We start from the raw sequence: 57,671 nt of genomic DNA, 5'->3' as shown, positions 1-57,671 counted from the left end.
CCGTCATCTTGATGTGGTTTCTAAAGGAAATGAAAAGGTTTTAAGAGCAAGACTTTCGGATGCTTCTTTCTTCTACAAAGAAGACCAAAAACGGGATATAGACAGTGCTCTGAAGAAACTAGAGACCATCGTTTACCATGAAGAAATCGGAACACTTTCCGAAAAAGTAGCCAGGGTACAAAAATTGACAGCCGAGCTAGCAACGGCCTTGTCACTGAATGACACGGAAAAACAAAATACTCGCCGTGCAGCAGAGATTGCGAAGTTTGATTTAGTCAGCCAGATGGTTTATGAGTTTCCTGAGCTTCAAGGTTATATGGGAGAAAAATACGCACTCCTTAAAGGTGAAGCAGAAGAAGTGGCCGTCGCCATTAATGAACACTATATGCCAAGACATGCCGATGACAGCATTCCTCCTTCCTTAACGGGTGCCATCCTTAGCTTGGCTGAAAAAACGGACACAATTGTGTCGTTCTTTTCCATCGGGATCATCCCGACAGGCTCACAGGATCCATACGCTTTAAGAAGGCAGGCAAGCGGGATTGTCCAGATTTTATCCGAGAAGAAATGGGACATCACATTAGAGGAGATCATCGAAGCTTCCCTTGCAGAGATGGAAACGAAAGGCATTTTGAAAAGAGACCGCAGAGATGCGTTCGCTGACCTTGAACAATTTTTTAAAGCACGTGTTAAGCATTTGCTGAATGAAAAAGGCATCCGTTATGATCTGATCGACGCGTTGCTTGAGGATAAGCTGGGCAATGTGGCTATCCTTGTGGAAAGAGCATCCGTCTTAGAGGCGAAAAGAGCGGAAGATGGCTTTAAGGCCGGGATAGAGGCGTTAAGCAGGGTGATGAATATTGCGGTTAAAGCGAAGCACAAGTCTGAGGTTTCCGAGTCTTTATTTGAAAATGAATTTGAAACAAAGCTCTTTGAAAAATATCAGTCTGTTTTTAATAAGTATCAATCAGCTTCCAGTGAATCAAACCGTTTTGAACTGCTCCTGACCATGAAACCGGAAATTGAAAACTATTTCGAACATACGATGGTAATGGCAGAAGACGAGAAACTAAGAAGAAACCGGCTGTCTTTAATGAAAGATATTAGTGATTTAATCTCCAGCTTTGCGGCGATGAATAAAATTATTGTATCATAATCGCCACTTTCAGTGGAAATAGTATATAATTATGATAAATAGTATGACATATTACTTTTTCACTGTTAGAGCAATAGGGTGGTGTTTAAAATGGAACTAAATAAACGTCAGGAACATATTTTACAAATCGTTAAGGACAACGGACCAATAACCGGAGAACATATCGCCGACCAGTTAAATTTGACCAGAGCGACATTAAGGCCGGATTTAGCGATCTTGACGATGTCCGGTTTTCTGGATGCGAGACCCCGTGTCGGTTATTTTTACACGGGAAAATCAGGGATGCAGCTTCTTACAGACAGCCTGAAGAAAATATTCGTGAAAGACTATCAATCGATTCCCGTCGTTGTAGGCGAAGGGATATCCGTATATGACGCCATTGTCGCGATGTTTCTTGAGGACGTGGGAACGCTGTTTGTTGTCGATAAAAATTCGTTGCTAGTCGGTGTTTTGTCGCGCAAGGATTTGCTTCGTGCAAGTATTGGAAAGCAGGAACTGTCATCAATCCCAGTCAATATTATCATGACAAGAATGCCCAATATTACAATGTGTATGAAGGAAGATTTGGTGATTGATGTAGCGAAAAAGCTGATTGAAAAGCAAATCGATGCATTGCCCGTCGTAAAGGAAACGGATAAAGGATTTGAAGTGATCGGAAGAATTACAAAAAGCAATATTACGAAAGCATTTTTGGCTCTGGCAGATGAAAGCATTTAGAACGTGCATGGGAGATGGGGAATTATGAACAGTACAATTATTTATGTTGTTTCCGATTCGGTTGGGGAAACGGCAGAGTTAGTTACAAAAGCTGCGGCAAGCCAGTTTGCTGGCTCACTTTTCTCAACTAAGCGCATTCCGTATGTGGAAGATGAGCAAAATGTTGATGAAGTGATCTCTCTTGCAAAACTCAACAATGCAATTATTGCCTATACGCTTGTAAAGCCGAATATCCGGACGTATATGAAGGAACAGGCCCAGAAAGAAAATATTTTGTCCTATGACATTATTGGTCCTTTAGTGGACATCTTTCAGCAAAAGGCTGGGACCTCTCCAATGAATGAACCGGGGTTGGTCAGGCAGCTGGATGATGATTACTTCAAACGGGTGGAAGCTATTGAGTTTGCTGTAAAGTATGATGACGGAAGGGATCCGCGGGGCATCCTGCGTGCCGATATCGTACTGGTAGGAGTTTCGCGGACTTCGAAGACGCCGCTTTCGCAATACTTGGCGCATAAGCGTTTTAAAGTTGCCAATGTGCCGCTTGTACCGGAAGTTGAGCCGCCTGAAGAATTATTTTTGGTTCCGCCTGAAAAGTGCTTCGGTTTGAAGATCAGTCCGGAAAAATTGAACCATATCCGCAAAGAACGGTTAAAATCGCTTGGGCTGAATGATCACGCCATATACGCGAATATGGAGCGGATCAAAGAAGAATTAACCTATTTCGAATCGATTGTTTCAAGATTAGATTGTCCAATTATTGATGTGACCAATAAAGCTGTAGAAGAGACAGCCAATACTATCGTTCATATCATTCAAAACCGCAATATGTGAGGGAACCGTCTCTTTTAACGGACAGGAAAGTATAAACCATGTTTCCTATTTGCATAGATGAAACTCCTTAATTGTCACTTTATGAGGCTCGCCAATCGGCGAGTTTTCTTTATTAACTAAAGAAAGTATAGCTTTTTGAATCAATTTCATAATTCCTTTTTATAAAGAAACACAGACCAACTGAATATTAGTTACTCAAAAATTTTCTTAGTTTGTACGTGTTGAATGGGGCTGTTGATTTCCGCTACAGGCGGACGCTTTCCGCGGGCGGTCCGTGAGCCTCCTCGTCGCTTCGCTCCTGCGGGGTCTCACCTGGTCACGCTTTTCCCGCAGGACGTTGAGTGATCATCCTCGAATAGACACCGCACGAGAAAATGCGTAGCATTTTCGAGGAGTCGCCGCCTGCAGCGAAAATCAACCGGTTTGGAAATCAAGAGTGAGTACTAACATAGATTAACTGAGCATAGATACGATTACCAGCTAATTTTGAAGCATTATAAGCTAGCGTAACGATGTCAAAATGGACCTTGGTGGTAACTTGCTCATTTCGACATTTTGGGGAGTACTTCTTTTTTTGCGTCTCAGAACCATTGGGGCGCTAAAGTGAAATTTATGAAATTGATTCTTTTAAATAATAAAAAATGTCCAACTACGCGGGATTTATAATCAAAACTTTGATTTATCATCCGAACTCAGGATTTATTATCCAAACTCAGGATTTATTATCCAAACACCAGAACTACGTTTTCCACAGGACGTAGCCGATTTTAGTTGAAGTTCTTTTTTACAGGAGCATTGCGCTGTACCTATATGTAAAAAAACATTCTGGCCTGAGCTTTTTAATGGCATAATCGATTAAAGTATTCTATAATAAAAAATTGTGAGAAAAATGAATCTTAAGGTTTAGACTTCAGCAATGAGGAATAAACTATAAAGGATGAGAAGTCAAGGGTTAGGTCAAAAATATAATTCGACAAATCCGCTTTATCTCCATAAACTTTAGAAGGAGAAAAAAAGGATAATGCAGAAAGATGTAGAATTTAAACAGAGTAGTAATAGGCCGAGGATTTATGTGGATGCGGATGCCTGTCCAGTGAAAGACGAAACCCTTCAATGTGCAAAAGTGCACGAAGTATCGGTTTGTTTTGTTGCGTCGTATAAAAACATGATGAACGAACATGAAGGATACTGGGTCTATGTGGATGCGGATAAAGAAGCGGCAGACCTCTATATCGCAAATGCTGTAAGTCAAGGTGATGTTGTTATAACTGCGGATATTGGATTGGCAGGAACCCTGATTGGTAAGAGCGTTTATGTACTTTCACCGAGGGGAAAGGAATACACAGAAGACAATATTAACACTCTTCTGGATATAAGATACCAATCTGCAAGGTTGCGTAGACAGGGCAAGCATACAAAAGGCCCAAAAGCTTTTACAAAACAAGACAGGGTAAATTTCATCATCAATCTTACAAAAATTTTGTCGAACCATGCAGGAGAATCTAATTCAATATCGAATTAAAACAATTATCCGAAAAAATCATCACCGGAAATGTAAGGTGAAACCATGACAAATGCCCGAATTCAAGATGATAAAATTAATCAAATCCGAGAGGCTGTAGATATCGTCGACTTGATTGGTGAGTATGTTCAGCTGAAAAAACAAGGGCGGAATTATTTCGGCCTTTGTCCTTTTCATGGTGAAAATAGCCCGTCCTTCTCAGTATCTCCGGAAAAGCAAATTTTTCATTGTTTTGGCTGTGGGGCCGGGGGAAACATTTTCACCTTTTTAATGGATATCGAGGGCTATGGCTTTATTGAAGCGGCCGTTGCGTTAGCCGAAAAAGGAAATATTCCGCTTGATGTCGAATTTCAGAAAGAAGCAGCAAAATCGAACATACCGGAATCATCCAGGCAAATGCTCGAAGCTCATGATCTTCTGAAGAAATTTTACCATCATTTACTGGTAAATACAAAAGAGGGGCAGGAAGCACTGGAGTATTTGCTTAATCGCGGATTTACCGAAGAGACGATCGAGAAATTCCAAATCGGTTATTCTCTCGATTCCTGGGATTTTGTTTCTAAATTCCTATCCAAAAGGGAATACGCCGCGGATACGATGGAAAAAGCGGGGCTGATTATTTTCAGGGAACGGGATCAGACTTATTTTGACCGTTTCAGGAACAGAATCATGTTCCCGATTATGGACACCCAAGGAAACACGATTGCGTTTTCGGGAAGAGCGATGGGGACTGATGAGCCCAAATATTTGAATAGTCCCGAAACGCCGATCTTTAATAAAAGCAAAATTTTATACAATTTCCACCTGGCAAGGCCTCATGTCCGAAAGAAAGAACAGATCGTTCTTTTTGAGGGGTTTGCCGATTGCATTTCGGCTGTGCGAGCCGGCGTTGAAAACGCGGTTGCGACAATGGGTACATCATTGACCGAACAGCACATTCAATTAATCAAAAGAAATACAGAAAATGTATTGATATGCTATGATTCCGATTCAGCGGGTCTCGCCGCCGCCAACAGGGCATCCAATATGCTGAGTGAAGCTGGCCTTCAAGTGAAAGCCGCCCTTATGCCCGATAATCTTGATCCCGATGACTACATTAAGAAATACGGTGAAAAGAGCTTCGTTTCTGATGTAATAGGGTCAAGTTTAACGTATATGGCTTTTAAAATGCAGTATTTGCGTAAAGGAAAAAAACTGAATAATGAAGGAGAACGCATTCAATATATTGAAGAAATACTAAAGGAAATTTCACGTTTGCCAAACGCGGTTGAAAGAGACCATTATCTCAGGCAAATATCTTCCGAGTTTTCCCTTTCATTGGATGCTTTGGAACAGCAGCAAAGACAGGTATTTTTTGCTGAAAGAAAAAAAGGCAATGTTCCACAGCCCACCATGAATAGAAACCTTACTTTACAATATGAACACAAACTGAAGCCGGCCTATCATAACGCTGAGATAAAGCTGATCGCCCATATGCTAAAAAGCAAAGAAACGGCTTTTAAAATCAGCCAAATGATGAAAGGAACAGTTTTTAATCTTGATGAACATCAGGCAATCATAACTTATTTATATGCATTCTATGAGGACGACCACGATCCGGATGCAAGCTTGTTCCTGACGTACCTGCCCGATCAGAACTTACGCAAAATCGTATCTGAGATAGAAATGATGTCAGTGAACGCCGAAGTTTCGGATAAAGAGCTGACAGATTATATAAATCAAGTGTTGAAATATGAAAAATTGTTAAAGATAAAGGAAAAAGAGGCGGAAATAAAGGAAGCAGAACGCAGGAGCGACCATGAGAAGTTAAAACAAGCTGCCATGGAGCTCATTCAGTTACGAAAATTATTATAGCTCATGTTTAAGTGTAAGTTTTGGAAGGAGGGGAACACATGGCTGAAAAACCAGCACGTTCCAAAGAGGTTGATACTGAATTGAATTTGGACCAAATGAAAGAACAATTGTTGGAACTTGGGAAAAAACGAGGATCCCTGACAATTGAAAAGATTGCGGAGAAAATTGGAAGCTTTGAATTGGATTCAGATCAAATGGATGAATTCTATGAGTTCCTGGGTGACCAGGGAGTCGAAGTTCTCGCTGAAAGTGAAGAAGAGGACGAGGACGATGATCCAAACATTCAACAGCTTAATAAGGAAGAGGAATTCGACCTAAACGATTTAAGTGTCCCGCCAGGTGTTAAAATAAATGATCCGGTGCGGATGTATTTAAAGGAAATCGGACGCGTCGATCTGCTATCCGCGGAAGATGAAATATCCCTTGCCACCCGAATCGAAGTGGGCGATGAAGAAGCCAAGCGCCGTTTGGCTGAGGCAAACCTTCGCCTCGTTGTTAGCATCGCAAAACGCTATGTCGGCCGGGGTATGCTTTTCCTAGATTTAATCCAGGAAGGCAATATGGGGCTTATCAAGGCCGTTGAGAAATTTGATCACCGTAAAGGATTTAAATTCAGTACGTATGCTACGTGGTGGATCCGTCAGGCGATCACCCGTGCGATTGCTGACCAGGCAAGAACGATTCGTATTCCGGTTCATATGGTGGAAACCATCAATAAATTAATCCGTGTCCAAAGGCAATTGCTTCAGGATCTTGGCCGTGAACCTTCTCCTGAAGAAATCGCTGAAGATATGGACTTAACGCCCGATAAGGTAAGGGAAATCCTCAAGATTGCCCAGGAACCGGTTTCCTTGGAAACACCTATCGGGGAAGAAGACGATTCTCATCTAGGAGACTTCATCGAAGATCAGGATGCAACCTCTCCTTCCGAGCATGCAGCTTATGAGCTTTTAAAGGAACAGCTTGAAGATGTTCTTGATACGCTGACAGACCGGGAAGAAAATGTGCTTCGCCTCCGCTTTGGCCTGGATGACGGCCGTACCCGTACTCTTGAAGAAGTCGGGAAAGTTTTTGGCGTCACCCGAGAACGTATCCGGCAAATAGAAGCGAAAGCGCTGCGCAAACTCAGACATCCAAGCCGAAGCAAAAGGCTTAAAGACTTCTTAGAATAATCAAACAGGAATCAACTTAGGCAGCATGGTAACTGAATGGATGGATCAGGCAATTCGCAAGTTGGATTGCCACTCACTTCCGTTGCTGATCTGCCTTTGATTGGTTCCTTTTTTGCAGATAAGAATTAACAAAAAGAAAAATGTTTGCCGGGATGTGCGTGATATGGATGAAAATCGCAAGAAAATCATCATACAAGAAATACTGTATTGGAAAAACAGCCGTTTGCTCCCTGAACAATATTGCGACTTTCTGCTAGCCCTTTACAGTGAAGGAGAGGAAGTGCCGCAACAATATCAAACAAAAAGTAAAAGAGTGATTCCTTACCTGATCGTAGCCTTCATATTCTTGTTAACGCTGTTTTTGAATCATTTTACTCAATTGCCATTCGGAATGCAAATTGGTTTATCCATTTTTTCGATCATGGCGTTGGTGTATGCTGCTTTCTTTTTTTCCAAAAGGTCATGGCCGTATCATATCCCGCTGATTGGGGCTGCCTTTCTTTTTCTACTGGCCACCGTCTTTGCTATCGAGCAGTTAGCTCCAGACCGGATTGGTGTTTTATATTTCTTTTTGCTTTGTCATTGCGGAATATGGGTATATACAGGAAAAAGGCTGTCGATGGTTTATTTCTCAGTTGCAGGCTATTTGGGCATTGTAGTCATCCTTTATTTCATAGCTAAATTATACAATATATTTTGAAAGTAAAGAATATTCTGGGCGAAATTTGTTTTTAAAAACTGTAAAAATTAAAAAAATGACAAATATCTTATAGTTTAGGCTTTTCCTTGAAAGCTTTTTCAAGTAGAATATAACTTGTTTGTATATTCTTTTTATTGGCTTTTTAGGTTACATAAGGGAGGTAAATCTATGAATCGCAACCCGCTTATTCCATTTTTACTTATCGCAGTTTTCGGAATCGGACTTATGTTTATGCTTGCTTTTAAAGGTTTGGGAGATGCTAAGGATCTTGCCAAGGAACAAGAAGGCGGAGGGAAAGCGGCAACTGAAGAAAAGGCTTCGGCTAATCCGGAGGAGATCTATCAACAGTCTTGTATCACATGTCATGGTGACCAATACCAGGGCGGTGCCGGACCTGCATTGAAAGGTGTAGGGGAGCGCTTATCTCTTGATGAAGTTAAAACGACGATTCAAAATGGTAAAGGCGCTATGCCGGCTGGCCTTGTTGAAGAAGGAAGCCTTGATGCCATGGCTGAATTCATACATGGCTTAGAGTAATGGTTTAGAGGAATGGCTGAGGTCTCAGGTGGGATCTCAGCCATTTTGTATTTCCGGATTCGTTGATTTAATAACGCAGGAACGGTTTTGTTATACTAAAGGCGAGACTGAACATAAATAGTAAGCGAGATGAATTAGATGAACCATGAAAAATTATCAAGGCGCCTAGAGCGCGTTGCGGCCCATATAACGAAAGATTGTATTTTGGCGGATATAGGCTCAGATCATGCCTATTTGCCCTGTTATGCCGTTCTGAAAGGTCTGGCGGTCCAGGCGATTGCCGGTGAGGTCGCTGAGGGGCCTTTTCAGTCAGCTAAACAGCAGGTTGTGCAAACGGAGCTGCAGGATATCATTGACGTCCGCAAAGGAGATGGCCTTGAAATTCTCAAGCCCGATGAAGCAACCTGCATAACGATAGCGGGAATGGGCGGTACCCTTATTTCAACCATTCTCGATAAAGGCAAAGACAAGCTCGCGAAAGTAAATCGGCTGATCCTTCAGCCGAATGTGGGGGCGTTCACCATTCGCATGTGGCTTATTGAAAACGGCTGGGAACTGATAGAAGAAGAAATTTTGGAAGAAGACGAAAAGATTTACGAAATATTAATCGCGGAAAAAGGCGAATCGCTTCGCCCTTATTCGGAAAACAGGGAGTCAGACATGCTCTTGGGGCCTTTTCTTAAAGATGAGCAAAACAGTGCGTTTGTAAAGAAATGGACTCAGGAGAAAACACATTGGGAAAGTATTCTTAAGCAGCTTATAGAAAAAGGGGAAAATCCTGAAGTGGAAATGAAGCAGTCAGCGCTTTTAAAGAAAATACAAATAGTTGAGGAGGCGCTGCAGCCATGAAGGTGCCAAATGGAGAAGAGATTATCAGTTTGTTTGAACAGTTTTCACCCAAAAGCTTCGCGATGGATGGAGACCCGATCGGACTTCAGGTCGGCAGGCTGAACAAGCCTGTGTCTAAGGTAATGATTGCCCTGGATGTGTTAGAGGAAGTCGTTGACGAAGCAATCGAGAACGGGATTCAACTTATTATTGCGCATCACCCTCTCATCTACAGACCATTAAAGAAAATCATGACGGATGTACCGGGCGGCAGGATTATTGAGAAGCTGATTAAGCATGACATCGCTGTATATGTGGCGCATACGAATCTGGATGTTGTGAGAGGCGGTGTGAACGATTTACTTGCGGAAGCCTTGCAGCTACAAAACACGGAAGTACTTGTTCCTACCTATCAGTCTTCTTACAAAAAGTTGGTCGTTTATGTGCCAAAAAGTGAAGAACGAAAAGTAAGGGAAGCGCTCGGTCATGCCGGAGCAGGCCATATCGGCAATTACAGCCATTGCACATTTTCCACGGAAGGTGTCGGCCGCTTTCTTCCAGGAGAACATACCAACCCGGCAATTGGTACTCAGGGACAGCTTGAAAGCGTGAACGAAATCAGAATGGAAACGATTTTTCCTGAAGAAATCGAAAAGAAACTTTTAGCCGCTATGATCAAGGCCCACCCTTACGAAGAGCCCGCTTATGATATTTATCGGCTCGAAAACAAACGAGATTCTTTAGGTTTAGGAAGAATCGGAACCTTAAACGAAGAGATGACATTAAAGCAGTTTGCCGGGCATGTGAAAAATGCTCTCGATGTGAAGACGGTGAGGGTGGTTGGCGATCTGGACAGCAAGATTAAAAAGGTAGCCGTTCTCGGCGGGGACGGAAATAAATATTTTACACAAGCGAAGTTTAAGGGAGCCGATGTTTACGTCACAGGAGACATGTATTATCATACGGCCCATGATGCAATGATGATGGGATTGAATATCATCGATCCGGGCCATAACGTCGAAAAGGTCATGAAAAAGGGTGTAGCCGGGATTTTGGCAACGCTGTGTGAAGAGAGGAAATTTGAAGTGGAATTTATCGCTTCGGAGTTGAATACCGATCCGTTTACATTTTTGTGATACCGTCAGCAGGACTCTTAACGTGATTTAAACCGAATATAACAAAAGCAGGCATGCTGACATGCCTGCAACACTTAAGCTTTGGCCTTCACTTTAGGAAGGATCTTATTTAGAGGAACTTTCTTCTCAGTTGCCCATGTGGACTCATCTTCAGGATTGAACTGATCAATGAATGCAATAACTTCTTTCGTAATCGGTGTCGGCGTCGAAGCTCCAGCGGTTACGGCGACTGTTTCCGCATTCTTTAGCCAGTCCAGCTGTAATTCAGAGATGTCGGCAATTCGATAAGCTTTGGTTCCGGCAATTTCCTTGGAAACTTGTGCGAGCCGGTTTGAATTATTGCTTTTCGGGTCGCCTACTACAATCAGGACATCTGCTTCACCTGCTTGCTTGGCAACAGCTTCCTGCCGAACCTGGGTCGCAAGGCAAATTTCCTTGTGTACCTCGACATGCGGATATTTTTCCTTAACCTTTTCGACGATGTCTATAACATCCCATTGGCTCATGGTTGTCTGGTTGGTGACAATGATCCGGTCGCTTTTCACTGTAAGGGCATTAACATCGTCAATCGTTTCAACAAGATGAACGATATCTGGTGCTACTCCGACAGCACCTTCCGGCTCAGGATGACCTTTTTTACCAATATATATAATCTGATAGCCTTGCTCTTTTTTTTCGTTAATTAAATTATGAGTAGCTGTAACATCGGGACATGTTGCGTCAATGGAAACCAGCCCTTTTGTTTTAGCCAGTTCTCTTACTTCGGGGGAAACTCCGTGGGCAGTGAAAATAACGGTTCCGCCATCTACTTTTTCCAGGATTTCTTTACGGTTTGTTCCATCCAAGGTGATGATGCCTTCTTCTTCAAAAGCGTCAGTCACATGCTTGTTATGGACAATCATGCCCAGGATGTAAATCGGGCGTGGCAAAGTCTTATCTAAAGCGGCATTTCGGGCGATGACCATCGCATCGACAACCCCATAGCAATAACCGCGCGGTGATATTTTAATAACCTTCATCGTGTTCCTCCTTTAAGCGGCAAAGGAATCTTCATGCCTGCTACACTATATTATATAAGACGCCGGCCAATATTACAAAAAGTATCGTCCTGCTGGGAATACTCCGCGATCACTAGAAGGAAACATTGCGGATTAAGATTTCGTAGCGGGAATTTCGATTTAGTAGCCAGTTTCGAATTTCGTAGCGGATTTGGGGTAGAATGTAGCCGGTTTAGGTACTTTTGAAGCGGGAATCTCGATTTTGTAGCCAGTGCCGGATTTCGTAGCAGGAATTTCATTTTTGTAGCGGATTTGGGGTAGAATGTAGCCGGTTTAGGTACTTATGTAGCGGGAATCTCGATTTTGTAGCCGGTGCCGGATTTCGTAGCAGGAATTTCATTTTTGTAGCGGATTTGGGGTAGAATGTAGCCGGTTTAGGTACTTATGTAGCGGGAATCACGATTTTGTAGCCAGTGCCGGATTTCGTAGCGGGAATTTCATTTTTGTAGCGGATTTGGGGTAGAATGTAGCTGGTTTAGATACTTTTGTAGCGAGAATCTCGATTCTGTAGCCAGTACCGGATTTCGTAGCGGGAATTTCATTTTTGTAGCGGATTTGGGGCAGAATGTAGCCGGTTTAGGTACTTTTGTAGCGAGAATCTCGATTTTGTAGCCAGTGCCGGATTTCGTAGCGGGAATTTCATTTTTGTAGCCGATTTGGGCAGGATGTAGCCAGTTTAGGTAATATTGTAGCTGATTTGCGGCGGTACGTAGCCAGTTTCGGATTCCATTAAAGACAGAGGTACCTTCAACTAAAAAAGAATGCAACTGCAGCTGCATTCGGGTCATACGAAATTCAAATATAAAGCTTCGGCTGGGAAATGCGTTCTCGCTTCTTTGTTTTTGGGACGATTTGTTCATCCTTTATTTCCAAATGCGAGGATTTCTCTTCCTTGACCACTGTTTTAACTTCTGTCTCAACTGGTTCTGCTAATTTTTCCTCTGTTGTCTCAGTATTCTCATCTTCAGCTTCTTCCGTATTTTCCGTATCTTTCATGCTGCGGTACATTTTCCACATCGCCGGCAGGTTTTTGATGATCGGCCCATATTGATGGACCATAGGACCGATTTGCTCTGCCGCTGAAAGTACTTTTTGAGTGTTGGCAAGCACTGATGTAAGCGAGGCGGTACTTTTTATCGGCTCCACAGGGGCTGAAGGGCGGCTGAAATAAGAAGAGGGAGGGGGACTTTGCTGCTTTGATTTGCCCAGTATTTTTGAAATCAATCCGCCAACCCCTTTTTGTTGGGTCCCCCCTCCCGCCGCCGGTTGATGTTGCATCGGGGGCCTGCCTGAAAAAGGGCCGCCCCTAACTTGTTGCTGATTCCTCATTCCGGGCCCATTTTGAGGCCACATTCCAAAGTTTCTCCCTGGGCCACTATTTCTTCCTGGGGGCATACTTTTCCTCCTTTCATAAGCTATATACATAATAGATTATGCATGATTCACGAAAAGGTTTGAGCCATTCACGACATAGGTTGTGTACTTAATCGAAAGACGATAAGATAGGAAGGGTAGTTTTATTTTCTTGCATTCATTATAATAACAGGACATGTAAAAAGTTCGCGGAATTTAATTAAAGGAGTTTTCTGATGGAGCAAAATAATTTTGAAAGATTTAAGCTGCAAAGCTATATTATAGACGCGGTGAAAGCGTTAGGTTTTGATAAACCGACTGAAATTCAGGAAAGAGTCATTCCTTCCATTTTAAAAGGGACAAGTCTGATTGGGCAATCGCAAACAGGGACGGGTAAAACACATTCCTACTTGCTGCCAATCATGAATAAGATCATTCCCGGTAATGAAGAAGTGCAGGCAATTGTCAGCGCGCCGACAAGAGAGCTTGCGACTCAACTCTACCAGGAAGCGCAAAAGATCGCTGAGCATTTCCCTGCTGAATCCCCTATCCAGATTCGTTTGCTTGTTGGCGGTACAGACAAGCAGCGTACGATTGATAAATTAAAAACCCAGCCTCAGCTTGTCATTGGCACACCGGGTCGAATCAAAGACCTTATTGATGAACAGGCGCTCCATGTTTTCTCAGCGACCATGCTTGTAGTCGATGAAGCTGACCTTATGCTTGATATGGGATTTATTGAGGATGTCGACAAGTTTGCGTCAAGAATGGCCCAGAATATTCAGATGCTTGTCTTTTCCGCGACCATTCCGGAAAAGCTCAAGCCGTTTTTGAAAAAATACATGGATAATCCTAAGCACATCCAAGTCGATCCGAAGAAGGTAGTTGCCGAGAAAATCGAGCATGTATTGGTACCGCTCCGCCATCGGAATAAGAAACAACTGCTGCACGATATAATCGTTAAATATAATCCATTTCTAGCCATCGTGTTTACAAACACAAAGAAAATGGCGGACGAAGTCGCAGATAGCTTGATTGAACAAGGACTTCGGGTTGGTAGGATACATGGCGACCTGAGTCCGCGTGACCGCAAGAAAATGATGAAGCAAATTAATAGCCTGGAGTATCAGTATATTGTAGCTACAGATTTGGCTTCCAGAGGTATTGATATCGAAGGCGTCAGCCATGTCATCAATTTTGAATTGCCGACCGATCTTGACTTTTATGTGCACAGAACAGGCAGAACGGCGCGTGCGGGTTACTCGGGAATTGCAGCAAGCATTTATGAAACATCGGATGAGGATGCTTTGAACCGTTTGGAAAAGATGGGTATCACATTTAAGAATATAGACATCGATAAAGGCGAGTGGGTCGAGATTGATGAACGGAACAAGCGGAAAAACCGCAAAAGACAAGGAAACGAAATGGATACAATGGCCAAAAGCCATGTCAAAAAACCGACAAAAGTAAAACCGGGTTATAAAAAGAAAATGCAGCGCGAAGTAGAAGACTATAAAAAGCGTCAGCGCCGCGTTCAGAAAAAGAAATAAGACGGGGGGGAATACGAGATATGTTGAAAATTGGTTCACATGTGTCCATGAGCGGAAAAGATATGCTCCTGGGCTCAAGCAAGGAAGCCGTTTCCTACGGAGCGAATACGTTTATGATTTATACGGGGGCGCCGCAGAATACAAGACGGAAAAAGATTGAAGATTTGAATATAGAAGCAGGCAGAAGCCATATGGAGCTAAATGGAATCGATGAAATTGTCGTCCACGCGCCATATATCATTAATATCGGAAATGCAGTAAACCCTGCAACGTTTGAGTTGGGCGTCAGATTCCTTCGAAGTGAAATCGAACGGACAGAAGCACTCGGAGCGAAGCAGATCGTCCTTCATCCGGGAGCCCATGTCGGCGAAGGCACGGAAGTGGGAATTAAGAAGATTGTCGAAGGCTTGAATGAGGTCTTGACGGAAGACCAGCAAGTACAGATTGCCCTTGAAACAATGGCAGGAAAAGGTTCAGAATGCGGAAAGAATTTTGAAGAGCTTGCGATGATCATGGATGGGGTAAACTTGAGCGACAAGCTGTCCGTTTGTTTTGACACATGCCATACCCATGATGCAGGCTATAACATTGCCCGGGATTTTGATGGTGTCTTGAATGAATTTGATAAGATTGTCGGCATTGACCGGATTAAAGTTCTTCATATCAATGACAGTAAAAACGCTGTCGGAATGCGAAAAGACCGCCACGAGAATATCGGCTTTGGCCATATCGGATTCGAAGCATTAAGCTATATCGTGCATCACCCGCAGCTTGAGAATATTCCAAAGATCCTTGAAACCCCATATGTCGGGGAAGATAAGAAAAATAGGAAACCTCCCTATTTATTTGAAATTGAAATGCTCAAGAATAAAGCGTTTGATGATAATTTACTTGATAAGATCATGGCCTGAAATTGAAAGGGACAGTAAAAAACGTATAGGAATGCCGAGACATGTATGAGGTCATTTTTCTCACGCAGTCTTGGTTCCTAAACGGTTTGGCTGTCCCTTTTCCATTATTTCAAATTAGCGGTCAGCTTCTGGAAGATGGTCTCCAGTTCGTTAGCGGTGGCGAATCCCGTTTGATCGGCAACCTGTTTGATTGCCTTTTGCCGTTCAACCGTATTGAAGACATTGATATTCTTTCCAGCTACAACCTTACAAATAATCTTCGCCTGGTCTTTTGTCAGCTTCACATTATATTGACGGGCCAAGCCTAGAAGTTCATCAGGCGTGATGGTATTCACTTTATGGTTAATCATCATTTCAAATAACTTCATACAATCCCTCCTGCCTCTAAGATATGAAGCAGCGATGAACAAGTGAACAAAATAATTCAGTAAATTCGTATCCTTTACATTGAGTCGCGTTTGCTTTATACTACAGTTTGTAAATCGTAATGATTCTTAAAAAAGGGTGATTCCTTTGGGAGATAAAATGAAAGCACCGATTATTGAGGTTGAAGATTTATCGTATAAATATGCTAAAACCAGCGTCCTCGAACAGGTCTCTTTAAAAGTACCTGATGGGGCTTTTCTTGCGCTGGTAGGCCCTAACGGCTCCGGAAAATCAACATTGTTTAAATTGATTCTGGGGTTGTTAAAGGTGCAAAAGGGAAAAATTCAGTTATTTGGCGAGGACATCCGCCAATTTAAACAATGGCAAAAAATCGGTTTTGTTTCACAAAAAGCCAATTCGTTTAATTCCGGGTTTCCTGCTACCGTTTTTGAAGTGGTCCAAAGCGGATTGACCAAAAAAATCGGTTTGTTTACATTTCCAAAAAAAGAACATAAACAAAAGGTGCTAGAGGTTTTGGATTCAGTGGAAATGCTTGAGTTCAAAGATCGGAATATCGGTGAACTATCTGGCGGCCAGCAGCAGCGGGTTTTCATCGCCAGGGCATTGGTCAGCGAACCCCGGTTGTTGATTTTAGACGAACCTACTGTAGGGGTGGATTCAAAGCATGTCCAACAATTTTACGAAATGCTGGAAATGCTAAATAAAGAAATGGGGATTACCCTTATTCTTGTCACGCATGACGTAGGAACAGTGACGGAGAAGGTTACCCATGTTGCCTGTCTAAATAAAAGGCTTCATTTTCATGGAAACGCCGATGAATACCAATCCTTAAATGACAAGGAGCTTTCATCTATATATGGTCACGGCGTACAGCTGTTAAGTCATAATCACTAATGTTTTGGAGGATAGGTGGGCCCCATGCTTTCTGGTATATTTCAGTTTGAATTTTTGCAAAATGCTTTTCTGACAGGGATCATCATCGGTGCGCTTGCTCCTTTATTGGGCGTGTTTGTGGTAGTACGTCGAATGTCTCTTATAGCCGATGCGCTTAGTCATGTGACACTGGCTGGGATAGCGTTCAGCCTGTTGCTTGAAAAAAGATTCCTGGCTTTGGCGGGAATGAATCCCCTGTATATGGGTATGGTATTCTCGGTTATTGGCTCGCTGTTTATCGAGCGGCTGAGAAATGTGTATAAGCATTACCAGGAGCTCGCGATTCCAATCATTCTTTCGGGCGGGATTGGATTAAGTGTAATCTTCATATCGATCGCGGACGGCTTTAATGCCGACTTATACGGATATTTATTCGGCAGTGTCAGCGCTGTCAGCCGCAATGATTTGTGGGTGATTATTTCAGTCTGCGTGATTGTCGTTCTCACGATCATCTTTTTATATAAGGAATTATTTCTGTTATCCTTTGACGAAGAACATGCTAAAGCTTCGGGAATCCCATCAAAATGGATTCATTTTATATTCATTATCATGGTTGCATTGGTGATATCCGCTTCGATGAGGGTGGTTGGCATTTTACTTGTTTCGGCTTTGATGACTCTTCCTGTTGCCGCAAGCCTCCGCTTTGCGAAAGGGTTTAAACAAACGATATTCTATTCCATTTTGTTTGGAGAGATTTCGGTTATTGGCGGATTGTTCTTATCTTACTACTTAGACTTGGCTCCAGGCGGAACAATTGTCATGATCGCGGTTGGATTGCTGATCGTTTCGATTCTGGTCGATAAAATGAAAGCAAGAATTTCGTAAGGCGGGTGATTTGAATGAATGTGGAAACAGCGATGCAGTTGTTGAAAGAGAAGGGTTTTAAGCATACCGGAAAACGCGAGGAAATGCTTCAGCTCTTTTCAGCGAGCAATAAATATTTAACAGCTAAGGAAGTTCTGGAATCCATGAAAGACGATTATCCAGGTTTGAGCTTTGATACGATTTATCGAAACCTTTCTCTTTTTGTAGAGCATGAAATATTTGAGATGACGGAACTTGCTGGTGAAAAGCATTTCCGCTTTACTTGCAGCCACGAGAGCCACCATCATCACTTCATTTGTATGGGCTGCGGCAAGACGAAGGAAATTGAAACATGTCCAATGGGCGGCTTGGAGGAAAGTTTGCAGGAATACGATGTCTCCGGCCATAAGTTTGAAATTTACGGCCGCTGCCCCGAGTGCAAGGTTTCATAAAGACTTTGAAAAAAAGGCTGTCTTTTCCTGAATGGGAAAACAGCCTTTTTTTATAATTGGCTCTGTTAAACGATAATGTTGTTTTTGGGAAGGGAATCTGCGAGACTCCTGCGGAAAAACGGGCTGGCAAGACCCCGCAGCGAGGTACGAGTGAGGAGGCTTGCCAGTTCGTCCGCGGAAAGCGAGTAGATTCCATGACCATTTGAAAATCAACAATGGAATTTAACAGAGCCTTATAATTAAAGAAAGTAAAACTTTATTAATTTTATAAAATGTCCACTACGCGGGGTTTATTATCCGAACTCGAGATTTATTATCCAAACTCCGATTTTATTATCCGAACTGAGGTATTTATTATCCAAACTCGGAGATTTATTACCAAACACCAGAATTATGTTTGCCATAGGACGTGGCCGATTTTAGTGAAGTTCCTTATTTACAAGGGCCATTGCACTTGTCTTAGACTTATCCATAATTTTATTTTTCACCCAACCATCGATCGACCCACTTCTTAGCCTCAGCCCAGTTGTTGACACGGATGACTTGTTCGGGAATCGGCTGCCGGTTGTATGGTGTGTCGAATAAGATGACTGGAATATTGCATTCCGTGGCAATCGCAACGGCGTTGTCATGTTTATCTTCAAAGAAAAGATCAACCCCGAATTTTTTGGCTGTTTCAACTTTATCATGAGACCCGGTTAATTCGATATGATTAAAGAGGATTCCATGCTGATGAAACCAGCTTTCCGTGACTTCCAAAAGGTCATGGTGCCGGGCGCTAATAAAGTATAAATCCGCTTTTTCGACCCATTCTGAAAGTGTTTCTTTGGCTCCTTTCGATAGCTGTGATTCCGAGTAAATAATCGGTTCATGTTCGGCGAACCATTCTGCGAAAGCTTCCTGGGAAATATTGATGAACGGATTTAAGTCGTACTCCGTAATATCTTCATACGCCAGGTTTAATTGAAAAGCTTTATTTAAAAAAGGAATCATTGTGTCGGGACGGGTCACCGTTCCATCTATGTCAATGCCAAAGCGTCTTCTCATTGTTTTCTCCTTTTATGTGAGTAATAATTAAGAAATACTATCCATGAAATGAAACCTTTTTCAAGTGGATTTTCGCAGAAACCACATACACTATAAATGCTCCTATCTTTTAAAAAGCGAGGGATGCGTGTTGGACGATAACCATAACAGTTATTCCAGTTTGGATGATGAAATGGAAACCGCGCGAAAAAGTGAGTCAGATGACGTTTACCGTAGTCCTAACGTCACCGGCGACTTTGACAGCCTTCAATTCGAAACGACAACTCCGGAGTCAATCAGCAGCCTGAATGACGATAACAGGTATCATGAAGAGACTTCCGCAGAGTTGGCGGTACCACAGCGTTTGAATAGAAGTGATACGGCTGGTTCAGATGGTGAAAACGAATCTGAAGTAAGAAATTCAGGAACCACATTTGGTCTTTCTGGATTAGCTTTGTCTGTGCTTTCCCTTTTTATCATGCCAATTTTGCTCGGAGCCGCGGGAATTGTGCTGGGGTTCGTTGCACGAAGACGGGGAGCAAACACTCTTGGCGCTTGGGCTATCGGTGTCGGAGCCGTTTCCATTATCGTCGGGATCTTTATTCTCCCGTTTTTTTAGCAGTTGGAAATAACTACCGCACACAAGGCTCACCAATTTTAAATAATAGGGCACAAAAATGCTTGGATTCAGTTCATGAATCCAAGCGTTTTTCATTTTTATTATAAAATTGGGGTTTGCTCGCTTTTTTGCTTCTCATAATATTCTTCGGCAATTTTATCGATTTCTTTTTTGAGCTCCTCAACCATTGTTTCTTCGGGAACTTTTCTGACGATTTGACCTTTACGGAACAACAATCCTTCACCGCGAGCCCCAGCAATACCGATATCGGCTTCCCTAGCCTCCCCAGGACCGTTAACCGCACAGCCCAGAACGGAAACCTTGATTGGCGCTTTTACGGTTTGAATATATTCTTCAACTTCGTTTGCAATACTGATCAAGTCGATTTCGATTCTGCCGCATGTCGGGCATGAAATCAATGTGGCCATATTAGAAGCAAGACCGAATGATTTCAGCAATTCACGCGCTACCTTTACTTCCTCGACAGGATCGGCACTGAGGGATATACGGATCGTGTTTCCGATACCTTTGCTTAAAATTACCCCGAGACCGGCCGCACTCTTCACGGTACCGGAAAAAAGTGTTCCTGATTCAGTGATGCCCAGATGAAGCGGATAATCAAAAGCTTGGGCCGCTTTTTCATATGCTTCGATGGCTAAATTAACATCTGATGCCTTCATGGAAACGATAATATCGTGAAAATCAAGGTCTTCCAGGATTTTAATATGGTGCAAAGCACTTTCTACCATGCCGTCAGCCGTAGGATAACCATATTTTTCGATAATGCGCTTTTCCAAAGAACCGGCATTAACCCCGATTCGAATCGGGATCCCTTTTGCTTTTGCCGCTTTGACAACAGCTTCAACCTTTTCACGGCGACCGATATTTCCCGGGTTGATGCGGATTTTGTCCGCGCCCCCTTCAATTGCCTTCAAAGCAAGCTTGTAATCAAAGTGAATATCTACAACAAGCGGAATATTAATGCGTTTTTTAATCTCAGGAATTGCGTCAGCGGCCCTCTCGTCCGGACAAGCAACACGGACAATCTGGCAGCCTGCTTCTTCCAGCCGCAGGATTTCGGCGACTGTAGCTTCGACGTCGTGTGTCTTCGTAGTCGTCATACTTTGAACGACTACCTCGTTACTTCCCCCAATTGTTAAATTGCCGACTTTAACGGGGCGCGTTTTGGTACGATGTATAATTTCACTCAAGTGGAATTCTCTCCTTTTGGAAAAAATCAGATTTCAATTCGGATCATTATTTTTCATGATTCACTCATTATTGTATCAATGTTAGAAGCTAATTGACAAGCAATAGAATTTATCCCGCTTTAACGGGCAGTAAGACCCCACTTCAAAACTTGGATGGAAAAACAAGGTTAAGCGGGGGAGCAACTGCCCGTAAAAGTCCGATTGGTGTCAACTAACCATCGGTGGGGATGAACAAAACCCCCACCGATGGAAGTTTCACTTTATTGCGACGAGCCCTTTTGTTTGTCGTACACCGGAATTTTATAGGTTTCCCCGATTTGCATTTCCTCCGGATTCAACCCGTTATTTAATTCCTGGAAATCGCGGATTAACATTTCTATAGAAACGGTCAGGCCGTCTTCTTCTTTTTCACTGATCGTAAGCAGCGTATCGCCCGGGTTAATCATCACCTCTGTATATGGGACGGATGATTTTTCAGGTTGTATCGAATATTCGCCTGCCTTGACTCCCGACGCCGGCAGGGTGCCTGTCGTTAAATCAAAATAAATAATGAATCCAATGAAACATAAGGTAAGAAAAAGCAGCAATCGTTTCATTTTTTTCCAACTCCTCAAGCTTGTATTACTACAATATATGGGGGAGTGTTTGGATTATGCCTAATATTCGGCATAAATTAAAAAGCTTGGACTAAAATCATGTCCAAGCTCTCATATGACTCTATTTTGCTTCTTCGCTCTCAGGTATTTCCTTAATAGAGAGATAAAGCATGACCAATGTCACGAACCAGCTGATTAGGATCCCGAATGGAACCGGAGCCTGGAATGCATCCATGATGGCAAAGAAGAAAGTCGGCAGTACGATGGCATAGGCTGTCAACCTCCAACTATGACGATACGAAATATTCTTATTCAAACTGTTTTTAAAAGAGAGGCCAAACAACGCCAAAAACGAAATCTTAAGAAAGTTGACGGCCGCTGCGAACAAATACATCATGGCGATAAGAACGGGAAGAACGATGACTAAACTGGAATCAACCGTCTCCAGATAATCATTGAGTTCTTCACTTGTGATCGAAAACCCATCTAAAATTGAATAGGAGTTTGATTGGGCTTGGCCAGCAGTCACAAAAACCACTTCATTTTTTAATAGGCCTACTCCATTTTCAGTTTGATTGGCGATATTGCTGCTCGTCCACTCACCGGTATCATCTAATATAATTTGGAAACCAGCTTTGTTTACGACGATTGGCTCGTCCGCTTCAGAGGTTAGCGTACCATTTTTGATCTCAAAGGGAGGCAGATCCTCTTTGACCGTTTCTTGAAATGCATGAATTCCGCTTTGTAGAGCTGTACTAAAATAGTAAGCCGGCGGAATGATTGAAATGAGAGTCAGCAGAAAAACAAAAGCGATGGTTTTTCCGATTCCCTGATTGCGAAATGTAGCAATGTCTCTCGGGGAATACAAACTTACAATCAATTGCTTGAAAATATTCAATATCCACAACACCTTTTACAAAAAAATCATTCCCTTTATTTTATCGGTCACTAATGAAGAAAACAACCTTTTGTACTTTGAAATATTAAGCTTAGATTAATTTTTGGGCAAATTCCTTTACATAAATTTCACTTTTTTATCATAATGGAAAAGAGTGAATTTTGGCGAATAGAATTTCTTTCTAAAATACAAGGGGTTGAAGTGTGTGGATAAATTACCTTTTATTTCAGTGTTGGCTAAGGCTGTAACAAAGCTTATGCCATCAGATGAGTCGTTAGATCCTTCATTGATCGAGCAATCGTCATCGATAGCATTGGGACAGGCCAAGGAAGAAATTCTTAAGATGGGCTATATTACGGTGAGAGGCTTAAAGGAGTCGCTCCAATATCTGTTGTCGAACCAGAATAAACATAGAGAGGCAGCTTCACAGTTCGATGGAGTCATGAACAACCTTGATGGGAAAATTGCAGGGTATCTGACACGCTTAGCCGCTAAAGATTTATCGAAAGCGGAATCCAATAAATATTCTATGCTCAAGAATGCAAGGCAGGATATTGAAATAATCGGAAATCATTTTGAAAAGATCATGGAAATTGCCGAATATCAAATCACAACTAAAACATATTTACCTGAAATGATTGTGTCTGACATAAAAGAAATGTTCCAAAACAGTATCGATACGTTCGAACTGGCCATCATTGCTTTTGACCATTATGATCTTGATTCGGCTAAAGATGCCGTTGCGAAGGGGACCCAAAAAAGAACCCTACAGGGAACCCACATGGAAAAGATGCTGTTGAGTACGCAAACGCCGAACGGACCGGATAGGACAGCAGATTTGGTCTTGAGTTTCAGGGCAATTCGGGATCATGCAGTTAACATTGCTGCAGCCATTATAGGGGAACGTCAATAATTGTAGTTTTATGAAACAGTGAAATTGGGGATGTTAACCTTAAGTGAAACTTTTTATTATCTAGCACGTATAAAGCAGGTAGCAGTTCATAGAAAGAAACAAGAAGCGGAGAGGGAAAACAGATTGGAAACTATTTATTGGGTATTAATCGCAATCATGTTCATAGTCGGTTTTGTCGGGCTTGTGTTTCCGATCATTCCAAGCGTTTTGTTCATTTTTGGAGGAATTTTGTTGTATGGATTTCTCTTTACGTTTGATCATTTCAGCTGGTTGTTCTGGACCATTCAAATCTTGCTAGTTATTTTACTATTTGTGGCAGATTACGTCGCTAACATGATCGGAGTTAAGAAATATGGCGGTTCAAAGGCCGGGATATGGGGAAGCACCATCGGGATTTTGGTCGGTCCGTTTGTTATTCCGGGATTCGGAATTATAATTGGACCATTTGTTGGAGCGATTCTAGCTGAGGTGCTCGTCCATAAGAGGGACGTGATAACTGCTTCAAAAATCGGGTTCGGGTCAGTGATTGGATTTATCAGCAGTGTCGTAACAAAAGCGATTATCCAGATCTTTATGGTCGGTTACTTCTTACTCGTTGTCCTATAGTCATTTCACTTTCCTTTTCAAGGAGTTACGAAAACAACTATTGGAGAGCATAACGTTTGAAACCGACGTCAATCTTTGATAACCTAGTGCTAACGAGCTTTAGAAAAATTAGGGAATTCTCCATGCTTCTAAAGCCTGTAAAAATTTAATTACATATTAGGAGGAATTTATTATGGCATTCGAACTTCCACAATTACCTTACGCGTACGATGCATTGGAACCAAATATCGATAAAGAAACGATGAACATTCACCACACGAAACATCACAACACGTATGTTACCAATTTAAACGCTGCATTAGAAGGCAATAACGAGCTTCTTGGCAAAAGCGTAGAAGAAGTTATCGCTAACCTGGATGCAGTTCCTGAATCCGCTCGTACAGCTGTACGCAACAATGGTGGCGGTCACGCAAACCACTCTTTATTCTGGCAGCTTCTTTCTCCAAACGGAGGCGGACAGCCAACTGGTGCATTGGGTGACGCGATCAATTCTAAATTCGGCAGCTTTGACAGCTTTAAAGAAGCATTTGCAAAAGCGGCTACCACTCGCTTCGGTTCTGGCTGGGCGTGGCTTGTTGTCAACAATGGCGAATTGGAAGTAACAAGCACACCAAACCAAGATTCACCATTAATGGAAGGTAAAACTCCAGTTCTTGGATTAGACGTTTGGGAGCATGCTTACTATTTAAACTTTCAAAACCGCCGTCCTGAGTACATCAACTCCTTCTGGAATGTTGTAAATTGGGATGAGGTTTCAAAACGTTATAGCGCAGCGAAGTAATTTCGCAGCAACGATGGAAAGCAGGAATCCTTTTTAAAGGGTTCCTGCTTTTTTTATCTATGTTAAATATCTCTGTTGATTTTTGGATCATTTTGCTCCCCCTCCATGAAACGATTGGAGAAAGCTCGCTTTCTCTTTCGTTTCATGGAGGGGGAGCTACCTTTCAGCAGAGCTGAAAGGCGTGTGAAACCCTGGTTTCACACGAATGAACCAAAAATTGTATTTATCAAAAACATTTTATAACAGAGCATTTTTTCTAAGATAGTAAAACTTTTTATCTTAGAAAGACATCTAGCTACGACGCATAGGACGTGACGGTCTTAGACTCGTTCTTCCATACTACCAGGCCGCTTTCGCTTTTCTTATTTTTACAACATAAATGCCCTCCTTTTTTCAAACACTATGAGAGACTTAAAAGGAGAGGTAAACAATGGGCTTTTTAAAGAAAGTGATCGGTAAGGTGGAAGTAAATAAAGATTTGCATCTGCTCTTGCTGATTGGCGGATTGTACAGCATCAGCATCGCGTTGTCCAACACCTTTGTAAACATCTATTTATGGAAGCAATCAGGTAAATTTCTTGATATTGGCATTTATAATTTATCCATCGTCCTTTTTCAACCGCTCACATTTATTCTGGCCGGATGGCTGGCAAAGAAGGTCGATAGGATCATCGTTTTGAGGCTCGGGGTGATCTTCCTGTCGGCCTTTTATCTATGCGTCCTTTTAATCGGTACCAAAGCAACGGATTTCCTCATATTGCTTGGAGGGGTGCTTGGTGTAGGCTATGGATTTTACTGGCTGGCGTTTAATGTATTAACTTTTGAAATCACCGAACCGGAAACAAGGGACTTTTTTAATGGTTTTATGGGAATCCTCTCCTCATTAGGAGGGATGATCGGACCCGTTTTGGCGGGTTTTACTATCTCGCGTCTTGCCGAGTATACCGGGTATTCCATCGTGTTTGGCATATCATTGTTTTTATTTTCAATCGCTGTTATTTTGAGCTTTTTCATCAAGAGACGTCCTGCCAACGGTAAGTATTTATTTAAAAGGATTTATAAGGAAAGAAAAAATAATTTTAATTGGCGAATGGTCACAAACGCGAACTTCTTCCAGGGACTAAGAGAAGGAACGTTCATGTTTGTTGTTTCGGTTTTTGTATTTATTCATACAGGAAGCGAAATGGCGATCGGGAGCTTCGCCTTGATTAATTCCGGCATCTCTTTTGTCGCTTATTTTCTCGCCTTGCGCTACATAAAGCAGCCGATGAGGAAAAAGGCGATTCTTGCAGGCGGAGCGCTGTTGTATGCAGGAGTTTTTCTGATCGCGTTTGATGTCAGCTACGGGAAATTGCTTCTCTATGCCGGCACGATCGCTCTTGCCTATCCGATTTTGCTCGTTCCCTATGTATCGATGACCTATGATGTTATCGGAACAGCCTGGAATGCGGCGGAAATGAGGATTGAATACATAGTGGTACGAGAGGTTTTCATCCATTTGGGACGGATTGTATCGATTCTCGGATTTATCGCATCGGTCACTCTATTCAAGCCGGAGGAAAGCCTGCCCGTGTTCTTATTAATCATCGGAGCCGGACATTTGTGCATTTACTTTTTTGTAAGAAAAATGAATACTGCAAATAATGTCGTTTAGAAAATTTTCTACGAAAAATAAGGTATACAAGGGTAGAAAAAAAAGACCACATTATATAGAATAGAAAAGTAGGATTGAATATTATCGAAGGATGTGTGGCTTGATGGTAAAAAAAGAGAAAGAGAAAAAGACGCATGTTCCTTTTCGTTTAAATCTGCTTTTCTTAGGAGTTTTTGTCCTGTTTTCCGTTTTAATTTTGCGGCTTGGTGTCGTGCAGATCGTCTATGGCGATGATTATAAGCGGGAATTGGAGAAGAAGGAAGAAGTACCGGTTAACACGCCGGTGCCGCGTGGAAAAATGTTCGACCGGAATTTAAAGGTGATGGTCGATAATGTACCACTTGATGCGGTCACGTACACAAGATATCAAGAGACCAAACCGAAGGACATGCTCGAGACGGCCGAGACATTGGCGACGCTGATCGAGATGGGACCTGATAAGATTACCGAACGGGACCGGAAGGATTTTTGGATCCTGACAAATCCAGATGAAGCAGAAGATAAAATCACCAAAAAAGATAGAAAAGTCGCTGAAAAAATGGCGGAAGAAGGAAAAAAGAAGCCTGAAAAATATTTATACGATCTCCAGCTTGATAGGATAACGGAAGAAGAAATCAATAGCTTTACAGAGGCTGAGCTTGAGGTGCTGGCGATTTTCCGTGAAATGAACAGCGGCATGGAGCTGGTACCGCAAATTGTGAAAAATAAAGATATGACAAAGGAAGAATTCGCAAGAGTCAGCGAAAATCTTGAATCGCTTCCTGGAGTCGATGTTACAACTGACTGGGATCGTTCCTACAGATATGAGAAAACACTGAAATCTCTTCTTGGCAAAGTCTCATCGTCCGAAGAAGGCCTTCCGGAGGAAAATCTTCAGCATTTCCTATCCAAAGGATATAGCCGGAATGACCGGGTCGGAAAGAGCTATGTTGAAAAGGCCTACGAAGATGTACTTCACGGACAGAAAGCAAAGGTTAAGAACATTAAAGACAAATCGGGAAATGTAGTGGAAACAGAAGAGGTTACAAAAGGTGAGCGAGGCAAAGACCTGATCCTGACGATCGATGTCGAGCTTCAGCTCGCAGCTGAAGAAATTATGGTAGAAGAATTGAATAATGCAAAGAAACTGAGTAATACAAGGCTGCTTGACCGGGCTTTTATCGTGATGATTGATCCTAATACAGGTGAAGTCCTAACAATGGCAGGGAAGCAAATCGTGCGCGACGAGAAGACAGGCAAGCAGACAACCGAAGATTTTGCGCTTGGCAATATCACCACTTCCTATACGGTGGGATCCTCTGTCAAGGGCGCGACTGTATTGACAGGCTACCACACCGGGGCGATTTCCCCGGGGACAAGATTCTATGATACGAAGATGAGAATTGGGACATTAAAGAAAGGGTCTTGGAAAAACTTGGGTTGGCTTGATGATGTCGGTGCATTGCAACGATCTTCGAACGTCTATATGTTCCATACAGCTATCAATATCGCCGATGGCCATTACGTTCCGGGAGCAGCTTTGCCTATTAACAAAGATGCCTTTAATATCTTACGTGACAGTTATGCGCAATTCGGGTTGGGCGTCCGTACCGGTATTGACCTACCGAATGAGATGGTAGGATTCAAGGGTTCGGAAACGCTTTCTGGTAAACTGCTTGACCTCTCCATTGGACAATATGACACATATACACCGATGCAACTGGCGCAATACGTCTCGACGATCGCCAATGGCGGAAACCGAATGAGGCCGCATATTGTCAAGGAAATCCGCCAGCCGGTCGATAATAACGAAACATTGGGACCGGTCATGCAGGAAATCGAGCCAACCGTATTAAACAGGCTCCCGATGACGGAAAGTCAGATCGAGCGTGTCCAAACAGGGTTTAGGGCTGTCATGCAGCCGGGTGGAACAGCTAATGGATACTTTTCAGGTGCAACCTATAATCCGGCTGGTAAGACAGGTACCGCCGAGGCGTTTTATGATGGGCCGGATCGCAAAAAATACAGTGAGCCGGTGCCGGTGATCAACCAATCACTGGTAGGATATGCACCGTATGATAATCCTGAAGTTGCGTTCGCTGCTGTTGTCCCGTGGGCTTACCAGGGCAAGTCTCATAAAATGAATGCTAATATTGCCAGAAGGGTCATGGACAAATATTTTGAATTGAAAAAAGAACGCGCCAAAGCAAATTCGACTGAGCAATCAACCGTGGAAAAAGTAGATAACAGCAAGAAAGTCCAGCAGGAACAGGCAGAAGCACAGGATGATCAGGATAACTAAATTATGAAACTACCAATCTTATAGTATAAAACGCTACGCTCCGTCAAAACGGAGCGTTTTTTTACAAATTTCTCGACGAAATTTACGCAAAATTTACAATCCATTAAAACAAAGTTAATAGAAAAGCTTTACTCTTTAGTTGTAGGACAAAACAACTAAATCTCGCAGGGGGAATTCGAGAATGAAAAGTTTTAAATTTATGGCATTAACAGCAGTGATGAGCGGGGCGATAGCAGTAACAGCTGCCTGTGGTTCAGAAGAAGGTAACGGAGCCGGAGCAGAAAATGGACAGCTTAAAGGCAATGTCGCTATTGATGGCTCTTCAACAGTTTATCCAATAATGGAAGCAGTAGCTGAAGAATACATGGCTGAACAGCCGGAAGTTAAAGTTTCAGTTGGGTTAGCGGGTACTGGCGGCGGCTTCGAAAAATTCATTGCCGGCGAAACTGATATGAGTAATGCTTCACGTCCTATCAAAGATGAAGAAAAAGCTGGATTAGAAGAAAAAGGAATTGAATATACCGAATTTAAATTAGCATTCGACGGTCTATCAGTGGTAGTCAACAAAGACAATGATTTCATTGACCACTTGACTGTGGATGAATTGAAAAAATTATGGGTAGATACAGGCAAGGCGAAAAAATGGTCTGACATCCGTCCTGAATGGCCAAAAGAAGAAATTAAATTTTACTCGCCGGGAACAGATTCAGGAACATACGATTATTTCAATGAAGTAATCCTTGAAGAAGAGCCGATCGTTGCAGATGCTACTCTTTCTGAAGATGATAACGTACTTGTACAAGGTGTTACTGGTGATAAGAACGCAATTGGTTTCTTCGGATATGCTTACTACGAAGCAAACAAAGATAAGTTAAAGGTTGTTCCGATTGACGGTGGCAAGGGACCAGTCGAGCCTAATGCCGAAACAATCGAAAGCGGAGAATATGCGCCGCTGTCACGTCCATTGTTCACATATGTATCCAATAAAGCAATCGCTGAAAAAGAACAGGTTGCTGATTACACTGAATTCGTTTTAGAAAATGCTGACGAAATGTCAGCAGAAGTTGGATATGTGAAACTTCCAGAAGAAGAGTATACAAAAGGTCTGGATGCACTCAAAGAATTGAAAAAATAGGGGTTTGTTTTAGCGAAATATGAAATAAGGCCGGGCGAGAAGCAGTAATTGCTTCTCGACTTGCCATGTCTTGGATGGAAAGGGGTTTTCATTTTGGAACTTGGCACTGCAGAAAAGGGTTCAGTCCAGCAAATGATTCAGGAAAAGAAAAAGAAAAAGAGCAATCGATTGAGTTTCGAGAAAATAATCCCGGGACTTTTGCTATTGACAGCGATCATCTCGGTATTAACTACACTTGGGATTGTATTCACCTTGATTTTTGAGACGGTTATCTTCTTTAAAGAAATTTCGATTGTTGAATTTTTCACAGCTGATAAGTGGTATCCGTTTTCGGAAACCGCCGCTTCATACGGCATTACACCTTTAATCATGGGGACGTTAAAGGTAACAGGAATTGCAGCTTTGGTCGCCGTACCGATCGGCTTGGCCACTGCCATTTATTTGAGTGAGTATGCTACCGAGAGAGCTAGAAGAATTATTAAACCGGTATTGGAAGTATTAGCGGGAATTCCGACGATTGTTTATGGTTTCTTTGCTTTAACGTTCGTCACGCCAATCTTAAGGGACATCATTCCATCGCTTGAGATTTTTAATGCCCTCAGCCCGGGAATCGTAGTCGGAATTATGATAACACCAATGATTGCATCCTTATCAGAAGACGCGATGTCTGCCGTTCCCAATTCGATGAGGGAAGGTGCTTTCGCACTTGGTGCGACGAAGCTGGAAACAGCGATTAAAGTCATTCTGCCTGCAGCGATTTCAGGTATTATGTCATCTATCGTACTGGCTTTATCGAGGGCCATTGGGGAAACGATGATAGTGTCCGTTGCCGGTGGTTCTACACCAAACTCCGATTGGGATATCACATCATCGATTCAAACGATGACTGCCTATATCGTACAGGTCAGCACTGGTGACGCAGGGTATGGAACGACCATTTATTACAGTATTTACGCAGTGGGAATGACACTATTTGTATTTACTTTGGCGATGAACCTGTTGGCGCAATTTATCTCTCGTAAGTTTAGGGAGGAATACTGATGAATCTATTAAATAAAGAAACCGTTGGAAAAAGAATGCCTGTTCGTCTGGCAACCAATTCGATTTTTAAAGGATTGTTTTTCCTTGCGACAATGTTTGGATTGCTAGTGCTGGGAATTTTGCTTTACCGGATATTCACTCAAGGAATTGGCTATCTGGATATGGACTTTTTACAAAATTTTGCCTCCAGAAAACCGGAAGAGGCTGGTGTGAAGGCCGCACTTACGGGTACAATCTGGCTAATGGCTACGGTTGCGCCTATCTCGTTACTGCTTGGAGTGGGCACAGCGATTTATCTGGAAGAATATGCAGCTAAGAACCGTTTAACGACTTTTATTCAAGTGAATATCTCAAATCTGGCTGGTGTTCCTTCCATCGTGTTTGGTTTGCTTGGCTTAACGATCTTTGTACGGGCCCTAGCGCTTGACCGCTCGGTTTTAGCAGCGGCTTTGACCATGAGTTTGCTTGTTCTGCCGGTCATTATTGTTGCGGCCCAGGAGGCGATTCGCTCCGTGCCAAATGAATTGCGCGATGCTTCATATGGAATGGGTGCGACAAAATGGCAGACAATCCTAAAGGTAGTTCTTCCGGCTGCGATTCCGGGAATCTTGACCGGGGGAATCCTTGCCCTGTCCCGTGCCATCGGTGAAACGGCACCGCTTATTGTAGTAGGAATCCCTACATTTATCGCCTTCCTGCCGAGAACGGTATTCGATTCGTTTACTGTTCTGCCGATGCAAATCTTCAACTGGACTTCTAGGCCGCAGGAAGAATTCCAAGGTGTAGCCGCAGCTGGAATCATTGTGCTGCTAGCACTGCTAATTTTCATGAATTCGATCGCGGTGCTTATCCGCAATAAATATACAAAAAGGTATTAAAAAATCAGGGGTTTAATTCAAGGCGCTTATGCTTTTCTAAGAAAGAGAATAAGGTAAGACTATCTAACTTAGACGGGTGTCTAGCTTCAGCGCCCAGCAGCTCGGACTTGCACAGGATGTGCTGACTTCGGCGTTTGCCACAGGAAGTGGCAGCTTTTTAGCCGAAGTTCATCTAAAGTCACCCCTCCTACGAGGGGTGTCTTATGCCTGTCGGACTACTCAGCATAGGCTGGCATCGACGTTTGCCACACGATGTGGCAGATTTTAGTCGATGTTCCTTACTTGCAGGGCGCTTACGCTTTTCAATAGGATGAAGGAGGATTTTCAATATATGACTGCTACTAAATTGAGTACGGTGAAAACAGATAATTTCCAAGTGAATGATTCATTTACAGAGCCAAAAGGGCTGGTATATGAAACTTCAGATTTGAATCTTTGGTATGGGGACAATCATGCTTTAAAAAATATCAATCTTGATATCTCACAAAATGAAATCACTGCAATCATCGGACCATCAGGTTGCGGAAAATCTACTTATATTAAGACATTAAACAGAATGATCGAGCTTGTCCCTGGAGTTAAAACATCTGGAGAAATTAAGTACCGCGGGCGCAATATTCTTGATAAATCATATCAAGTGGAAGATTTACGGACCCGTGTAGGAATGGTTTTCCAAAAACCGAATCCGTTCCCTAAGTCGATTTATGAAAATGTCGCATACGGACCGAAGATCCATGGCATTAAAAACAAAAAGGTTCTTGATGAGATTGTAGAAAAAAGTCTGCGCGGCGCTGCCATCTGGGATGAAGTAAAGGACCGTTTGAATGAGAATGCCTATGGGCTTTCCGGCGGACAGCAGCAGCGTTTATGCATTGCCAGATGTCTTGCGATTGAACCTGATGTTATTCTAATGGATGAACCTACTTCGGCACTTGACCCTATTTCAACACTAAAGGTTGAAGAGCTTGTTCAGGAACTGAAAAAGGAATTCAGCATTATCATCGTTACCCACAATATGCAACAAGCTGCACGAATTTCTGACAAAACAGCCTTTTTCTTGAATGGAGAAGTCATTGAATATAAAGATACAAATACAATCTTCTCAAATCCTGCTGATAAGAGAACAGAAGATTATATTACTGGACGATTTGGATAATAAGACAGACAGGGGATGAATGGACGAATGATAGTTCGCGAAAAATTCGAACAGGAATTGGCTGAGTTAAAGGGAAAGCTTATTGAACTGGCAAACCTTTCATCAGAAGCAATTTCTAGGTCATTTACCGCACTTGAAAACCAGGACTTGGATATGGCCCTGGAAATAATCGAGGACGATACAAAAGCGAATTTGCTTGAAGAAGAAATTAATGATTATGCGATATTGCTTATCGCTAAACAACAGCCGGTGGCGATCGATTTAAGAAGAATAATCGCTGCTATTAAGATTGCTTCAGATATTGAGAGAATGGCTGATTTTGGCGTGAATATTGCCAAGTCCACAATCAGAATCGGCCAGCAGCCGTTCATTAACTCGCTGGCTCATTTAAGGGAAATGCATGATGTTACCATCGAAATGATTCGTCTATCCATTCAAGCGTTTGAAGATGAGGATATCGAACTCGCCAAGAAAATCTCGGACATGGATGAGGAAGTGGACCGCCTTTACGGAGAAAACTTCAAAAGTCTGATTCAGCTGTCACATGAGAATTTACAGCAGGTCACACAACTTGCGTTTGTTGCCAGATACCTTGAACGAACCGCCGATCATGCGACCAATATCGCGGAAAGTATCTACTATCTAGTAAAAGGACGTCATTTTGATCTAAACGAATAAAAGCGGAAGGCAGCTCCTTTCAACGAGCGGTGATCTGTATCATTTGATTACTGCAAAGTTGATGGGAGCCTGCCTTTTTTATTTGGTTTTGTCTCAATTTAATAATCGCTCGTAAATCCGGATAGTCGCTCGTAAATTGGGATAACCGCTCGTAAATTGGGATAACCGCTCGTAAATATAGATTAACGAGCACAAATTCAGATAATCGAGCAGAAATCCGTATTATCGAGCACAAATTCAGATAATCGAGCAGAAATCCGTATTATCGAGCACAAATTCAGATAATCGAGCAGAAATCCGTATTATCGAGCACAAATTCAGATAATCGAGCAGAAATCCAGATAATCGAGCAGAAATCCGTATTATCGAGCACAAATTCAGATAATCGAGCAGAAATCCGTATTATCGAGCACAAATTCAGATAATCGAGCAGAAATCCATATTATCGAGCACAAATCCAGATAATCGAGCAGAAACTCAGATAGTCGAGCAGAAATCCGTATTAACGAGCACAAATTCAGATAAACGAGCAGAAATCCGTATTATCGAGCACAAATTCAGATAATCGAGCACAAACTCAGATAAACGAGCAGAAATCCGTATTAACGAGCACAAACTCAGATAAACGAGCAGAAATCCGTATTAACGAGCACAAATCCAGATAAACGAGCAGAAATCCGTATTATCGAGTACAAATCCAGATAATCGAGCAGAAATCCGTATTATCGAGCACAAATTCAGATAATCGAGCAGAAATCCGTATTAACGGGCACAAATTCAAATTATCGAGCAGAAATCCAAATTAACGAGCAGAAAATAAGATAGTCGCTCACAAATAAATTTTGATGAGACTCTCATACTCGAAATTAACGGACTCCATGATAAAAACCCACTCTTATCAAAAAAATGCCCTCCACAACAAATCGGAGGGCATTTCTTATTGGTTGAATAGATTAATATTGGTTATTCCGTGATTGTTTTCGCCACCTGCTGGATGGTCATATTACCAAGTTCATACTCACCGACTTGAATTTCTTTGTTCAGTTCATTTTGTTCCAGATACTGTTCAAAGGCTTTCGCATCTGCTACAATGCCTTCTTTTTCAAGCAATGCCGCAATGTCTATAGAGGTCATTCCGGACCGAATGGATAGCTTGTAAGGAGCCGTCTTTGCTTCTTTAGGAACGCTCTGTGTTTCTTTCTTCACGTCCTCTACTTTTGAAGCAGCTTCCTCAATATTCTCAGGTTGCTGTTTTTCTGAAGGTTGTTTAGCTTCGGGAGCCGTGTCCTTTGCCTTTTCTTCCTTTATATCAGCTTTGACGGTATATCCCTTTTGCTTCAGCAGTGAGGTCGCCTCTTCAATGCTGTCATGTTCCGGTTGGAACCAGTGTTCATATCCCGCAACCACTGCCGTTGAGAGAATGATTCCTGCTGCAAATGGCTGGAGCGTCCCTTTATTCATTGTGCAGCTCCTCTCGATCCATTTTCTTCAATGATTTTTTGGACGGTTTCCATAGGTAAAGTGGATTGCTTTGTGATTTGTTCCAAAGATAGGCCTTGCTGGTACAAGGACACCACTTGCACTTTGAGGATTTCATTTGGCTTATTGATAGAATGAGAAGCTCGCATGCTTGGTCCAGGACTATCCTGAATTAGTAACTCCTCTTCAAGAATCTTAATTTTCTTTTTTAATTGATAGACGTCCTGCATATGGGTAAGTGTGAGTTCCTCAAGCTCCTCTTGAAGCTTTTTCACATGATCTTTCTTAAAGAAAGATAAGATAAGCAGCACGATCGCTATTGATAATAAAATGATGAAGATTGCATTCATGTTTTCCACCTCTGAAGCTTCGAAATTCTTCCTACAAAATCTATCATACACAATTTTAAGGGTCTGTGGCTGTTTTCTACGGATAATTTTCCTCTTTTAAAAAAATTGTCCAATTATGTCAAATAAGCCGTCATATTTTTGTCGAATCAGTCCGTGTTGCCTTTATTTATGAGTGTTTTTAAAAAAGTTTTCGCTTTTATCCCTTTTCAATAAAGGGCAGGTAAAAGTCGACAAAATGCGTTCATTGTCCGTCTATTCGTTCAGTGCTACGATTAAGGTACAAATAATTTTGAAATTTCTGTTACTAGTTCGTAACGGCTTAGAGGTCAGGAAAACTTCTATTCCGGGTCCTTATCTTAATGTATGCATTTAGGTTTGTCATACTTCATTCATTGATTCCTAAGGGGGAAATATTATGATCAGTCTTTCAGCATATCAACCGAATTTTAAGCGAGAACTTTCCCGGAAAAATTTAAAGGCAGGAATTTGGCTGGATGGAACCTTTGATTGGGTAACGGATGAATCTTCAAGTTACTCGGGCGGCGAAGTCAGAACCTTGGTTCAAAGCTTTACTAAAAGACAAGTAACATTTTATAAGTTCACCATCCAAAACTCATCAAAAGCAAAATTGATTCCAAAAGTTATGTTTCAATACCAGGATCTATTAGAACGTCAAACGGTAGCGTTTTATAGTCCGAGTGAAAAAGCGATTTTACACGTTGGACAAGCCTCTGTCGCTTTAGTCGGTGGATTAATGAATGGAAATGGTATTGCACAATATTGTATCCAAGGTAAAAAACATCTTTACCAGAACGGCTGCTTTAAGTCACTGAATGAAGGCATCCTTTCTTTTTCCCCTCTAGCGAAGGGTGAGGTAATCAGCATGTTTTCTCTGGAAGCCCCCATTATGCCTCAGGATTCTGTCGAAGCGATTGCCTGGGTGATATCTTCTGCGACACAGGAAGAAGCAAAGTTTATTAATGACAGTCTCCATGCTGAAGGACCCAACCTGAACATCTTATAATTCTTCGTTTTCCTCCAAAAAACAGACTAGCATTTTGCATTCAAAAATGCTATTATAGAAAAGTCCTATGTGAACAACTCATTTATGTTTGGAGGGAAATACCCATGCGCGTGAATATTACGTTGGCTTGCACTGAGTGCGGAGACCGTAACTATATTTCTAAAAAAAATAAACGTAACAATCCAGATCGTCTTGAGCTTAATAAATACTGCCCAAGAGAAAAACGCAGCACAGCTCATCGTGAAACTAAGTAAGCAACAGGATTTTTTTCCTGTTGTTTTTTTTATATCCAAGGCGGTCGGCCACTACATACTAATCTTGAACATCAAGGGGGCATCTCAGGTGACGGCAGTGAAGGAGAAGATTCGCAGTGAGATCAAAGCAGTTTTGACGACAATGAGTGAATCGGATTACCAGCAGCTTTCCCGAGCAATCGCAACCCAACTATACCAGCTTGGGGAATGGGAAAGGGCTAATCTTATTGGCATCACCATTTCGAATCACCCGGAGGTCGATACAAGGGAGATTATTAAACGGGCGTGGGAGCAGGGAAAGGAAGTAGCCGTACCAAAATGCTTTCCTGCTGATAAGTCGATTCAATTCAGAAAAATTGTCTCTTTTGACCAGCTCGAAAAGGTTTATTATGGACTTTGGGAGCCGATCATGACTGAAACCGAAATAGTGAGCGCGAATGAAATAGATCTGCTGTTTGCGCCGGGCCTCGCTTTCACTGAATCTGGATATCGTTTGGGGTTTGGCGGGGGGTATTACGATCGATTCCTTCCTTATTATAAAGGGCCGACACTTTCCCTCGCATTTAAGGATCAGGTTCTGCCTGCGTTGCCGGTCGAAACACATGATATTCCTGTAGCTAAGCTTGTTACCCCGGAAAGGGTAATTGTTTGCCATGATTAGTAATATTACATATATTGTCTTAATTATCGGGACCGCGATAGGTGGTTATCTCGTAAAAGCACTTTCGAAATCGGGTGCGGCAGCGACCATGCTAGTTGGGCTGTCGGTGGTGCTTAGCTTTCAACTCCCGGGTTTGCTGCTATTGGGGGTCTTTTTTGCAAGCTCAAGCTTCTGGTCAAAATTTAAAGCAGGATCCAGGAAGAAAAAAATAGAAGAAAAGCTTCAAAAAGGCGACAGAAGAGATTGGCAGCAAGTGCTTGCCAATGGGGGAATCGCTGTGATTGCGTCATGGATTCATCTTTTCAATCCTTCCGGAATATGGCTTTTTGCCTTCATCGTTAGCATTGCTGCTGCAAACTCTGATACGTGGGCATCGGAAATCGGCGTATTGAGCAAGAAGAGCCCTTTTTATATTTTGAGCTTTAAACGGGTTGAACGCGGCACATCAGGAGCTGTCTCTTTATTGGGCACAATCGCTGCTTTTCTCGGGGCGGGGTTGATATCTGCTTTTTCCGTTACTCTTTTTGAATGGGCATGGACTCCATGGCTATTGCTTATCACTTTATTCGGCTTTTTGGGGAATATTATCGATACTTTGCTCGGAGCGCTGATCCAGGCGAGATTTCACTGTGTGAAATGCGGATTGGAAACAGAAAAAAAGTCCCATTGCGGAGAAAATACCATCCTGATAAAGGGAGCACGTTTGTTTGACAATGATGTTGTCAACTTTTCCGCAATCACGCTTGCTTCATTATTCGCTCTTATATCATTCAAGGTTTTTAATTCCTAATCATTTATTTACTGGGAGGATGAGCGGCATTGAAAAATCAAATAAATCGTGTTGTACTGGTCGGTACGGGCTTTGTCGGTAGCAGCTACGCTTTTGCCCTGTTAAATCAAGGAATTACCGAGGAATTGGTGTTGATTGATTTGGATAAGGAAAAGTCCGAAGGAGACGCGATGGACTTAAACCACGGACTTCCATTTGCGCCATCACCGACAAAAATCTGGTACGGGAATTATTCCGACTGCCGGGATGCCGATTTGGTAGTTCTGACGGCTGGAGCGAATCAAAAGCCAGGAGAAACACGGCTGGACCTTGTTGAAAAGAATATGAAAATATTCAAAAACATTGTCGAACAAGTAATGGGAAACGGATTTGACGGAATATTCCTGATTGCGACTAATCCGGTAGATATCCTTACATATGCAACATGGAAATTTTCCGGGCTGCCCAAAGAGCGTGTAATCGGGTCAGGCACGATCTTAGACACCGCCCGTTTCAGGTATCTTTTGGGTGATTATTTTCACGTGGATTCAAGAAATGTGCATGCTTACATCATCGGTGAACACGGTGATACGGAGCTCCCGGTCTGGAGCCATGCCGATATAGGCGGAAAACCGGTTGATGAGTATTTGAAAACCCGGGGGGAATACCGCCGGGAAGATTTGGATGAGATTTTCGTAAACGTACGGGATGCCGCGTATCAGATCATTCAAAGAAAAGGCGCTACTTTTTACGGGATTGCCATGGGGCTGATTCGCATTACGAAAGCGATTCTTCAGGATGAGAATTCGATCCTGACGGTTTCAGCTTATTTAGACGGTGAATATGGAAGCCATGATGTGTATATCGGTGTTCCGGCCATCGTAAACCGAAGCGGGATTAGGGAAATTGTTGAATTACAGCTGGATGAAGGGGAACAATCGAAGTTTTCACATTCCGTGGAAGTACTGAAAACGAATACACTACCGGTTTTGGACTCCATCCAAAATCCCAAATGATCTTTCATAATCATCCCTCCTCTAGCGCAATCTATAAGCAGGAGGGATTTTTATGTTGCGATCACTTTTTAGATTCACCATGCTGGGCGGAGCGGTGTATTTTGGTTTCCGCTACCGGTACCGGTTATTGAATTCTGTGCTTTCAAACGGTTTTTTAAGAAAAGCTCTTGTCACCAGTTCGTTGAACATGCCGGGAGTGCGCAAAAGAATGGTTGAGGGCATGTTTAAATCTCAATGAAGAGTACGTGAGTTAAGCAGACCAACAGAAAAGCGCTTGGTCTGTTTTTTTTACTTTTCTAAAATATTCGTCTATAGTTTACATATATAAAAACCTATGATTTCTCTGGGAATGAAAGTAGGGAAGGCTTTGGGATTACGAGAAGATTATATTTATTGGTCGATGGTGAAGGAGCTCACAACAAGCTATGATTACCGGGTCATCACGATTGCCGAGGGGCATCAGGAAATCTGGCTTGAGACTGACCGTGATCAATCCTTTCCTGTAATTAGGCTAATGCGCCATGACATCGATTGGGCTAACTGGCTAAAGCGTGACATAGAGAGAACCGCGCTGAATGGGGAGCAGATCAGGAAGCAATTGTATAGAAGGCCATTAAAGATTTTGAATATATATATCAGCGCATTAGCGCCAGTAGATGACTATGATTACCTGATTACTGAGCCGGCGGTGAATAATAAGGCCACGATTCATACCTTCATCATGGATGTCTCAAATTATGAGCAAAAGTCTGAAGAGCTGCAGCGGCTACTGGACAAACCGTTCATCTTTAAGGCACCGAATGATGATCTAGAAGAAGGCCAAGTTGCGTACATCAAACAATCTGCACTGTCTGCTTCCGCTCAAAGCGTCAAAAAGGAGCAAGAGCTTTTCACTGCGGGCAAACCGTTTTTTACCTATGTTTTTGCCGTTTTGCAGATTGCTGTTTTCTTTCTGATGGAATTAAGGGGAGGAAGCACGAATTCTTTAACACTGATCGAATTCGGTGCTAAATATAATCCTCTAATTCTGCAGGGTGAATGGTGGCGGTTTTTCACGCCTATCGTTGTCCATATCGGGCTGCTCCACTTATTGATGAATACGCTTTCCTTATACTTTTTAGGTACGTTGGTTGAAAGAATATACGGGCGGTTCCGCTTTTTGCTTATTTACCTTTTTGCTGGGTTTGCTGGGACGCTGGGCAGTTTCTTAATGAATGCTAATATTTCAGCCGGTGCGAGTGGTGCAATCTTTGGCTGTTTCGGCGCCCTGCTTTATTTCGGGATTGTTCACCCTAAACTGTTCTTCCGTACAATGGGAGCAAATGTCATTATTTTAATCCTATTCAACCTCATTTATGGTTTTTCTGTGGAAGGTATCGATAACGCTGGACATATTGGCGGGTTGATTGGAGGGTTTCTAGCAGCGGGTATCGCTCACCTTCCGAAAAGCAAACAGCCTGCCAGACAAATCATCTTCGCGGCTGCAACAGCTTTGCTTACTTTTTGGCTGCTTCAATGGGGCTATGACATGAACGGTGCCCAAGGAAGCGCCCCAGCCGGGAATGAATTAATTGCCGCGCAGGTTGCCCAGGATTATATTGCGCATGGAGAAGAAGCAAAGGCGTATGAGTTTCTAAAGGACTATACAGAAATCAACAAGGAAGCGCCTTTTTCTTTCTTTATTCTTGGAAATTTGGAATATGAGAAAAAGAATTTACAAGCGGCTGAAGAGAGATATCTGGAATCTATTGAACAAGATTCCGATTTCCATCAGGCGCATTATAACATAGCGCTTCTTTATCGGGATACAGGCCGAATAGAGGCTGCGGAGGCCCATGCAAAGAGAGCGGCAGAGCTTGAACCCGGCGAAGACTATCACAACCTGCTACAACAAGTCCGTCAATGAGGAGCCGGGAGCTGTTGGCGCAAAATCGCGGAGGAGCCGTCTGAAGCAGTGAACACTACCAGCAGCTCTTTGTTATCGCTTGAAACAAGCAGGTATGGAATGGTGCTGTTAAGCGGGCTGATGGCGCTGCCATCGCTTTTTTTAATGTCCAATACATAGTTTCGATATAAGCCTTCCCACAGCTTGCCGATGATTTCTTTCTGTTTTGAATCCGTAAAGCCGGAAAGGAGCTCCTGCTGTTTCGATTGTAAATCGATTAACGAAGCAATCCTGTAGCGGCCTGTGTCGATTTGAAAACTGGCAATGGCTTGATTTAAGCTTTCCTTCAAGACCGAATTTGTCGTTTGGTCCATCACGTGCTGCCATTCTTTTTGGTCGACGGTGATCGGTCTCCTGAAGGATTGAAATTCTGAAAAAGGGGAAAGGATTACGTAAAGCTCGTCATCTGTTAATGTCTGGGCGCTAACAATATCAGATTCCGGCAGATGCACTTCAGCATAGTGGAACGTGATCCCCTGGAACAGGGCGCTCTCCTTTTCGGTGATGCTTTCGTTCTGCTCCAGATTCCGTCTGTTTTGCTTCCAATCCTTGAGAATCCCTGCAAGTTTCCCGTTCTTATATAATAAGGAGATATCCTGACGCAAAAAGGCATCTGTATTTAAAGCAGATTGTTCTTTCCAGTCTACAGCATATTTATGATTATTCCGTTCGGCTGTTATCGTCGTTGAAGCGCTGTCAAAGCTGAGTGAAGGGTCGATCGGAAAAAAGATAATTGTTTCTCTGACCGGCTTTACGTATAGAAAGTAAATGAGTGCGGAAACCAGGATTAAGACAGCGAGTAAACCATATTTGGCTTGTATCTTCATAAGGGACGTCCTCCTAATCACATTACTCCACTATATGTCAGGAGCTGGACGAGTATGAGCGGAAAATTTGAGGGTTGATACTTGTCGGAAAAAACACGTTCCGATATACTTTTTTATAAGCAGACAAAACGATGAGGGAAAACATGAAAACAATCTATGATGTGCAGCAATTCTTGAAGAGATTCGGAACCATTATCTACATAGGCGATCGCGTCGCCGACCTGGAGTTAATGGAGGAAGAGATAAAGGAACTTTATCGCCTGCAATTGATTGAAACGAAGGATTTTCAAATGGCATTGCTATTATTGCGGCATCAGATTCAAATCGAAAAAGATAAGCGTGAAAAATATAAAAAAATGAGGGATTACATGGAAAAGTGGATTATGGGTGTCGACCTTGGAGGAACAACGACGAAGCTTGCAATTATAAGCTTCTATGGAGAAATCCTGCACAAATGGGAAATTCCCACGGATCTTTCAGAGAACGGAAAGAATATTACTGTCAACATCGCAAAAGCGATCGATGCTAAGCTTGAAGAACTTGGAGAGCCGAAGAGCAAGCTGTTGGGAATTGGAATGGGAGCACCAGGACCGGTCGATGACGCAACCGGAGCGATTTACGAAGCTGTAAACATCGGCTGGAAGGATTATTATCCACTCAAAGATTTATTGGAGCTTGAAACGTCTCTTCCTGCTTTCATTGATAACGATGCCAATATCGCCGCACTCGGCGAAATGTGGAAAGGGGCCGGAAACGGCGCGAAAGATTTGGTTTGTGTGACGCTTGGAACCGGGGTTGGCGGGGGAATAATCGCCAATGGTTCATTGGTTCATGGTGTCAGCGGTGCAGCCGGTGAAATTGGGCATATTACCGTTGTAACGGAAAACGGTTCAGCCTGTAACTGCGGGAACTCCGGCTGTCTGGAGACGGTCGCTTCCGCTACAGGGATTGTCCGATTGGCAAAAGAAGCCCTTGAAACGCATACAGAAGTCAGCATGCTGCATGAAATTATAAATAATAATGGCAACCTCTCAGCAAAGGATATTTTTGACTGTGCTCGTTCAGGTGATGCGCTGGCAAACGAAATTCTTCAAAAAATAAGCAAATATTTAGGTTTGGCAATTGCCAATATCGCAAATGCGTTAAACCCTGAAAAAGTTATTCTTGGCGGAGGAGTATCGAAAGCAGGCGACCAATTGTTGGATCCTGTTCGAGCAGCGTTTAGCCGATATGCCTTCAAAAGGGTTCGGGAATCCACGCAGATTGATATAGCTACTCTTGGAAATGATGCGGGCGTGATCGGTGCGGCCTGGTTAGTTAAAAGCGAACTCGCAAATTAGTCCAAGACAGGGGGGATAGACATGATGAAAGCAAATTTCAGCTTACCCAGGATATCATTATTAGCCATAGCGGTTTTTTCGCTATGGCTAAAAACCTATATCGCCTATTTGGTGAACTTTGACATCGATATCGAAAACTGGCTGCAGGGATTCATCCTGTTCATCAACCCGCTTAGTTTCTTGCTGTTCGTTCTTGGCATAAGTCTGTTCTTGAAAGAAAAAAGAAGAAATACATATCTGTTCATCAGCTCTTTCCTTATTACAGGAATCTTGTTTGCCAACATTGTTTTCTATCGCTTTTTTAATGATTTCTTAACAATACCTGTCCTTTTTCAGGCGAGTAATATGAGTGATCTGGGAAGCAGTGTTACAGAACTCGTGAATCCATGGGATTTTCTATATTTTATTGATATCATCCTGCTTGCTTTTTTTATGAGAAAGAAGCCTTCCTTCCTGATTGACAGGCACTACTCCCAAAATGACAAAAAGGTATTCGTGTTTGCTGCGTTAGGAATCGCCTTTTTCAATCTTGGCATTTCAGAGGCTGAGCGTCCTGAGCTTTTGACAAGAACCTTTGATAGGGAAATACTCGTGAAAAATATCGGGACGTATAATTACCACATATACGATGCGTTTCTTCAGTCCAAATCCTCCGCACAAAGAGCGATGGCAGACGGGACGAAGCTTTCTGAAATTGAAAATTACGTCCGTGCCAATCAAGAGCAGCCGGACAGTGAGCTTTTTGGAATGGCGAAAGGAAAGAACGTCATTATGATTTCTCTGGAATCGACTCAAAGCTTTGTCATTAACGAGACGGTGAATGGCCGGGAAATCACTCCATTTTTAAACGATTTGATCAAGGAGAGCTATTATTTTGATAATTTTTATCATCAAACTGGTCAAGGAAAAACCTCGGATTCTGAATTTATTGTCGAGAATTCCTTATATCCGTTAGGGCGCGGCGCCGTATTCTTCACACATGCGCAAAATGAATATAACGGGACTCCTGAGACTCTGAATGAGAAAGGGTACTTTACGGCTGCGCTTCACGCCAATGACAAAAGCTTTTGGAACCGGGATATGATGTATCAATCGCTCGGCTACAAACGTTTTTATGATATTGAGGATTATCAGGTGAATAGCGATAATTCCGTGAGCTGGGGCTTGAAGGATAAAGATTTCTTTAAGCAATCCATTCCCCACTTGGAGGAGATGCCTCAGCCGTTTTATGCGAAATTCATTACACTGACCAATCATTTTCCTTTTATACTCGATGAAGAAGACCAATCAATTGGAGAGTTCGAGTCAAGCTCGGATACAGTAAACAGATATTTTCCAACTGTTCGCTATACGGATGAAGCGCTGCGGCAATTCTTTGGGGACCTAAAAGAGTCTGGACTTTACAAAGATTCCATCATTGTGATGTACGGAGACCATTATGGCATCTCAGAAAATCATAATGAAGCGATGGGCCAGTTGCTTGGCAAGGAAATTACGCCTTTTGAGTCCGTTCAATTACAGCGGGTCCCGCTCATTATCCATGTCCCGGGACAAAAAGGAAAAACGATTTCCGAGGTTTCCGGTCAGGTCGATATCAAACCAACTCTTTTGCATCTTTTGGGGATTAACACAAGAGAAAACATTGAATTTGGAAGCGACCTTTTCGCAAAAGACCGACTCGGCTTTACCGTGCTGCGTGACAGCAGTTTTATTACAGATGACTACGTGTTTACGAGGGAAGCTTGTTATGATAAGCGAACCGCTGAACTCACCGACAAAACTGCATGTGAGCCGTATTTTGAAAAAGCTAAGCTAGAACTTGAATACTCTGACAAAATTATTTATGGAGACCTGCTCCGCTTCTACAATAATAGGTAAAAATAAAATTCCGACAACGCGAGTTCCTGTTCTGGCAACAAAACCAGTCAAAGCGGAAATAAAACAGGAATTTTAACAACAAAATCGAACTATCAACTAGTATTTGAATTGCCCGGCGGATGCCGGGTTTTTTCTTTAGCTTTGAAATTACATATTGCCTCATTTTCATTTTTTTTCTGACGATCACATAAAGTTAAACAGAATAGGTGGGGAGGGAAAGGTATTGAAATGTTCCGGCAGAGAAAATGATACATTGGATTATTACAGCAGGATTTTTCAAGTTCCGATTGAACTGCTACGGGATTCAAATCCCCATGTTACGGACGGGTTGCAATTGGGCGGGAAAACGATCCATATCCCCGGATACATAATGGAGAAGATTCAGGCTCCCAGACAAAGGCGGCTTGTGGATATTGCAAAGAGTTATAACATCTCCATTGATGCGCTGCTGCTTTTAAATAACAGTAGAGATGCCGGAATGGAAAATACGCTTGTACCTGTCAGGCTGCAAAAGCCGGTCATTGATACGAAAAAGGAGTATGATTATGCTGCTTTGCAAAAAGACTTGGAAAAATTAAATGAGACGTATCCCTTCCTTGAAATAGAATCAATCGGCAAGAGTGTGCTTGGCAAGGATATATTTGAAGTGAGGCTCGGTCAGGGAGAAGAAATGGTCCACTATAATGGTTCTTTTCATGCGAATGAATGGATTACGACTGCGATCCTTATGAAATGGCTGAATGAGCTCCTGCTTTGCCTTATTAGTGGAATGTCTTTAGCGGGAGTCGACCCTCTTCACATGTATAAGCGGAAAAAGATTTCAATCGTGCCAATGGTGAATCCGGATGGGGTAGACCTTGTCTTGTATGGGGAAAAGGCAGCGGAAGGGAAAGTCGATGTTGTGGCGATGAACGGTGGGTATGACCGATTTTTTGCATGGAAGGCCAATATTCGGGGAGTTGACTTAAACAATCAGTACCCTGCCAATTGGGAAATCGAGAAAAAGCGAAAAATCCCTCAAGCGCCAGCACCGCGGGATTATCCAGGGGAAACATGCTTAACCGAACCGGAAGCAATGGCCATGAAAGATCTCGCTTTCAAGCGGAATTTTGAAAAAGTGATTGCCCTCCATACGCAAGGAAGTGAATTTTATTGGGGATATGAAGGCAAAGAGCCGGAATATGCTTATTGTATTGCTAAAGAATTTGAAAAAAGGAGCGGCTACAAATCGGTTCGTTATGTGGATAGCCATGCAGGTTATAAAGACTGGTTTATTCATGAGTTTAGTCGTCCGGGCTTCACCATTGAACTGGGTAAGGGAATCAATCCGCTGCCTTTGTCACAGATGAAATTGATTTATCGTGATACACTCGGTATCCTGATGGCCGGCTTATATCTGTAATTGAAATTACCTGAGAAGTTTTACGGCATTTATAAAACTTTTGTTTTATAATGAGTAGTATATACCATAATGATCAGGGAGTGTGGCGGAGATTTCTTTTTTTCGGTTTTTTGTGAGTCAGTTATTGCAAAAACGAAGGTTTGCAATGAGTATATTAGCTGTAATCTCCCTCTTCCTTCTTATATCGGCGTGCCAGCCTCAAGCTAAACCGGTCACTGACGACCATAATGAGGCTCCTTCCAGACATAAGCTGTTAAATGAGGAAAATGATAAATTTGAAGCTGCTCTTGGGTGGCTTGATTCTGAGACCATCTTATATTCAGTGAAACAAGATGAGAATCAACCTTCACAATTAATGGTGTTCAATCGGAAAACGGGCAAGCAGGAAATCTTTTATCAGCCAGAAGCGGCTATTGTGAATGTTTCAATCAGTCCATCAAGAAACTATGTGTTGGTACACACATCTTCCTCCCCGCATAAAGCAAATATCGATATTCTGAAACAAGACGGTACGAAAGAATATTCGGTTGCCATTCCATCCGACGAGCTTGATTTTTCCTGGAATCCATATGAAGACGGCGTTCTTTTCTTAACGAGCTTTTTCGAAGATTGGAGCTTCACCTCATATGTTTTTGATACGAAGAAAAAAGCGCTGGCACCTCTCGATTTCCCGCAGCCTTTTGCGCAGTGGGGAGCGGATGATGAGCTGCTATATGTGGATTGGAAAAAAGAGGATCCGGATCTGCGTGCCCCGCTTATTTCACTGAATATCAAGAATCAGAAAAAAGAAACGGTGATGCTTGATGTTGTTCACTTCCAAAAAATAAAGAATGGGTTAATGGCAATTCAAGTAGAAAGTGAAAAGCCGGATCAAGCGGAATATAAGTTTTATAACGTAAAAAAAGAGCAAGTCTCTTCTTTTTCAGTCCCGCACGTGAATACTTTTTCAGATTCGATGATTCCCTTTTACAGCTTTGACGATAAAAAAAATACTTTTTACACCTTTACTCCGGAAAGTGCTTTTACCGGCGATCCTTATCAAGGAACATTCAAGCTGATAGAATATAATTGGGAGACCGGCAAGAATAAAGAGGTGCTGAAGGAGATGGAGAATGCGCCGTTAAGCTGTTCGCCGGAAGGCAGCTGGTGTTTGTATGGCCATCAGTTGGAGAGTGTTATAAATATGGAGGAAAAGAAGGTATATCCGCTTTTGAAGGTTGGAAATGACGAGTAATTGGCGATGGTTGGAGATACAATTCAGTAAAACGTGTGTATAAAGAGAAAAACTCGCCGGTCGGCGAGTTTTTCTTTATATTTAGTGTGCCACTGGATATCCGCTTTCGATGATCGTCATAACAGTGAACCAGCCGAAAACAGCCGCGCTGCCCGCTGCGAAAAACAATCCTAGGAAATTTTTGCTTTTAAATGTTTTGACGACCGCAAACAGAGCCATGATTGATACGAGTCCGAAGATAATCATTAATTGCATGCTTGTTCCTCCTTATGTACTGAAGAATGTTCCAACTTAAGAATAAATTTATTATGCCCAAGATTGACGGAATGGCGGATAAATATGTAAAAATCGTGTATTCTATACTATTTTAATAGTTTTTTTATTATTTGTCGAGTGCTAAAAATGATAGTTGAACTTGATATGCTTTTGCAACCCCGAGCACCAAATCCTTTTGAAAAGCATCGATGAAATAAACGTTCTCATCGGACCTTGCAATCAAGATTTCTTCCAGTTCCAAAAGCGTCATTTCAATCTCTGTTTTCCCGCCTAAAGCAAATCGGAAACATTCTAGACTTTGTTTGAAAAGATAGGTCGAAGCCTCTGTTATAAAGCCGTAATCTTCGAAAAGCTCAAGCGGTATGAATGAAGCGTCTTCCAAGAGGCTGTGAATCTCCACAAATGCTTCGGCTGCGGTGGAAATCTCCATACATAATTGCGCTTCCTTTTTTGAGCTGATTAAGAGCATGGACTCAAAACGGTCCGTGATCTCAACTTGCTCCTCCAGCAGCCTATAAAGATCGGGAAATTCATCCGGGCTAACCCCCAATTCTATTACAAATACCGATTTCATGTGTGGGCCCCCATGTCTTTTCTTAAAAATATAACGCATATAGTGTAAAATAGAAATCAATAACTTGTCAGTCGTTCTTTTTTAAAGAAAATAAATAATGGAGATGAAAAATATGAAATGGTATCAGCTCTCACTGGGGCCAATACAAACCAACTGTTATATACTTTCCAATGATGCCAAGGAGTGCATCATCTTTGATCCGGGCGCAGAAGCAGCCAAACTTATTCAATATGTCCAGACGAAAAAACTGAAGCCGCTCGCCGTCCTATTGACTCACGCTCATTTTGATCATATTGGCGCGTTGGATGAGATCCGTGATTTTTTCAAGATTCCAGCCTATCTTCATGAGAAAGAAGCCAAATGGCTGCTCGATCCGGCTTTGAACGGATCACAGCTTTTTCCGGGTGAGCCGATCCGTTTAAAACCGGCAGACCATCTTCTGGCCGTCGAAACAGAACTTGCGATTGGCAGCTTTTCATTTAAGCTGTTTGAAACACCGGGACACTCCCCGGGAAGCATTTCTTATTATTTAGCAGAAGAAGGGCTCCTTTTTTCTGGTGATGTGTTGTTTCAGCAGAGTATTGGCCGCACCGATCTGCCGGGTGGAAACGAAGAGCAGCTCATGAAGAGCATCCATGAAAAGCTGCTGACATTACCTGAGGATACGATTGTATTGTCCGGCCACGGAGCCGTTACGACGATTATCGATGAAATGGAGAGCAATCCATTTTTGAACGGGTTTTAACGATTATTCAAACATTTAAAGCGGGGCAACGAAATGGAAAAATTCATAATCGATTTATTGAATCAAAAGCCTGATCGGAAAATGACTTACAGTGAATTTATGAGCACCGTCCTTTATACACCAAAGCTGGGCTATTATATGGGGGACAGAGAAAAAATCGGTAAGCAGGGTGATTTTTACACAACAAGCAATTTGTCTGATGTGTTCGGCCGCACGCTTGCCAAGTGGATTTTGCATATCATTACTGAATCCGGCCTGCCCCCGGTCCTATGTGAAATCGGCGGAGGAACCGGGAGACTTGCCGACTCGATCCTTACCTACATAAGAAATCATGAACCAGATATGTTTGACAGGCTGCAATATTTCATCCTTGATGTCAGCCCTTTTCAAAGGGAAAAACAAAGGGAGACATTGTCGGCCTTTAAAGATATACATTTTATAGACTCGCTGGAAGACCTGCCTATTATTGAGGGAATCATATTTTCGAATGAACTATTTGACGCATTGCCCGTCCATATAGTGGAGAAAAAACACGGGCTTTTGTTTGAAGTGATGATAACGGAGAAAGCTGGACAGTTTGTGGAAGTTATAGAGCCGCTTGAGAATCAAGAAATCCTTCGCTTTTTACACGAGCAAGATGTTTCACTTGTTGAGGGACAGCGATTCGAGGTGCCTCTGGAAATGGTTGCTTATTTGCAATCAATAGCCGGACATTTACAAAAAGGCTTTCTTGTTTCCATTGATTACGGCTACAGGAATGAAGAATGGCGAGAGCCTGTCCATAGGAAGGGTAGTCTTAGAGGCTACCATAAGCATCAGATGATTGAAAATGTATTGTCTTATCCGGGAAAAATGGATATTACCACGCATATTCACTTTGATGCTTTGATCCACTATGGTACGGTGTTCGGTTTGAAACATGAAGCTCTAATCGGACAGCAGGAATTTCTGTTACGGGCGGGCATACTGAACGAACTGCAGGATCACGATGATCCCAACCCCTTTTCAGAAACCGCAAAACGGAATAGGGCGATCAGGAGCCTCATCGTTTCTGGAGGAATCAGCTCTTATTTTCGGGTGCTGCTGCAGTCGAAAGGGCTCCCCGCTGATCAAACTTTATTTCCCGGGGAAAAAGAAAACCCATGAAATTTAATTTCATGGGTTTTATGTACGCTTATTAATGACCGGTAGCGGCACCTGGAACCATCATAAATGTAGTCCAGTAGGTAAATCCGGCAAAGAAAATGGTTAAGTATGCGCCGAATACATAGATATACATACGTTCAGATAATTTCAAATAACTTAAAAGAATAAAGAATACGGTTTGCCCAACGAAAAGTAATGCTGTCGTATTCATATCACCAAGATAAAACATAATAGCCATGATACCTGTCCAAAAACCCATAACCCTGTACATACGCTCCATCTGTATCCCCCCTTTGTCCCATCATGTTCCTCCTAAATTATAAATGAGATGGTAATAAGATGTAAAGCCCCTGTTTGATTCTACTGAGTGAGGATTGCCTGATATGAGCAGGATTCGCACCCGGAAAGCATATTTTCCTTTTCCACAAGTTCGACAGAATCAAACAAGGATTCAAACAGTCCCTTTAAAAAAGCGACATGTATCGTGCAAATGGCTTCGGTCTCCTGTAATGCCACTTCCTTGAATGGACAATTGAAGATTTGAAAATAAATTTTCGATTGATCGTCATTCACATTCAATTCCGGATAGAATCCAGCGAGCGTGGCTGCGCTTTTCAGCATATTCAATCTTTCTTCGAATGAAAAATCGCCATTGGCCTTCGTGCCGGCAGTCAGCTGCCCGGCTGCCAACTCCCGTCCAAACTGCTTGCCTGTCTGATACAGTGCTTGTTTTCCTGTTTCACCAAGTGTAAGCATTGTCTGAATCGCAATTTTTGATAATAACTGATAGTCGCGGAACGGGAAGTGGAGCTGTATGAGCTCGTCAGACAAACGATAGAGCCTGCCCGGACGCCCGCCTTTTCCTGTTTTCTTTGTTTCAGAAATCAGCATTTCCACATCTTCAAGCTTCGAGAGATGGAGCCTCGCAACGTTTGGATGAATCGCAAATGAATCAGCGATATCCTGGACGGTCACCTCCTGATGAAGGTTGGTAATATGCTGATAAATATAATATCGTGTCGGATCAGATAATACATTGGTTATTCGTAATGTTTGGTCCATCCTTTTTCACCTCATAGTATGGCTTATATTTTTCATTATAAAACAGTGGAAATGAGGGGAATGTGAGAAAGTTCACATTGTGAAATGAATAATCAGAAATTTTTATACTTTTTTGCAAAATGAAGAAGGAAAACCTAAAATAAAGTCGAATTCATTATGCAAACAGATTTGGAGGTGAGATATGGTTGGAATCGATTGAAAAAACGGCAGAAAGAATCCTTACGCATGCAGTCCGGCTCGCTGCATCAGACATCCACATCCTGCCCAGAAAAGAAGGCCCCCTCGTACAGTTCCGCATTGATAACAAACTCTGCCCGCAAGACATGATTACCCAGGACGAATCAGAAAGAATGATCTCCCATCTTAAATTTCTCGCATCAATGGATATCGGTGAAAAGAGACGCCCGCAAAGCGGCTCCATTACGATGAAGATTGATGACAAAACCATCGGCCTGCGTTTATCCACGCTTCCCGCAACTTTTTCAGAAAGCCTCGTGATCCGCTTGATCCCACAGCAGAACATCCTTCCTTTGGAACAACTGTCCCTGTTTAGCAATACCGCAAACAAGTTACTGGCGCTCCTAAAGCATTCCCACGGGATGATCATATTTACTGGTCCGACTAGACCTGTCACTGGTGATAATCCGTCTTATAATTGAAACTCATCAAATAAAGTTTATACTTTCCTTTTATTATCAATACAATCTTGCCATGGAATATTGCTAATGAATCGGGAAGGTGAGTTCAATTATGTCAGAAATTAAGCACGTGGCAATCTATTTGCGATTATCACGAGACGAAGAAAATTAAGGTATCGAAGAAATATTGGCAAGTCACAGATACACCTTAACGGAAATGTGCAAACAAAATGGCTGGTCTTACGAAATTTTTGAAGAAATAGCCTCAAGCAAGACCATTGAACAGCGTAAAGAGTTGCTGAGGTTATTAGAACGAGTAATGGAAAACAGTTTTGATGCTGTGGTAGTCATGGATACAGCCCGGCTATCAAGAGACGATTATGGTGCTGCTAAAATAAAAAGAGATTTATTTCTTACAGGAACATACATCGTTACACCTACTAAAATTTATGATCCATACAAAGATGAAGACAGTTTGCTCCTCGGAATACAAGCCCTCGTTGCATCTCAAGAGTACAAACAAATTCTTAAGAGAATGCAAAGGGGAAAGCATTTTGCCAGTAAACAAGGACAATGGACTAACGGTATTCCTCCACTTGGGTACAGCAAGAATCCCAAAACTAAGAAACTTGAGCCGAACAACCAAGCGAATCATGTAAAATTCATCTACAACTCAATCATAAATGGTAAAACGGTATCTGAAGCATATCAGGAACTTAACATGATGGGTGTTAAAACTCGTACAGGTGGCAAGTTTCATTTCAATTCAATTTTACGAATTGTAAACAATGAAGCGTATAAAGGTACGATTATTAATAATCGTATTATCGGCAAGCATGGTGAAGTAAAGCGACCTAAAGACCAGTGGATTATTGTGGAGAATGCTCATGATCCAATCATTGACGAGGAAACTTGGAAAAAAGCCAATAAGATTGTAAATACGTATTCATTCTCTAGGAAGCGAAGTGATGTTAAAACTTATCCGACTTCAAAGCTCATATACTGTGGAAACTGCGGAAAAGTACAGGGTGTTCAGATGACAAAGCTAAACAAACTGTATTTGAAAATATGCCAAGGTTGCTACAACAGGTCATATCTGTACGAACCAATCTTAAAGCATATCAAGGAACATGTAGCAACCTATCGCCAAGACGTGCTAGCGTTGATTAGTGACGTAGAAACGACAGGGAATAGCACTATACGGAATATAAAAAGAAACAGCTAGAAACCCAAATACGCAAAGCTGAAGGTGCACTTGAGAATATTGAGATACTGTTTGAGGAAAGTGAAATCAACCTAAAGCAGTATCGTGAACGCAAAGTCAATCGATATGAACAACTTGAGGAATTGAAACTCGAATTGGCACAACTGGAGATGGAAACTCCTAAAAACAAGATGGAGGGTTTATGTGAATTGAAAGAGCGGATTGATTACCTACTTGGTCATTGGCAATGTCTTGATGGAGAAGGATTAACAGATGAAGAAATCAACAGAGCTTTACATTACATCATTGAAAAAATCGAATGGACATATGGCTTTGATGGAAATGAGCCAAAATTAAATATTATTTTTAATAAATAACTAGAGCTGCATTATGTAGCTGTTTTTTATTTTGTACTCTATTAAATTTTTTTTGGTATAATGTTACAAAAAAGGTAAAGAGGGTTGTATTTTGAAAGATTTTAAATTCAACATTTGGTTTGTGATTATTACACTGATTGTAGCACTAATAGTAGTACCCATTATATTTAACTACGTATTTATGTGGGAAAGCGGTTGGTCTAGAGGTGAAACTAGTGATTGGTTTACTTTATATGGAAACATCATTGGGGGTCTTATTGGAGGTTTTTTCACATACTTGGCATTAATGTTAACATTTAAAGACCAAAATGATAGGAAAGTGTCTGAAATGAAGCCGAGGATAGATATTCCTCATCAAACTATTGAATTTAAAACTGATATAACTGATGAAGTTTTCTATCAAAGCGTCTTTATAGAGTTAAATAATATTGGTGGGTCTATAGCAAAAAACATAGAATGTACACTATCATTACCCAATTACGATCAAGTATTGAGTGAATTAGAAAAGGATAAACAGCGCTTGGGGGTAAAATTTGTAGAATCCCAAATAACTAACCTATCTAATAATGTAACGGAATCTAGGAAACATCTTATGGTACTAAAGGATAATGTTAATCTCGGTAGTTTACAAAAGAAATACGAAGCAAAGTTTATTGGCACTTGCATACCTTTGGTATTAAACCCAGAAGCCAAAAGCCATTTTAGGTTAGAGGAACGATTGAGCCAATGGATATGTTACATTGTTCAAAAAAGGTCTTATACCCCTGGCTTATTTAATGATAAACAATTATTCAATTTTGTCTTAGAAGTAAAATATTCTTCAGAGGAATATGGGGATTTTAAAGATACATTTAATTTAGAATGGACCCATAATGGAATTTGGGCAGATGAAAATGCTGACATAAAAATTAGTTATGTATTAAAAAGTGCAAAAGTAGCTTAGATGATGGAGGAAGTATTATGACGGCCTTATCATTCGGAAAGTTAGAAGACGCTTATATATTGGTTTATGAAAATGCAAAAGAACTGCTAGAAGAGTCACGCTTATTATTTGAAAATAAAAAGTATGCGAGAAGTTATACCTTAGCACAAATTGCAATCGAAGAGCTTGCAAAACTTCCAATTATTTATCAAGAAGCTACTCGTTCCTTTTTCAAAGAGTCACATGATTGGAAGCATTTCTATAAGCGTTTACGCAGTCACGAATCTAAAAACAAAATGATTTTTATGTACTTTAGAATGATACTGGATTTAACAGGAGAAGAACATCCAGATTTTGAATTTCATAAATTGGAACAAACTCTAAAATATTTTAACGATATGAAAAACGCAAGCTTGTACGCAGATATTAAAAACAATAAATTTACCAAACCTTCGATTGAAATAAAAAAGCATACAGCAAAAGAACTCCTACAATTAGTTGAAGGTATGTTTGATATCTTTGCACTTCCAGGTTTTCATATAAGAGGTGGTATGAAAAAATCCTTGGATCATGAAGGTGCAAAATTAAAGCGGGCAATGTTTAAAGAAGCTGGGTTAATTAAATAATTACGGAGGGTTTGAATTGGAATTTACATTGCTGGATAATGGCATAGACTCATTAAAAAAAAGACACAAGTTTCACTTAAAAGATTCAAAGAACTGCATCGACAAAATTCATATCACCTTCTCAAAGATGCAATTATATATCTTAATCATGGGATTGAAATATTATTAAAATACATATTGACTGAACAGCATGAATCTCTAATTTTTAAAGATGTTAAATTGTACATTGAAGCACGAAAACAATTAAAACACATGCCACCAAAGGAAAATGGATTCGGTACATATTTGGAAAAAAATAAACCGACTGTGTTTGATGTCCCTGAAAAAGCAATAGGAAACAAAAAATTAGAGACAATTACTCTCACAGAAGCGTTAAACAGGTCCATTTTAGGAGTTCGGCTAACGAGGATTTTATTCAGATAATAAAAGATCCTAGCAGGAAAGATTATAATTATGCATGTAACGAGATAAGAAAACAATGCACATTAATATTATCCAAATACATAGAGTTTAAAGAATACAATGGACAATATGAATATAATGAAGAAGAAGAGTTAATAATCAAGGAAATAAATAGTGCAATTAAATTAATTGAAAATAATCCTTTTAAATTAATGAAAACTGAAGAAACCGATTTCAGTGATGAGTTAAGAAATCTCCTCGAATCAAGCTTAAAACATTATAATATTGTCATTGAAAGAGAGAGACCTGGTGGATTCGCTAATGTCAAACAAGGTGAAATAGACTTATATATCTCCAACTATAAAAATGACATAAAGAATGTAATAGCTGTTGGAGAAGTAAAAAAATGGGGGAAATATAATTCCCAACTTAAGCAATTATTAGGTTATATGATCTATGGCTCAAATTTTGGATTTACAATTATTCTTAATAGGGATATTTCATTCTCAAGTTTAAAAGAAAAGATGAAGAAAATCATTGATGAGTTAGAAGTTGTTCATAAGGGTGAAGCCAAATTTAAAACCAAACATTTTGGTGAACTGGAGGATTTTAACAATACCTTTGTTTCATCTCATGTAGATCCAGATAATGATAAAGAATTTAGAATTTATCACATTATTGTAAATGTAAATAAAGAAGGGCATCTGGAAGCAGCAAAGCAAGCAAGAAGTTAACTAAATAAGTTTCTTAATAATAAAGATGAGAATGTTTGAATTCTCATCTTTTTGCATAGGAGGATCATTTTTCCCTTATCAATCATATTAACTAGATGCTTATAAAGATACATAATGAGTTGATAGATTATCATAAAAAAATAATTAAATCATGGTATGATAATTTGGACAAAATGTATTGAATACGCCTTAACTTATCATGAAGAAGTCTATCCTTTCAGATTGGCATATGACGGCAATTATGAATTTAATAAACATTACTATAAACACGTTGGAGAATTGAAATCGACAGGTGAAGAACTGTACTGTGCAAAAGTAATCGATTCTTTATCCGAAGTTAAACATTGGGTTAGAAACCTTGAACATGATCCAAGTAGAAGTTTTTGGTTACAAAGATCTAACGGAAAGTTTTATCCAGACTTTGTTGCTGAACTAAATGATGGTCGTATCCTAGTTGTTGAGTACAAAGGTGCAATCTATGCAAGCGACCCAGACGAGAAAGAGAAAAAAGCAATTGGTGAACTTTGGACAGAAAGAAGCAACGGAAAATGTCTTTTCTATTGGGCAATGGAAGATAACGTTGATAACTTAAAGGATTTCATTCTTAACAATTAAATTTATAAAGTGAACCGCTTGTCAATTGATAAGCGGTTATTTGCGTCATAAAGCATTTATGTATAGTATAGAAGTTTTTGTAAGAGTGGATTGTAATGAAGTAGAAAGTAAAAAACTTAAATCAAATTTAAGTTGAGATAAGAAGGAAACCATCTTTATAAAACAAAGGACAAATAGCATTAACTATTTGTCCTTTGTTTTTATTGATATAGACCTGTAGTGTATTGATAACGTACTTTAAACAGAGGATCTAGTTTGTATTGGAATGTTGTTGCAGCTCGTCCACTATTAGTAAGTTGTTGAATAACTTCTTGAATTTCGGCACCATTTTCATCGATTCCTTTAGTTTCGTTTTGATCGACTTGAGTACCGAATGGAGTTAACACAGTAAGCTTAACTTCACTCCCCGCTTGCATTTGAGTGCCATCAAATGGTAGGCGAATTTGAAATTCATACAAGTCTTGTCCCATAGGAAAGATCTTGTAATCGTAACGAACTTCATATACGAATTTGCCATTTATTTCAGCAACCTTGGTTAGTGGTACAACTTTTAATGCAGATCGAAGCAGAATACGTGCAACATCACTTTCAGTTCCTGTAGTATCACCTGCACGAGAAGCATCTAAAACATCTTCTGTTCCAGCAAGTAATTCGGTTTCGCGATAAGGTGTAACCGTCAAGTTGTTTTGAACACTTTTTGCTAATTAATTTTGAACACTTTTCTCTCCAAAAATGGTAGTTCTGTGTTTAATTCTATAACTATCCCCATTTAATCTGATTACTTCTACTCGCTG

General features: G+C 41.6%; 61 protein-coding genes (1 of these 61 running past the window's edge). 46 read left to right on the top strand and 15 right to left on the bottom strand.

Annotated elements, in window-relative coordinates; translation table 11 throughout:
* From glyS to LQ216_RS16330, 10 genes are all read left to right on the top strand, one after another.
* On the top strand, nucleotides 1-1,156 hold the 3' portion of the coding sequence (glyS, locus tag LQ216_RS16375) for a glycine--tRNA ligase subunit beta (RefSeq protein WP_230130535.1). 917 nt of this gene lie to the left of the window's left edge; 1,156 of the gene's 2,073 nt are visible here — the last part of the coding sequence; its start codon lies off the left edge, out of view; it ends in the stop codon at nucleotides 1,154-1,156.
* Nucleotides 1,157-1,237: 81 nt separating this feature from the next.
* Complete coding sequence (locus tag LQ216_RS16370) at nucleotides 1,238-1,873, top strand: helix-turn-helix transcriptional regulator (protein ID WP_230130590.1); 636 nt, start codon at nucleotides 1,238-1,240, stop codon at nucleotides 1,871-1,873.
* A gap of 24 nt (nucleotides 1,874-1,897) precedes the next feature.
* The gene (locus tag LQ216_RS16365) at nucleotides 1,898-2,707 is read left to right on the top strand and encodes a pyruvate, water dikinase regulatory protein (protein WP_230130534.1); all 810 of its coding nucleotides are present in this window, start codon (nucleotides 1,898-1,900) and stop codon (nucleotides 2,705-2,707) included.
* Nucleotides 2,708-3,728: 1,021 nt separating this feature from the next.
* Nucleotides 3,729-4,229 carry a YaiI/YqxD family protein gene (locus tag LQ216_RS16360; RefSeq protein WP_230130533.1) on the top strand — a complete coding sequence of 167 codons (501 nt, stop codon included), beginning with the start codon at nucleotides 3,729-3,731 and terminating at the stop codon, nucleotides 4,227-4,229.
* A 45-nt stretch (nucleotides 4,230-4,274) separates the two neighbouring features.
* Nucleotides 4,275-6,083 carry a DNA primase gene (dnaG, locus tag LQ216_RS16355; RefSeq protein ID WP_230130532.1) on the top strand — a complete coding sequence of 603 codons (1,809 nt, stop codon included), beginning with the start codon at nucleotides 4,275-4,277 and terminating at the stop codon, nucleotides 6,081-6,083.
* Between the two features lie 38 nt (nucleotides 6,084-6,121).
* Nucleotides 6,122-7,255 carry an RNA polymerase sigma factor RpoD gene (rpoD, locus tag LQ216_RS16350; protein WP_230130531.1) on the top strand — a complete coding sequence of 378 codons (1,134 nt, stop codon included), beginning with the start codon at nucleotides 6,122-6,124 and terminating at the stop codon, nucleotides 7,253-7,255.
* Between the two features lie 163 nt (nucleotides 7,256-7,418).
* Nucleotides 7,419-7,955: a hypothetical protein gene (locus tag LQ216_RS16345; RefSeq protein WP_230130530.1), complete on the top strand. Its 537-nt coding sequence runs from the start codon at nucleotides 7,419-7,421 to the stop codon at nucleotides 7,953-7,955.
* Between the two features lie 168 nt (nucleotides 7,956-8,123).
* Nucleotides 8,124-8,492, top strand: a complete 369-nt coding sequence (cccA, locus tag LQ216_RS16340) for a cytochrome c550 (protein WP_230130529.1) — start codon at nucleotides 8,124-8,126, stop codon at nucleotides 8,490-8,492.
* Between the two features lie 138 nt (nucleotides 8,493-8,630).
* The gene (locus tag LQ216_RS16335) at nucleotides 8,631-9,341 is read left to right on the top strand and encodes a tRNA (adenine(22)-N(1))-methyltransferase TrmK (RefSeq protein ID WP_230130528.1); all 711 of its coding nucleotides are present in this window, start codon (nucleotides 8,631-8,633) and stop codon (nucleotides 9,339-9,341) included.
* Entirely contained in the window at nucleotides 9,338-10,456 is a 1,119-nt protein-coding gene (locus LQ216_RS16330; protein ID WP_230130527.1) for a Nif3-like dinuclear metal center hexameric protein, read from the top strand. Before LQ216_RS16335 ends, LQ216_RS16330 begins: the two co-directional genes overlap by 4 nt.
* 74 nt (nucleotides 10,457-10,530) lie before the next feature.
* On the opposite strand, the gene LQ216_RS16325 is transcribed toward LQ216_RS16330, so the two are convergent.
* Nucleotides 10,531-11,475, bottom strand: a complete 945-nt coding sequence (locus tag LQ216_RS16325) for a 4-hydroxy-3-methylbut-2-enyl diphosphate reductase (protein ID WP_230130526.1) — start codon at nucleotides 11,473-11,475, stop codon at nucleotides 10,531-10,533.
* An 834-nt stretch (nucleotides 11,476-12,309) separates the two neighbouring features.
* Nucleotides 12,310-12,792: a YqfQ family protein gene (locus tag LQ216_RS16320; protein ID WP_230130525.1), complete on the bottom strand. Its 483-nt coding sequence runs from the start codon at nucleotides 12,790-12,792 to the stop codon at nucleotides 12,310-12,312.
* A 311-nt stretch (nucleotides 12,793-13,103) separates the two neighbouring features.
* Between LQ216_RS16320 and LQ216_RS16315 the strand changes: the two genes are divergently transcribed.
* Nucleotides 13,104-14,417: a DEAD/DEAH box helicase gene (locus LQ216_RS16315; RefSeq protein WP_230130524.1), complete on the top strand. Its 1,314-nt coding sequence runs from the start codon at nucleotides 13,104-13,106 to the stop codon at nucleotides 14,415-14,417.
* A 20-nt stretch (nucleotides 14,418-14,437) separates the two neighbouring features.
* On the top strand, nucleotides 14,438-15,328 hold the full coding sequence (locus tag LQ216_RS16310) for a deoxyribonuclease IV (RefSeq protein WP_230130523.1): 891 nt from the start codon (nucleotides 14,438-14,440) through the stop codon (nucleotides 15,326-15,328).
* A 104-nt stretch (nucleotides 15,329-15,432) separates the two neighbouring features.
* Here LQ216_RS16310 and LQ216_RS16305 read toward each other — a convergent pair whose 3' ends face one another.
* Nucleotides 15,433-15,696, bottom strand: coding sequence for a DUF2624 family protein (locus LQ216_RS16305; protein WP_230130522.1), 264 nt, complete (start codon nucleotides 15,694-15,696; stop codon nucleotides 15,433-15,435).
* A 157-nt stretch (nucleotides 15,697-15,853) separates the two neighbouring features.
* Here LQ216_RS16305 and LQ216_RS16300 point away from each other — a divergent pair, with 157 nt between their 5' ends.
* Genes LQ216_RS16300 through LQ216_RS16290 form a run of 3 tightly spaced genes read left to right on the top strand, consistent with a single transcriptional unit; the run spans nucleotide 15,854 to nucleotide 17,904 of the window.
* A complete protein-coding gene (locus LQ216_RS16300) occupies nucleotides 15,854-16,609 on the top strand; it encodes a metal ABC transporter ATP-binding protein (RefSeq protein WP_230130589.1) in 756 nt (251 codons plus the stop codon).
* A 24-nt stretch (nucleotides 16,610-16,633) separates the two neighbouring features.
* Complete coding sequence (locus LQ216_RS16295; protein ID WP_230130521.1) at nucleotides 16,634-17,473, top strand: metal ABC transporter permease; 840 nt, start codon at nucleotides 16,634-16,636, stop codon at nucleotides 17,471-17,473.
* A 14-nt stretch (nucleotides 17,474-17,487) separates the two neighbouring features.
* A complete protein-coding gene (locus LQ216_RS16290) occupies nucleotides 17,488-17,904 on the top strand; it encodes a Fur family transcriptional regulator (RefSeq protein ID WP_230130520.1) in 417 nt (138 codons plus the stop codon).
* A gap of 477 nt (nucleotides 17,905-18,381) precedes the next feature.
* Here the strand turns inward: LQ216_RS16290 and LQ216_RS16285 are convergent, their stop codons facing one another.
* Nucleotides 18,382-18,951, bottom strand: coding sequence for a hypothetical protein (locus LQ216_RS16285; RefSeq protein WP_230130519.1), 570 nt, complete (start codon nucleotides 18,949-18,951; stop codon nucleotides 18,382-18,384).
* Nucleotides 18,952-19,081: 130 nt separating this feature from the next.
* On the opposite strand from LQ216_RS16285, the gene LQ216_RS16280 reads away from it, so the two are divergent.
* A complete protein-coding gene (locus LQ216_RS16280) occupies nucleotides 19,082-19,549 on the top strand; it encodes a DUF308 domain-containing protein (RefSeq protein WP_230130518.1) in 468 nt (155 codons plus the stop codon).
* 101 nt (nucleotides 19,550-19,650) lie between these two features.
* Here LQ216_RS16280 and ispG read toward each other — a convergent pair whose 3' ends face one another.
* The 3 genes from ispG to LQ216_RS16265 form a co-directional block, all read right to left on the bottom strand.
* Nucleotides 19,651-20,751 carry a flavodoxin-dependent (E)-4-hydroxy-3-methylbut-2-enyl-diphosphate synthase gene (ispG, locus tag LQ216_RS16275; protein WP_230130588.1) on the bottom strand — a complete coding sequence of 367 codons (1,101 nt, stop codon included), beginning with the start codon at nucleotides 20,749-20,751 and terminating at the stop codon, nucleotides 19,651-19,653.
* 269 nt (nucleotides 20,752-21,020) lie between these two features.
* The gene (locus LQ216_RS16270; protein WP_230130517.1) at nucleotides 21,021-21,356 is read right to left on the bottom strand and encodes a hypothetical protein; all 336 of its coding nucleotides are present in this window, start codon (nucleotides 21,354-21,356) and stop codon (nucleotides 21,021-21,023) included.
* A gap of 121 nt (nucleotides 21,357-21,477) precedes the next feature.
* Nucleotides 21,478-22,254: a DUF1189 domain-containing protein gene (locus LQ216_RS16265; RefSeq protein ID WP_230130516.1), complete on the bottom strand. Its 777-nt coding sequence runs from the start codon at nucleotides 22,252-22,254 to the stop codon at nucleotides 21,478-21,480.
* 205 nt (nucleotides 22,255-22,459) lie between these two features.
* On the opposite strand from LQ216_RS16265, the gene LQ216_RS16260 reads away from it, so the two are divergent.
* The 10 genes from LQ216_RS16260 (at nucleotide 22,460) to phoU (ending at nucleotide 33,377) form a co-directional block, all read left to right on the top strand.
* On the top strand, nucleotides 22,460-23,167 hold the full coding sequence (locus LQ216_RS16260) for a hypothetical protein (protein WP_230130515.1): 708 nt from the start codon (nucleotides 22,460-22,462) through the stop codon (nucleotides 23,165-23,167).
* A gap of 123 nt (nucleotides 23,168-23,290) precedes the next feature.
* Nucleotides 23,291-23,773, top strand: a complete 483-nt coding sequence (locus tag LQ216_RS16255) for a DUF456 domain-containing protein (RefSeq protein WP_230130514.1) — start codon at nucleotides 23,291-23,293, stop codon at nucleotides 23,771-23,773.
* Between the two features lie 172 nt (nucleotides 23,774-23,945).
* Nucleotides 23,946-24,554, top strand: coding sequence for a superoxide dismutase (sodA, locus tag LQ216_RS16250; RefSeq protein ID WP_230130513.1), 609 nt, complete (start codon nucleotides 23,946-23,948; stop codon nucleotides 24,552-24,554).
* Nucleotides 24,555-24,984: 430 nt separating this feature from the next.
* Nucleotides 24,985-26,208: an MFS transporter gene (locus LQ216_RS16245; RefSeq protein WP_230130512.1), complete on the top strand. Its 1,224-nt coding sequence runs from the start codon at nucleotides 24,985-24,987 to the stop codon at nucleotides 26,206-26,208.
* Between the two features lie 103 nt (nucleotides 26,209-26,311).
* Nucleotides 26,312-28,489: a penicillin-binding protein 2 gene (locus LQ216_RS16240; RefSeq protein WP_230130587.1), complete on the top strand. Its 2,178-nt coding sequence runs from the start codon at nucleotides 26,312-26,314 to the stop codon at nucleotides 28,487-28,489.
* Nucleotides 28,490-28,670: 181 nt separating this feature from the next.
* Entirely contained in the window at nucleotides 28,671-29,624 is a 954-nt protein-coding gene (locus LQ216_RS16235) for a PstS family phosphate ABC transporter substrate-binding protein (RefSeq protein WP_230130511.1), read from the top strand.
* A 132-nt stretch (nucleotides 29,625-29,756) separates the two neighbouring features.
* The gene (gene pstC / locus LQ216_RS16230) at nucleotides 29,757-30,665 is read left to right on the top strand and encodes a phosphate ABC transporter permease subunit PstC (protein WP_230130586.1); all 909 of its coding nucleotides are present in this window, start codon (nucleotides 29,757-29,759) and stop codon (nucleotides 30,663-30,665) included.
* Nucleotides 30,665-31,543: a phosphate ABC transporter permease PstA gene (pstA, locus tag LQ216_RS16225; protein ID WP_230130510.1), complete on the top strand. Its 879-nt coding sequence runs from the start codon at nucleotides 30,665-30,667 to the stop codon at nucleotides 31,541-31,543. The genes pstC and pstA overlap by 1 nt, the downstream gene beginning before the upstream one ends.
* A 310-nt stretch (nucleotides 31,544-31,853) precedes the next feature.
* Nucleotides 31,854-32,699 carry a phosphate ABC transporter ATP-binding protein PstB gene (gene pstB / locus LQ216_RS16220; RefSeq protein ID WP_230130585.1) on the top strand — a complete coding sequence of 282 codons (846 nt, stop codon included), beginning with the start codon at nucleotides 31,854-31,856 and terminating at the stop codon, nucleotides 32,697-32,699.
* A gap of 27 nt (nucleotides 32,700-32,726) precedes the next feature.
* The gene (gene phoU, locus LQ216_RS16215; protein ID WP_230130509.1) at nucleotides 32,727-33,377 is read left to right on the top strand and encodes a phosphate signaling complex protein PhoU; all 651 of its coding nucleotides are present in this window, start codon (nucleotides 32,727-32,729) and stop codon (nucleotides 33,375-33,377) included.
* Between the two features lie 963 nt (nucleotides 33,378-34,340).
* Here the strand turns inward: phoU and LQ216_RS16210 are convergent.
* Together LQ216_RS16210 and LQ216_RS16205 are read right to left on the bottom strand one after the other, a co-directional pair.
* Nucleotides 34,341-34,838, bottom strand: coding sequence for a hypothetical protein (locus LQ216_RS16210; RefSeq protein WP_230130508.1), 498 nt, complete (start codon nucleotides 34,836-34,838; stop codon nucleotides 34,341-34,343).
* Entirely contained in the window at nucleotides 34,835-35,206 is a 372-nt protein-coding gene (locus LQ216_RS16205; protein ID WP_230130507.1) for a hypothetical protein, read from the bottom strand. Before LQ216_RS16205 ends, LQ216_RS16210 begins: the two co-directional genes overlap by 4 nt.
* A 415-nt stretch (nucleotides 35,207-35,621) precedes the next feature.
* On the opposite strand from LQ216_RS16205, the gene LQ216_RS16200 reads away from it, so the two are divergent.
* From LQ216_RS16200 to LQ216_RS16170, 7 genes are all read left to right on the top strand, one after another.
* Nucleotides 35,622-36,230 (top strand): hypothetical protein, encoded by a 609-nt coding sequence (locus LQ216_RS16200; RefSeq protein WP_230130506.1) that lies wholly within the window; start codon nucleotides 35,622-35,624, stop codon nucleotides 36,228-36,230.
* A gap of 104 nt (nucleotides 36,231-36,334) precedes the next feature.
* On the top strand, nucleotides 36,335-36,484 hold the full coding sequence (gene rpmG, locus LQ216_RS16195; RefSeq protein WP_230130505.1) for a 50S ribosomal protein L33: 150 nt from the start codon (nucleotides 36,335-36,337) through the stop codon (nucleotides 36,482-36,484).
* Between the two features lie 88 nt (nucleotides 36,485-36,572).
* A complete protein-coding gene (locus LQ216_RS16190) occupies nucleotides 36,573-37,145 on the top strand; it encodes a 5-formyltetrahydrofolate cyclo-ligase (RefSeq protein ID WP_230130504.1) in 573 nt (190 codons plus the stop codon).
* Nucleotides 37,138-37,935, top strand: a complete 798-nt coding sequence (locus tag LQ216_RS16185; RefSeq protein WP_230130503.1) for a DUF92 domain-containing protein — start codon at nucleotides 37,138-37,140, stop codon at nucleotides 37,933-37,935. The genes LQ216_RS16190 and LQ216_RS16185 overlap by 8 nt, the downstream gene beginning before the upstream one ends.
* Before the next feature lie 29 nt (nucleotides 37,936-37,964).
* Nucleotides 37,965-38,930 (top strand): L-lactate dehydrogenase, encoded by a 966-nt coding sequence (locus tag LQ216_RS16180; RefSeq protein ID WP_230130502.1) that lies wholly within the window; start codon nucleotides 37,965-37,967, stop codon nucleotides 38,928-38,930.
* A 52-nt stretch (nucleotides 38,931-38,982) separates the two neighbouring features.
* On the top strand, nucleotides 38,983-39,168 hold the full coding sequence (locus LQ216_RS16175; protein ID WP_230130501.1) for a hypothetical protein: 186 nt from the start codon (nucleotides 38,983-38,985) through the stop codon (nucleotides 39,166-39,168).
* Between the two features lie 129 nt (nucleotides 39,169-39,297).
* Nucleotides 39,298-40,836 carry a rhomboid family intramembrane serine protease gene (locus LQ216_RS16170; protein WP_230130500.1) on the top strand — a complete coding sequence of 513 codons (1,539 nt, stop codon included), beginning with the start codon at nucleotides 39,298-39,300 and terminating at the stop codon, nucleotides 40,834-40,836.
* On the opposite strand, the gene LQ216_RS16165 is transcribed toward LQ216_RS16170, so the two are convergent.
* Complete coding sequence (locus LQ216_RS16165) at nucleotides 40,830-41,702, bottom strand: hypothetical protein (protein WP_230130499.1); 873 nt, start codon at nucleotides 41,700-41,702, stop codon at nucleotides 40,830-40,832. The genes LQ216_RS16170 and LQ216_RS16165 overlap by 7 nt on opposite strands.
* A gap of 143 nt (nucleotides 41,703-41,845) precedes the next feature.
* Here LQ216_RS16165 and LQ216_RS16160 point away from each other — a divergent pair, with 143 nt between their 5' ends.
* The 4 genes from LQ216_RS16160 to LQ216_RS16145 all read left to right on the top strand — a co-directional run bounded on the left by LQ216_RS16160 (nucleotide 41,846) and on the right by LQ216_RS16145 (nucleotide 47,556).
* The gene (locus LQ216_RS16160) at nucleotides 41,846-43,042 is read left to right on the top strand and encodes an ROK family glucokinase (protein ID WP_230130498.1); all 1,197 of its coding nucleotides are present in this window, start codon (nucleotides 41,846-41,848) and stop codon (nucleotides 43,040-43,042) included.
* A gap of 21 nt (nucleotides 43,043-43,063) precedes the next feature.
* On the top strand, nucleotides 43,064-44,920 hold the full coding sequence (locus tag LQ216_RS16155; RefSeq protein WP_230130497.1) for an LTA synthase family protein: 1,857 nt from the start codon (nucleotides 43,064-43,066) through the stop codon (nucleotides 44,918-44,920).
* Nucleotides 44,921-45,143: 223 nt separating this feature from the next.
* Nucleotides 45,144-46,322, top strand: a complete 1,179-nt coding sequence (locus LQ216_RS16150) for a M14 family metallocarboxypeptidase (protein WP_230130496.1) — start codon at nucleotides 45,144-45,146, stop codon at nucleotides 46,320-46,322.
* Nucleotides 46,323-46,467: 145 nt separating this feature from the next.
* Complete coding sequence (locus LQ216_RS16145) at nucleotides 46,468-47,556, top strand: hypothetical protein (RefSeq protein ID WP_230130495.1); 1,089 nt, start codon at nucleotides 46,468-46,470, stop codon at nucleotides 47,554-47,556.
* 81 nt (nucleotides 47,557-47,637) lie between these two features.
* On the opposite strand, the gene LQ216_RS16140 is transcribed toward LQ216_RS16145, so the two are convergent.
* Both LQ216_RS16140 and LQ216_RS16135 read right to left on the bottom strand, forming a co-directional pair.
* Nucleotides 47,638-47,811 (bottom strand): DUF2759 domain-containing protein, encoded by a 174-nt coding sequence (locus LQ216_RS16140; protein ID WP_230130494.1) that lies wholly within the window; start codon nucleotides 47,809-47,811, stop codon nucleotides 47,638-47,640.
* Between the two features lie 127 nt (nucleotides 47,812-47,938).
* Entirely contained in the window at nucleotides 47,939-48,406 is a 468-nt protein-coding gene (locus tag LQ216_RS16135) for a hypothetical protein (RefSeq protein ID WP_230130493.1), read from the bottom strand.
* Between the two features lie 112 nt (nucleotides 48,407-48,518).
* Here LQ216_RS16135 and LQ216_RS16130 point away from each other — a divergent pair, with 112 nt between their 5' ends.
* Nucleotides 48,519-49,151 (top strand): MBL fold metallo-hydrolase, encoded by a 633-nt coding sequence (locus tag LQ216_RS16130; protein WP_230130492.1) that lies wholly within the window; start codon nucleotides 48,519-48,521, stop codon nucleotides 49,149-49,151.
* Nucleotides 49,152-49,184: 33 nt separating this feature from the next.
* Nucleotides 49,185-50,297 carry an SAM-dependent methyltransferase gene (locus tag LQ216_RS16125; RefSeq protein WP_230130491.1) on the top strand — a complete coding sequence of 371 codons (1,113 nt, stop codon included), beginning with the start codon at nucleotides 49,185-49,187 and terminating at the stop codon, nucleotides 50,295-50,297.
* A gap of 31 nt (nucleotides 50,298-50,328) precedes the next feature.
* On the opposite strand, the gene LQ216_RS16120 is transcribed toward LQ216_RS16125, so the two are convergent.
* Together LQ216_RS16120 and LQ216_RS16115 are read right to left on the bottom strand one after the other, a co-directional pair.
* The gene (locus tag LQ216_RS16120; RefSeq protein WP_117308031.1) at nucleotides 50,329-50,577 is read right to left on the bottom strand and encodes a DUF2626 domain-containing protein; all 249 of its coding nucleotides are present in this window, start codon (nucleotides 50,575-50,577) and stop codon (nucleotides 50,329-50,331) included.
* An 80-nt stretch (nucleotides 50,578-50,657) separates the two neighbouring features.
* Nucleotides 50,658-51,359 carry a helix-turn-helix domain-containing protein gene (locus tag LQ216_RS16115; protein WP_230130490.1) on the bottom strand — a complete coding sequence of 234 codons (702 nt, stop codon included), beginning with the start codon at nucleotides 51,357-51,359 and terminating at the stop codon, nucleotides 50,658-50,660.
* 185 nt (nucleotides 51,360-51,544) lie between these two features.
* On the opposite strand from LQ216_RS16115, the gene LQ216_RS16110 reads away from it, so the two are divergent.
* From LQ216_RS16110 to LQ216_RS16080, 7 genes are all read left to right on the top strand, one after another.
* Nucleotides 51,545-52,018, top strand: a complete 474-nt coding sequence (locus LQ216_RS16110; protein WP_230130489.1) for an ATPase, T2SS/T4P/T4SS family — start codon at nucleotides 51,545-51,547, stop codon at nucleotides 52,016-52,018.
* Between the two features lie 166 nt (nucleotides 52,019-52,184).
* Nucleotides 52,185-53,222: a recombinase family protein gene (locus tag LQ216_RS16105; protein WP_230130488.1), complete on the top strand. Its 1,038-nt coding sequence runs from the start codon at nucleotides 52,185-52,187 to the stop codon at nucleotides 53,220-53,222.
* Between the two features lie 134 nt (nucleotides 53,223-53,356).
* Nucleotides 53,357-53,578, top strand: coding sequence for a hypothetical protein (locus LQ216_RS16100; RefSeq protein ID WP_230130487.1), 222 nt, complete (start codon nucleotides 53,357-53,359; stop codon nucleotides 53,576-53,578).
* Nucleotides 53,579-53,669: 91 nt separating this feature from the next.
* On the top strand, nucleotides 53,670-54,521 hold the full coding sequence (locus LQ216_RS16095) for a hypothetical protein (RefSeq protein ID WP_230130486.1): 852 nt from the start codon (nucleotides 53,670-53,672) through the stop codon (nucleotides 54,519-54,521).
* A 17-nt stretch (nucleotides 54,522-54,538) separates the two neighbouring features.
* Complete coding sequence (locus LQ216_RS16090; RefSeq protein ID WP_230130485.1) at nucleotides 54,539-55,126, top strand: AbiV family abortive infection protein; 588 nt, start codon at nucleotides 54,539-54,541, stop codon at nucleotides 55,124-55,126.
* A 614-nt stretch (nucleotides 55,127-55,740) separates the two neighbouring features.
* Entirely contained in the window at nucleotides 55,741-56,262 is a 522-nt protein-coding gene (locus tag LQ216_RS16085; protein WP_230130484.1) for a hypothetical protein, read from the top strand.
* 222 nt (nucleotides 56,263-56,484) lie between these two features.
* Nucleotides 56,485-56,877, top strand: coding sequence for a hypothetical protein (locus LQ216_RS16080; RefSeq protein ID WP_230130483.1), 393 nt, complete (start codon nucleotides 56,485-56,487; stop codon nucleotides 56,875-56,877).
* Nucleotides 56,878-57,077: 200 nt separating this feature from the next.
* Here the strand turns inward: LQ216_RS16080 and LQ216_RS16075 are convergent, their stop codons facing one another.
* Nucleotides 57,078-57,557, bottom strand: a complete 480-nt coding sequence (locus LQ216_RS16075; RefSeq protein ID WP_230130482.1) for a hypothetical protein — start codon at nucleotides 57,555-57,557, stop codon at nucleotides 57,078-57,080.
* Nucleotides 57,558-57,671 lie beyond the last annotated feature (114 nt).

The sequence above is a fragment of the Bacillus sp. CECT 9360 genome, from assembly GCF_918741275.1.
Taxonomy (GTDB): domain Bacteria; phylum Bacillota; class Bacilli; order Bacillales; family DSM-1321; genus Peribacillus.
The sequence above is the reverse complement of the archived record's forward strand: the minus strand, read 5'-3'. Positions and strand labels throughout refer to the sequence as shown.

Coding starts and splice junctions, on each gene's coding strand:
- LQ216_RS16365 (WP_230130534.1), top strand. CDS start 1,898: ATGAACAGTACAATTATTTATGTTGTTTCCGATTCGGTTGGGGAAACG.
- LQ216_RS16360 (WP_230130533.1), top strand. CDS start 3,729: ATGCAGAAAGATGTAGAATTTAAACAGAGTAGTAATAGGCCGAGGATT.
- dnaG (WP_230130532.1), top strand. CDS start 4,275: ATGACAAATGCCCGAATTCAAGATGATAAAATTAATCAAATCCGAGAG.
- rpoD (WP_230130531.1), top strand. CDS start 6,122: ATGGCTGAAAAACCAGCACGTTCCAAAGAGGTTGATACTGAATTGAAT.
- LQ216_RS16345 (WP_230130530.1), top strand. CDS start 7,419: ATGGATGAAAATCGCAAGAAAATCATCATACAAGAAATACTGTATTGG.
- cccA (WP_230130529.1), top strand. CDS start 8,124: ATGAATCGCAACCCGCTTATTCCATTTTTACTTATCGCAGTTTTCGGA.
- LQ216_RS16335 (WP_230130528.1), top strand. CDS start 8,631: ATGAACCATGAAAAATTATCAAGGCGCCTAGAGCGCGTTGCGGCCCAT.
- LQ216_RS16330 (WP_230130527.1), top strand. CDS start 9,338: ATGAAGGTGCCAAATGGAGAAGAGATTATCAGTTTGTTTGAACAGTTT.
- LQ216_RS16325 (WP_230130526.1), bottom strand. CDS start 11,475: ATGAAGGTTATTAAAATATCACCGCGCGGTTATTGCTATGGGGTTGTC.
- LQ216_RS16320 (WP_230130525.1), bottom strand. CDS start 12,792: ATGCAACATCAACCGGCGGCGGGAGGGGGGACCCAACAAAAAGGGGTT.
- LQ216_RS16315 (WP_230130524.1), top strand. CDS start 13,104: ATGGAGCAAAATAATTTTGAAAGATTTAAGCTGCAAAGCTATATTATA.
- LQ216_RS16310 (WP_230130523.1), top strand. CDS start 14,438: ATGTTGAAAATTGGTTCACATGTGTCCATGAGCGGAAAAGATATGCTC.
- LQ216_RS16305 (WP_230130522.1), bottom strand. CDS start 15,696: ATGAAGTTATTTGAAATGATGATTAACCATAAAGTGAATACCATCACG.
- LQ216_RS16300 (WP_230130589.1), top strand. CDS start 15,854: ATGAAAGCACCGATTATTGAGGTTGAAGATTTATCGTATAAATATGCT.
- LQ216_RS16295 (WP_230130521.1), top strand. CDS start 16,634: ATGCTTTCTGGTATATTTCAGTTTGAATTTTTGCAAAATGCTTTTCTG.
- LQ216_RS16290 (WP_230130520.1), top strand. CDS start 17,488: ATGAATGTGGAAACAGCGATGCAGTTGTTGAAAGAGAAGGGTTTTAAG.
- LQ216_RS16285 (WP_230130519.1), bottom strand. CDS start 18,951: ATGAGAAGACGCTTTGGCATTGACATAGATGGAACGGTGACCCGTCCC.
- LQ216_RS16270 (WP_230130517.1), bottom strand. CDS start 21,356: ATGAAACGATTGCTGCTTTTTCTTACCTTATGTTTCATTGGATTCATT.
- sodA (WP_230130513.1), top strand. CDS start 23,946: ATGGCATTCGAACTTCCACAATTACCTTACGCGTACGATGCATTGGAA.
- LQ216_RS16245 (WP_230130512.1), top strand. CDS start 24,985: ATGGGCTTTTTAAAGAAAGTGATCGGTAAGGTGGAAGTAAATAAAGAT.
- LQ216_RS16240 (WP_230130587.1), top strand. CDS start 26,312: ATGGTAAAAAAAGAGAAAGAGAAAAAGACGCATGTTCCTTTTCGTTTA.
- LQ216_RS16235 (WP_230130511.1), top strand. CDS start 28,671: ATGAAAAGTTTTAAATTTATGGCATTAACAGCAGTGATGAGCGGGGCG.
- pstC (WP_230130586.1), top strand. CDS start 29,757: ATGATTCAGGAAAAGAAAAAGAAAAAGAGCAATCGATTGAGTTTCGAG.
- pstA (WP_230130510.1), top strand. CDS start 30,665: ATGAATCTATTAAATAAAGAAACCGTTGGAAAAAGAATGCCTGTTCGT.
- pstB (WP_230130585.1), top strand. CDS start 31,854: ATGAAGGAGGATTTTCAATATATGACTGCTACTAAATTGAGTACGGTG.
- phoU (WP_230130509.1), top strand. CDS start 32,727: ATGATAGTTCGCGAAAAATTCGAACAGGAATTGGCTGAGTTAAAGGGA.
- LQ216_RS16210 (WP_230130508.1), bottom strand. CDS start 34,838: ATGAATAAAGGGACGCTCCAGCCATTTGCAGCAGGAATCATTCTCTCA.
- LQ216_RS16205 (WP_230130507.1), bottom strand. CDS start 35,206: ATGAATGCAATCTTCATCATTTTATTATCAATAGCGATCGTGCTGCTT.
- LQ216_RS16200 (WP_230130506.1), top strand. CDS start 35,622: ATGATCAGTCTTTCAGCATATCAACCGAATTTTAAGCGAGAACTTTCC.
- rpmG (WP_230130505.1), top strand. CDS start 36,335: ATGCGCGTGAATATTACGTTGGCTTGCACTGAGTGCGGAGACCGTAAC.
- LQ216_RS16185 (WP_230130503.1), top strand. CDS start 37,138: ATGATTAGTAATATTACATATATTGTCTTAATTATCGGGACCGCGATA.
- LQ216_RS16175 (WP_230130501.1), top strand. CDS start 38,983: ATGTTGCGATCACTTTTTAGATTCACCATGCTGGGCGGAGCGGTGTAT.
- LQ216_RS16165 (WP_230130499.1), bottom strand. CDS start 41,702: ATGAAGATACAAGCCAAATATGGTTTACTCGCTGTCTTAATCCTGGTT.
- LQ216_RS16160 (WP_230130498.1), top strand. CDS start 41,846: ATGAAAACAATCTATGATGTGCAGCAATTCTTGAAGAGATTCGGAACC.
- LQ216_RS16155 (WP_230130497.1), top strand. CDS start 43,064: ATGATGAAAGCAAATTTCAGCTTACCCAGGATATCATTATTAGCCATA.
- LQ216_RS16145 (WP_230130495.1), top strand. CDS start 46,468: ATGAGTATATTAGCTGTAATCTCCCTCTTCCTTCTTATATCGGCGTGC.
- LQ216_RS16140 (WP_230130494.1), bottom strand. CDS start 47,811: ATGCAATTAATGATTATCTTCGGACTCGTATCAATCATGGCTCTGTTT.
- LQ216_RS16135 (WP_230130493.1), bottom strand. CDS start 48,406: ATGAAATCGGTATTTGTAATAGAATTGGGGGTTAGCCCGGATGAATTT.
- LQ216_RS16130 (WP_230130492.1), top strand. CDS start 48,519: ATGAAATGGTATCAGCTCTCACTGGGGCCAATACAAACCAACTGTTAT.
- LQ216_RS16125 (WP_230130491.1), top strand. CDS start 49,185: ATGGAAAAATTCATAATCGATTTATTGAATCAAAAGCCTGATCGGAAA.
- LQ216_RS16120 (WP_117308031.1), bottom strand. CDS start 50,577: ATGGAGCGTATGTACAGGGTTATGGGTTTTTGGACAGGTATCATGGCT.
- LQ216_RS16115 (WP_230130490.1), bottom strand. CDS start 51,359: ATGGACCAAACATTACGAATAACCAATGTATTATCTGATCCGACACGA.
- LQ216_RS16090 (WP_230130485.1), top strand. CDS start 54,539: ATGACGGCCTTATCATTCGGAAAGTTAGAAGACGCTTATATATTGGTT.
- LQ216_RS16085 (WP_230130484.1), top strand. CDS start 55,741: ATGAAAACTGAAGAAACCGATTTCAGTGATGAGTTAAGAAATCTCCTC.